49 protein-coding genes, 1 tRNA gene and 1 pseudogene (1 of these 51 running past the window's edge) are annotated in these 52,407 nt (G+C 74.1%); 10 read left to right on the top strand and 41 right to left on the bottom strand.

The features are described from left to right. Positions 1 to 1,002, top strand: a pseudogene (locus K329_RS0109690) (hypothetical protein); the annotation flags it as partial. Between the two features lie 203 nt (positions 1,003 to 1,205). Next, positions 1,206 to 1,727 (top strand): DUF2867 domain-containing protein, encoded by a 522-nt coding sequence (locus tag K329_RS0109685; protein ID WP_028472873.1) that lies wholly within the window; start codon positions 1,206 to 1,208, stop codon positions 1,725 to 1,727. 4 nt (positions 1,728 to 1,731) lie between these two features. Here K329_RS0109685 and K329_RS0109680 read toward each other — a convergent pair whose 3' ends face one another. Genes K329_RS0109680 through K329_RS0109660 form a run of 5 tightly spaced genes read right to left on the bottom strand, consistent with a single transcriptional unit; the run spans position 1,732 to position 8,626 of the window. After that, the gene (locus K329_RS0109680; protein ID WP_157571645.1) at positions 1,732 to 2,433 is read right to left on the bottom strand and encodes a hypothetical protein; all 702 of its coding nucleotides are present in this window, start codon (positions 2,431 to 2,433) and stop codon (positions 1,732 to 1,734) included. Between the two features lie 47 nt (positions 2,434 to 2,480). Further along, positions 2,481 to 3,137: a hypothetical protein gene (locus K329_RS0109675; protein ID WP_157571644.1), complete on the bottom strand. Its 657-nt coding sequence runs from the start codon at positions 3,135 to 3,137 to the stop codon at positions 2,481 to 2,483. A 2-nt stretch (positions 3,138 to 3,139) separates the two neighbouring features. After that, on the bottom strand, positions 3,140 to 6,754 hold the full coding sequence (gene mfd, locus K329_RS0109670; RefSeq protein ID WP_084541141.1) for a transcription-repair coupling factor: 3,615 nt from the start codon (positions 6,752 to 6,754) through the stop codon (positions 3,140 to 3,142). A 52-nt stretch (positions 6,755 to 6,806) separates the two neighbouring features. Continuing rightward, on the bottom strand, positions 6,807 to 7,811 hold the full coding sequence (locus tag K329_RS31230; protein ID WP_211225791.1) for a histone H1-like repetitive region-containing protein: 1,005 nt from the start codon (positions 7,809 to 7,811) through the stop codon (positions 6,807 to 6,809). Then, on the bottom strand, positions 7,808 to 8,626 hold the full coding sequence (locus K329_RS0109660) for a 3'(2'),5'-bisphosphate nucleotidase CysQ (protein WP_028472868.1): 819 nt from the start codon (positions 8,624 to 8,626) through the stop codon (positions 7,808 to 7,810). The genes K329_RS31230 and K329_RS0109660 overlap by 4 nt, the downstream gene beginning before the upstream one ends. A 107-nt stretch (positions 8,627 to 8,733) precedes the next feature. On the opposite strand from K329_RS0109660, the gene K329_RS0109655 reads away from it, so the two are divergent. Further along, positions 8,734 to 9,972, top strand: a complete 1,239-nt coding sequence (locus tag K329_RS0109655) for a hypothetical protein (protein WP_028472867.1) — start codon at positions 8,734 to 8,736, stop codon at positions 9,970 to 9,972. A gap of 26 nt (positions 9,973 to 9,998) precedes the next feature. Here K329_RS0109655 and K329_RS25900 read toward each other — a convergent pair whose 3' ends face one another. From K329_RS25900 to K329_RS31465, 10 genes are all read right to left on the bottom strand, one after another. Next, positions 9,999 to 11,300: a YncE family protein gene (locus tag K329_RS25900; RefSeq protein ID WP_157571642.1), complete on the bottom strand. Its 1,302-nt coding sequence runs from the start codon at positions 11,298 to 11,300 to the stop codon at positions 9,999 to 10,001. A 2-nt stretch (positions 11,301 to 11,302) separates the two neighbouring features. Further along, the gene (locus K329_RS25895) at positions 11,303 to 12,202 is read right to left on the bottom strand and encodes a sulfotransferase family protein (protein ID WP_052336604.1); all 900 of its coding nucleotides are present in this window, start codon (positions 12,200 to 12,202) and stop codon (positions 11,303 to 11,305) included. Continuing rightward, a complete protein-coding gene (locus K329_RS0109640; protein WP_028472866.1) occupies positions 12,199 to 13,788 on the bottom strand; it encodes a lipopolysaccharide biosynthesis protein in 1,590 nt (529 codons plus the stop codon). Before K329_RS0109640 ends, K329_RS25895 begins: the two co-directional genes overlap by 4 nt. Further along, positions 13,766 to 14,698 carry a glycosyltransferase family 2 protein gene (locus K329_RS0109635; protein ID WP_043642589.1) on the bottom strand — a complete coding sequence of 311 codons (933 nt, stop codon included), beginning with the start codon at positions 14,696 to 14,698 and terminating at the stop codon, positions 13,766 to 13,768. The genes K329_RS0109640 and K329_RS0109635 overlap by 23 nt, the downstream gene beginning before the upstream one ends. Positions 14,699 to 14,765: 67 nt before the next feature. Further along, positions 14,766 to 16,523: a YveK family protein gene (locus K329_RS0109630; RefSeq protein ID WP_028472864.1), complete on the bottom strand. Its 1,758-nt coding sequence runs from the start codon at positions 16,521 to 16,523 to the stop codon at positions 14,766 to 14,768. Further along, positions 16,516 to 17,859 (bottom strand): O-antigen ligase family protein, encoded by a 1,344-nt coding sequence (locus K329_RS0109625; RefSeq protein ID WP_028472863.1) that lies wholly within the window; start codon positions 17,857 to 17,859, stop codon positions 16,516 to 16,518. Before K329_RS0109625 ends, K329_RS0109630 begins: the two co-directional genes overlap by 8 nt. Continuing rightward, the gene (locus tag K329_RS0109620) at positions 17,856 to 18,410 is read right to left on the bottom strand and encodes an acyltransferase (RefSeq protein WP_052336603.1); all 555 of its coding nucleotides are present in this window, start codon (positions 18,408 to 18,410) and stop codon (positions 17,856 to 17,858) included. The genes K329_RS0109625 and K329_RS0109620 overlap by 4 nt, the downstream gene beginning before the upstream one ends. Next, positions 18,407 to 19,021 carry a glycosyltransferase gene (locus K329_RS25890; protein WP_052336602.1) on the bottom strand — a complete coding sequence of 205 codons (615 nt, stop codon included), beginning with the start codon at positions 19,019 to 19,021 and terminating at the stop codon, positions 18,407 to 18,409. Before K329_RS25890 ends, K329_RS0109620 begins: the two co-directional genes overlap by 4 nt. Further along, positions 19,018 to 19,512, bottom strand: a complete 495-nt coding sequence (locus tag K329_RS0109610) for a glycosyltransferase family protein (protein WP_043642588.1) — start codon at positions 19,510 to 19,512, stop codon at positions 19,018 to 19,020. The genes K329_RS25890 and K329_RS0109610 overlap by 4 nt, the downstream gene beginning before the upstream one ends. Then, entirely contained in the window at positions 19,512 to 20,840 is a 1,329-nt protein-coding gene (locus tag K329_RS31465; RefSeq protein ID WP_245596502.1) for an exopolysaccharide biosynthesis polyprenyl glycosylphosphotransferase, read from the bottom strand. The genes K329_RS0109610 and K329_RS31465 overlap by 1 nt, the downstream gene beginning before the upstream one ends. 300 nt (positions 20,841 to 21,140) lie before the next feature. On the opposite strand from K329_RS31465, the gene K329_RS0109600 reads away from it, so the two are divergent. Then, positions 21,141 to 21,932 (top strand): TetR/AcrR family transcriptional regulator, encoded by a 792-nt coding sequence (locus tag K329_RS0109600; protein WP_052336600.1) that lies wholly within the window; start codon positions 21,141 to 21,143, stop codon positions 21,930 to 21,932. A gap of 61 nt (positions 21,933 to 21,993) precedes the next feature. On the opposite strand, the gene K329_RS0109595 is transcribed toward K329_RS0109600, so the two are convergent. From K329_RS0109595 to K329_RS0109570, 6 genes are all read right to left on the bottom strand, one after another. Continuing rightward, positions 21,994 to 22,836 (bottom strand): hypothetical protein, encoded by an 843-nt coding sequence (locus tag K329_RS0109595; protein ID WP_028472859.1) that lies wholly within the window; start codon positions 22,834 to 22,836, stop codon positions 21,994 to 21,996. Between the two features lie 152 nt (positions 22,837 to 22,988). After that, positions 22,989 to 23,597, bottom strand: coding sequence for an aminoacyl-tRNA hydrolase (pth, locus tag K329_RS0109590; RefSeq protein WP_028472858.1), 609 nt, complete (start codon positions 23,595 to 23,597; stop codon positions 22,989 to 22,991). 59 nt (positions 23,598 to 23,656) lie between these two features. Then, a complete protein-coding gene (locus K329_RS25880) occupies positions 23,657 to 24,331 on the bottom strand; it encodes a 50S ribosomal protein L25/general stress protein Ctc (RefSeq protein WP_043642587.1) in 675 nt (224 codons plus the stop codon). Between the two features lie 255 nt (positions 24,332 to 24,586). Next, positions 24,587 to 25,570 (bottom strand): ribose-phosphate diphosphokinase, encoded by a 984-nt coding sequence (locus tag K329_RS0109580; RefSeq protein ID WP_028472857.1) that lies wholly within the window; start codon positions 25,568 to 25,570, stop codon positions 24,587 to 24,589. Between the two features lie 102 nt (positions 25,571 to 25,672). After that, positions 25,673 to 27,118, bottom strand: a complete 1,446-nt coding sequence (gene glmU, locus K329_RS0109575; protein ID WP_028472856.1) for a bifunctional UDP-N-acetylglucosamine diphosphorylase/glucosamine-1-phosphate N-acetyltransferase GlmU — start codon at positions 27,116 to 27,118, stop codon at positions 25,673 to 25,675. Between the two features lies 1 nt (position 27,119). After that, a tRNA-Gln gene (locus tag K329_RS0109570) sits at positions 27,120 to 27,198 on the bottom strand. A gap of 87 nt (positions 27,199 to 27,285) precedes the next feature. On the opposite strand from K329_RS0109570, the gene K329_RS0109565 reads away from it, so the two are divergent. Together K329_RS0109565 and K329_RS0109560 are read left to right on the top strand one after the other, a co-directional pair. Then, positions 27,286 to 28,425: an ATP-dependent DNA ligase gene (locus K329_RS0109565; protein ID WP_028472855.1), complete on the top strand. Its 1,140-nt coding sequence runs from the start codon at positions 27,286 to 27,288 to the stop codon at positions 28,423 to 28,425. Between the two features lie 50 nt (positions 28,426 to 28,475). Beyond that, the gene (locus tag K329_RS0109560) at positions 28,476 to 29,015 is read left to right on the top strand and encodes a hypothetical protein (RefSeq protein ID WP_028472854.1); all 540 of its coding nucleotides are present in this window, start codon (positions 28,476 to 28,478) and stop codon (positions 29,013 to 29,015) included. Between the two features lie 19 nt (positions 29,016 to 29,034). Here K329_RS0109560 and K329_RS29475 read toward each other — a convergent pair whose 3' ends face one another. From K329_RS29475 to K329_RS0109545, 3 genes are read right to left on the bottom strand one after another with little or no spacing between them, the layout of a single operon-like run. After that, positions 29,035 to 29,892: a DivIVA domain-containing protein gene (locus K329_RS29475; protein WP_052336598.1), complete on the bottom strand. Its 858-nt coding sequence runs from the start codon at positions 29,890 to 29,892 to the stop codon at positions 29,035 to 29,037. Next, positions 29,889 to 30,962 carry a DNA polymerase domain-containing protein gene (locus K329_RS0109550; RefSeq protein WP_028472853.1) on the bottom strand — a complete coding sequence of 358 codons (1,074 nt, stop codon included), beginning with the start codon at positions 30,960 to 30,962 and terminating at the stop codon, positions 29,889 to 29,891. The genes K329_RS29475 and K329_RS0109550 overlap by 4 nt, the downstream gene beginning before the upstream one ends. A 10-nt stretch (positions 30,963 to 30,972) precedes the next feature. After that, positions 30,973 to 32,142, bottom strand: a complete 1,170-nt coding sequence (locus K329_RS0109545; RefSeq protein WP_028472852.1) for an alginate O-acetyltransferase AlgX-related protein — start codon at positions 32,140 to 32,142, stop codon at positions 30,973 to 30,975. 101 nt (positions 32,143 to 32,243) lie between these two features. Here K329_RS0109545 and msrB point away from each other — a divergent pair, with 101 nt between their 5' ends. Together msrB and K329_RS0109535 are read left to right on the top strand one after the other, a co-directional pair. Continuing rightward, on the top strand, positions 32,244 to 32,648 hold the full coding sequence (gene msrB, locus K329_RS0109540; RefSeq protein WP_028472851.1) for a peptide-methionine (R)-S-oxide reductase MsrB: 405 nt from the start codon (positions 32,244 to 32,246) through the stop codon (positions 32,646 to 32,648). A gap of 38 nt (positions 32,649 to 32,686) precedes the next feature. Continuing rightward, entirely contained in the window at positions 32,687 to 33,763 is a 1,077-nt protein-coding gene (locus K329_RS0109535; RefSeq protein ID WP_157571641.1) for an acyltransferase family protein, read from the top strand. Between the two features lie 51 nt (positions 33,764 to 33,814). Here K329_RS0109535 and K329_RS0109530 read toward each other — a convergent pair whose 3' ends face one another. From K329_RS0109530 to hemG, 4 genes are all read right to left on the bottom strand, one after another. Further along, a complete protein-coding gene (locus K329_RS0109530) occupies positions 33,815 to 34,288 on the bottom strand; it encodes a rhodanese-like domain-containing protein (RefSeq protein WP_245596501.1) in 474 nt (157 codons plus the stop codon). Next, positions 34,285 to 34,782 (bottom strand): cysteine dioxygenase, encoded by a 498-nt coding sequence (locus tag K329_RS25870; RefSeq protein WP_052336597.1) that lies wholly within the window; start codon positions 34,780 to 34,782, stop codon positions 34,285 to 34,287. The genes K329_RS0109530 and K329_RS25870 overlap by 4 nt, the downstream gene beginning before the upstream one ends. A 405-nt stretch (positions 34,783 to 35,187) precedes the next feature. Beyond that, positions 35,188 to 35,835 carry a hydrogen peroxide-dependent heme synthase gene (hemQ, locus tag K329_RS0109515; RefSeq protein WP_157571664.1) on the bottom strand — a complete coding sequence of 216 codons (648 nt, stop codon included), beginning with the start codon at positions 35,833 to 35,835 and terminating at the stop codon, positions 35,188 to 35,190. Between the two features lie 224 nt (positions 35,836 to 36,059). After that, positions 36,060 to 37,469, bottom strand: a complete 1,410-nt coding sequence (hemG, locus tag K329_RS0109510; protein ID WP_028472847.1) for a protoporphyrinogen oxidase — start codon at positions 37,467 to 37,469, stop codon at positions 36,060 to 36,062. A 203-nt stretch (positions 37,470 to 37,672) separates the two neighbouring features. Here hemG and K329_RS0109505 point away from each other — a divergent pair, with 203 nt between their 5' ends. Beyond that, positions 37,673 to 38,650 carry a type IV toxin-antitoxin system AbiEi family antitoxin domain-containing protein gene (locus K329_RS0109505; RefSeq protein ID WP_028472846.1) on the top strand — a complete coding sequence of 326 codons (978 nt, stop codon included), beginning with the start codon at positions 37,673 to 37,675 and terminating at the stop codon, positions 38,648 to 38,650. A 127-nt stretch (positions 38,651 to 38,777) separates the two neighbouring features. Here the strand turns inward: K329_RS0109505 and K329_RS0109500 are convergent, their stop codons facing one another. The 7 genes from K329_RS0109500 to K329_RS0109470 all read right to left on the bottom strand — a co-directional run bounded on the left by K329_RS0109500 (position 38,778) and on the right by K329_RS0109470 (position 46,135). Then, on the bottom strand, positions 38,778 to 39,299 hold the full coding sequence (locus K329_RS0109500; protein ID WP_211225790.1) for a flavin reductase family protein: 522 nt from the start codon (positions 39,297 to 39,299) through the stop codon (positions 38,778 to 38,780). Next, complete coding sequence (locus K329_RS0109495; RefSeq protein ID WP_028472844.1) at positions 39,296 to 39,802, bottom strand: NAD(P)H-dependent oxidoreductase; 507 nt, start codon at positions 39,800 to 39,802, stop codon at positions 39,296 to 39,298. The genes K329_RS0109500 and K329_RS0109495 overlap by 4 nt, the downstream gene beginning before the upstream one ends. Continuing rightward, positions 39,799 to 40,992: an LLM class flavin-dependent oxidoreductase gene (locus tag K329_RS0109490; protein ID WP_028472843.1), complete on the bottom strand. Its 1,194-nt coding sequence runs from the start codon at positions 40,990 to 40,992 to the stop codon at positions 39,799 to 39,801. The genes K329_RS0109495 and K329_RS0109490 overlap by 4 nt, the downstream gene beginning before the upstream one ends. Before the next feature lie 46 nt (positions 40,993 to 41,038). Continuing rightward, positions 41,039 to 42,280: an SfnB family sulfur acquisition oxidoreductase gene (locus K329_RS0109485; protein WP_245596500.1), complete on the bottom strand. Its 1,242-nt coding sequence runs from the start codon at positions 42,278 to 42,280 to the stop codon at positions 41,039 to 41,041. Positions 42,281 to 42,282: 2 nt separating this feature from the next. Continuing rightward, positions 42,283 to 43,413 (bottom strand): dimethylsulfone monooxygenase SfnG, encoded by a 1,131-nt coding sequence (gene sfnG, locus K329_RS0109480; protein ID WP_028472841.1) that lies wholly within the window; start codon positions 43,411 to 43,413, stop codon positions 42,283 to 42,285. A gap of 83 nt (positions 43,414 to 43,496) precedes the next feature. After that, positions 43,497 to 44,819, bottom strand: a complete 1,323-nt coding sequence (locus tag K329_RS25865) for an acyl-CoA dehydrogenase family protein (protein WP_052336596.1) — start codon at positions 44,817 to 44,819, stop codon at positions 43,497 to 43,499. A gap of 14 nt (positions 44,820 to 44,833) precedes the next feature. Next, positions 44,834 to 46,135 (bottom strand): acyl-CoA dehydrogenase family protein, encoded by a 1,302-nt coding sequence (locus tag K329_RS0109470; RefSeq protein WP_028472840.1) that lies wholly within the window; start codon positions 46,133 to 46,135, stop codon positions 44,834 to 44,836. A gap of 125 nt (positions 46,136 to 46,260) precedes the next feature. Between K329_RS0109470 and K329_RS0109465 the strand changes: the two genes are divergently transcribed. Then, positions 46,261 to 47,307: a DUF4349 domain-containing protein gene (locus K329_RS0109465; RefSeq protein WP_028472839.1), complete on the top strand. Its 1,047-nt coding sequence runs from the start codon at positions 46,261 to 46,263 to the stop codon at positions 47,305 to 47,307. Here K329_RS0109465 and K329_RS0109460 read toward each other — a convergent pair. The 6 genes from K329_RS0109460 to K329_RS0109435 form a co-directional block, all read right to left on the bottom strand. Then, complete coding sequence (locus tag K329_RS0109460) at positions 47,304 to 48,503, bottom strand: RNA polymerase sigma factor (RefSeq protein WP_052336595.1); 1,200 nt, start codon at positions 48,501 to 48,503, stop codon at positions 47,304 to 47,306. The genes K329_RS0109465 and K329_RS0109460 overlap by 4 nt on opposite strands. An 8-nt stretch (positions 48,504 to 48,511) precedes the next feature. After that, positions 48,512 to 48,919 carry a YciI family protein gene (locus K329_RS0109455; protein ID WP_028472837.1) on the bottom strand — a complete coding sequence of 136 codons (408 nt, stop codon included), beginning with the start codon at positions 48,917 to 48,919 and terminating at the stop codon, positions 48,512 to 48,514. 130 nt (positions 48,920 to 49,049) lie between these two features. Beyond that, complete coding sequence (locus tag K329_RS0109450; RefSeq protein ID WP_245596499.1) at positions 49,050 to 50,135, bottom strand: dipeptidase; 1,086 nt, start codon at positions 50,133 to 50,135, stop codon at positions 49,050 to 49,052. Then, positions 50,128 to 50,778, bottom strand: a complete 651-nt coding sequence (locus K329_RS0109445) for an SIS domain-containing protein (RefSeq protein ID WP_028472835.1) — start codon at positions 50,776 to 50,778, stop codon at positions 50,128 to 50,130. The genes K329_RS0109450 and K329_RS0109445 overlap by 8 nt, the downstream gene beginning before the upstream one ends. Further along, complete coding sequence (locus K329_RS0109440; protein WP_028472834.1) at positions 50,775 to 51,713, bottom strand: S66 peptidase family protein; 939 nt, start codon at positions 51,711 to 51,713, stop codon at positions 50,775 to 50,777. The genes K329_RS0109445 and K329_RS0109440 overlap by 4 nt, the downstream gene beginning before the upstream one ends. Beyond that, on the bottom strand, positions 51,710 to 52,407 hold the final stretch of the coding sequence (locus tag K329_RS0109435; RefSeq protein ID WP_052336594.1) for a dipeptide ABC transporter ATP-binding protein. The gene runs 967 nt beyond the window's last position; 698 of the gene's 1,665 nt are visible here — the last part of the coding sequence; the start codon falls outside the window, past its right edge — the gene reads right to left on this strand; its stop codon occupies positions 51,710 to 51,712. The genes K329_RS0109440 and K329_RS0109435 overlap by 4 nt, the downstream gene beginning before the upstream one ends.

Genomic DNA, 52,407 nt, shown 5'->3' with positions numbered 1-52,407 from the left:
GCCGAGCACGAGCTCGACGAACGCCGCCACGTGAGCATCGACCGCGACCGGGTCACCTACTCCGGCACGGTCGAGATCCGCGCCGAGGTCGACATGCTCGACGCCTACGACCTCGACGACGCCCTCACCCGACGCGCCGCCGCCTACAAGTCGCTCGGCTCCACCGCGGCCCTCGGTGCGCGACGGGCCAGGGCACTCGGGGACCTCGCCCGCGCCGACCTCACCCTCGACCTCACCACCGGTGGCGCGGAGGATGCAGGGGCTGGCGCCGACGGCACGACCGCGGCCGGCAGCGGTGTCGGTGCTGACGCGGAATCGGTCGGTGCCCTCACCCGCCGGGCGTCGGGTCGCCGTGGGGTGAACCTCTACCTCCACCTCACCCTCGAGCAGCTCCAGTCCATGACCGCCTCCGCGACGAGCGTCGGCGCCACCGGCCACCCGAGTGGAGCCGGGATCGGTCGGGCCGAGCACCTGCGCGGCCCGGTCCCGGCCGAGCTGATCCGCGACTGGTGCGCACGCCCCACCGTCGACCTCCGGGTCGTGCCGGTCATCGACCTGGCCGACCACGTCCACGTCGACGCCTACGAGATCCCCGACCGCATCACCGAACGCGTCGCCCTGCGCGACCACCACTGCGTGTTCCCCCACTGCACCCGCCCCGCCCGGCGTCTCACCCCCGACCGGCACGCCACCGACTGCGACCACATCACCGCCTACGACCCCGGCAACCCGCCAAGTCCAACGGCTGCGCCCGGCAGTCCCGGCGGCGCGCGTCCTGGCGGCGCGACCTGCACCTGCAACCTCGCCCCACTCTGCCGACGCCACCACCGCCTCAAGACCCACACCGGCTGGACCTACACCCCCCTCACCCCCGGCACCTACGCCTGGACCAGCCCCCACGGCCACCACTGGATCCGCGACCACCACGGCACCCACGCCCTCGACCCACCAGAACCACCCGGTCCACCAGATTCGCCCGGTCCACCGGGCCCGTCCAGCTGACCCCGAACGCGCCCCGCGGCGCCCCGACAGTCCCACCCCGCCAGCCCCGCGCACACCCGTGCCCCGGGGCCACGGGCACGCCCGGAAGACCTGCGGAGTGGGTGCTCGGCGCCCCGCACCCGCACCCGCACCGACCGCGTGCAGGCGCACCACGGCCACCCGACACGCGGGGGCATGCACGGGCCCGACCTACCGTCGGGGGCATGCCCGCACTCCGTCGCCCGCTCCCGGGCCTGCACCACAGCGAACGGCACGTCGCGATCGACCACTCCCCTGCGGACGTGTGGGAGGTCCTCGTCGCACCGCAGCTGGATGGAGAGCCGCGGTGGTACGCCGATGCCCTCCCCCTGGTGCTCCGGGGCCGGATCGACCGTGTGGCCGAGGTGGTGCTCGGACCGACGGACCGCCATCCCCTCGCCCGGCCCGTCTCGCGCGGACCGCTCCTGGCGGAGGGGGACCCTGCCGGCTTCTGGACCGTGACGGGCGTCGACCACGGCATGCACCGCCTGCGCCTGCAGGCCCGGGTCCACGCGCCGGGCGACGTCCGCCTCACCAGCTGGCTGACGCCGCGCACCGGTGGGTGCCACGTCTACCTGCGCATCACGTTCGCCCCGCGGGGCCTGCTCGGTACTGCCTACCTCGCGGCGGACCTGCCGGCGCGCGAGCTCGTCACCGAGCTCACCACCCGACGGCTCGTCACGGACATCGGCGCGGCGCTCGACTGACCCTTCACCAGTCCTCGCCCTCCAGGTCCAGCACGAGGTGGACCTTGTTCGCGAAGTCGGCCACCGCCGCCGAGCGCGGCGGGTCCGGGTCGAGCGTCTCGAGGGCCGCCGGCACACGGCACCCGTCGACCGCCACCTCCATGCGGTAGGCGACCGTGTAGTCGTCCTCGCTCGCCGGCATCGAGAAGACCGCCGGCTCCCCGGCGGCGAGGGCGTCGGCGTACCGCTCGGCCTCGTCGAGCACGTCGGTCCAGTCGAGCGCCCAGCCCACGGCCGGCTGGTCCCCGGCGAGCCAGTCCTCGGGCAGCTCGAGCACCGCGGCCGGGACGGGGCGACCGGCGGCGACCAGGCGTCGTACCTGCTCGGCCTGCTCGGCGGGATCCGCCGACAGCGGTCCGACCTCGTCGGCCACCGACGTCAGCTCACGGCAGGGCTCCGCGACCGCCGTGAGGATGCGGTCGTCGTCGACCAGCTCGAGAGGGTCGTGCCGGAAGGTCAGGAACACCCACGCGACCACGCCGACGAGGGCCACGCCCGCCAGGGCGATCACCCCGAGGAAGATCACGGCGAGCTGGTTCCACGGACCCGAGCGACGGAACCGCACGAGCGCCGGCGGGCGCGCGCCGTCCCAGGGGTGGGTCGAGCGCGGCATCGGGTGGGGAGGCACCCACAGGCCCGAGGGCTCCGCCGGTCGTCGTCGCCGCACCGGGCCATCCTCGCGGCTGGACGCCGGTCGTGTCCGCCCAACGGGCGTCAGCTCGCTCCGAGCTGCTCCGGGACGACGCCGCAGCGCTGGTCGGCGGGCAGGGCACTGACGGCCTCGAGGTCGGGGCTGGCGGTGAGATCCACCTGGCCCTGGCGGGCGACGTCGCTGACGGCCACGCTGATCTCGTCGCCGTCGAGCGTCACGAGCCCGTCCTCGTAGCCGGCCACCGACGGGTTCACGCGCACGTCGCGCTCCGCCAGCTCGTCGACCGCGGCCTGCTGGGCGGTGGCGTCGACGACGTCGAGCACGGCGAGCAGGCGGGACGCCTCGTCGGCGGCCTCCTCCCCCGCGCCGGTCGACTGGATCTCCTCGCTGAAGGCGGCTGTCTGGGGGTTGCCCTGGAAGAGGTCCTCGATGCCCTCCTCGGCCGCGACGGACTCGAGCGCGGTGCCGAAGATCCACGCCTGCGTGAGCACCGCCCGCACCGTCGTGCGCGCGACCGCCTGGGTCTGCACCTCGTCGAGGTAGCCGCAGAACGCGGACGTGGCGTCGTCGAGCAGCTCGACCGAGAGGCTCTCGTCGTCGATCGTCACGGCCGCCGTCGGGTCGCTCTGGCAGCCGGCGAGACCGCCGACGGCGACGGCCGCGAGAGCGGCGGCGAGCAGACGGGCACGGCGGGGACGTCGGGCTGCGGCTGTGGTCACCGTCACACCGTACCGGTGTCCGGGGGGTCGATGACGGCATCGATGACCTTGGCGGCCCACTCGAGCAGCGCGAGGCCGGTGATCGGCTGGCCCGCCACCACGGCCGTCTGCGGGCGCGGCACCAAGATCGTCTCGGTCTGCGTCTTCACCAGCGACTTCGGGTGCAGCCGCTGCAGGCGCACGACGCGCGACTCCGGCAGGCTGACGGGCGCGAACCGGATGTTCTTGCCGGCCGCCGTGACCTCGCGGATGCCGGCCTGGCGGGCGCGGGCGCGGAAGCGCGCGACGTACAGCAGGCTCTCGACCTCGAGGGGCGGCTCGCCGTACCGGTCGAGCAGCTCCTCCCGGATGACGTCGACGTCCTCGTTGGCCCGCACCTCGGCGAGGCGCTTGTACATCTCCAGGCGCAGGCGCTCGCTCGCGATGTAGTCGTGGGGCAGGTGGGCCTCGACGGGCAGCTCGATGCGCACCTCGTCGAGGCGGTCGTCGGCCTCGCCCTTGAAGTCGCTGACGGCCTCGCCGACGAGCCGGACGTAGAGGTCGAAGCCGACGTCGGCGATGTGGCCCGACTGCTCGCCGCCGAGCAGGTTGCCGGCGCCGCGGATCTCGAGGTCCTTCATGGCGATCGCCATGCCGCCGCCCAGGTCGGAGTGCTGCGCCAGCGTCGCGAGCCGCTCGTGGGCGGTCTCGGTCAGCGGCTTCTCCGACGGGTAGAGGAAGTAGGCGTAGGCCCGCTCGCGCGAGCGCCCGACCCGGCCCCGCAGCTGGTGCAGCTGCGAGAGGCCGAGGGCGTCGGAGCGCTCGATGATCATCGTGTTCGCGTTGGAGACGTCGAGGCCCGACTCGACGAGCGTCGTGCAGACGAGCACGTCGAACCGCTTCTCCCAGAAGTCGAGCATCACCTGCTCGAGCTGCTTCTCGCCCATCTGCCCGTGGGCGGTGGCGACGCGGGCCTCGGGCACGAGCTCCTTCAGCCGGCCCGCCGCCTTCTCGATCGAGTTGACGCGGTTGTGGATGTAGAAGACCTGGCCGTCGCGCAGCAGCTCGCGTCGGATCGCGGCGACGACCTGCCGGTCCTCGTAGGCGCCGACGTAGGTGAGCACCGGGTGCCGCTCCTCGGGCGGGGTGGTGATCGTCGACATCTCCCGGATGCCGGTCACCGCCATCTCGAGCGTGCGCGGGATCGGGGTCGCCGACATCGCCAGCACGTCGACCGACGTTCGCAGCCGCTTCATCTGCTCCTTGTGCTCGACGCCGAACCGCTGCTCCTCGTCGACGATGATCAGCCCGAGGTCCTTGAACCGGATGTCGGGGTTGAGCAGGCGGTGGGTGCCGATGACGATGTCGACCTCGCCGCTCGTGAGGCCGGCCAGCACCTCGGCGGCCTCCTTGTCGGTCTGGAACCGGCTCAGCGCGCGCAGGTTGACCGGGAACCCGACCATGCGCTCCGCGAAGGTCGAGAAGTGCTGCGTGACCAGCAGCGTCGTGGGCACGAGCACGGCCACCTGCTTGCCGTCCTGCACGGCCTTGAACGCCGCGCGGACAGCGATCTCGGTCTTGCCGTAGCCCACGTCGCCGCAGATCAGGCGGTCCATGGGCATCGTGCGCTCCATGTCGCCCTTCACCTCGTCGACCGTCGAGAGCTGGTCGGGCGTCTCGTTGAACGGGAAGGCGTCCTCCAGCTCGCGCTGCCAAGGGGTGTCGGGGCCGAAGGCGTGGCCCTTCGTGGCCTGGCGCGCGGCGTACAGCTTGATGAGCTCGGCCGCGATCTCGCGCACGGCCTTGCGGGCGCGGTTCTTGCGCTTGGTCCAGTCCCCGCCGCCGAGGCGGTCGAGGCTGGGCTGCTCGCCGCCGACGTAGCGCGTGACCTGGTCGAGCGCGTCGGCCGGCACGTAGAGGCGGTCGGCCGGGGCGCCGCGCTTGGACGCGCCGTACTCGAGCACCAGGTACTCGCGGACCGCTCCCCCGACCTCGCGCTGCTTCATCTCGACGAACTTGCCGACGCCGTGCTGCTCGTGCACGACGAAGTCGCCCGCCTTCAGCTCCAGCGGGTCGATCTGGCGCTTGCGGCGGGCGGGCATCTTGCGCATGTCGCGCGTCGACGCCTTCTGGCCCGAGATGTCCTCCCCCGTGAGCAGCACGATGCGGTTCTCGTCGTCGACGAAGCCCTGGCTCAGCGCGCCGCACGAGACCGTGACGACGTCGTTCGCCGGCAGGGTGTCGAGGTGCTCGACCAGCCGGGCCGGCACGTCGCGGTCACCCAGCGTCTCGACGGTGCGCTGCGCCGGACCGTGGCCCGGGTGCAGCACGACCACGCGGTAGCCGTCGCGCAGCCAGCCCGCGACGTCGGCGAGCGCCTTCTCGATGTCACCGCGGTAGGCCTCCGCCGCGCGCGTGCCCAGCGGTCGGCTCGGCACGCCGGCGATCGACGCCTCGCTCGCCCCGGGGACCGTCACGTCGGCCGGGTCGTCCGTGGCGATGCCGAAGGGGCTCATGCTCCACCACGCCTGCCCGCGGGCCAGGCTGTGCTCGCGCACGTCGGCGAACTCGCGGTACGACGCCGCCCCGAGGTCGATCGGGGCCTGACCGCCACCGGCCGCGGCCGCCCACGAGGCGCCGAGGAACTCCTCGCTCGTCGCGACCAGGTCGGCCGCCCGGCGGCGGGCGCGCTCGGGGTCGAGCATCAGCACGTGGGTGTCGGTCGGGAGGACGTCGACCAGCAGCTCCATGTCGTCGACGAGCACCGGCGCCAGCGACTCCATGCCCTCGACCGCGATGCCCTCGGCGATCTTGTCGGTGAGCTCGAGCAGCTGCGGGTGGGCGCGGCCGAGCGCCGCGGCCCGTTCCCGCACCTCCGGCGTCAGCAGCAGCTCGCGGCAGGGCGGGGCCCACAGCCGCTCCACCTTCTCGAGCGTGCGCTGGTCGGCGACCGAGAACGCCCGGATCTCCTCGACGTCGTCGCCCCAGAACTCCACCCGGAGCGGGTGCTCCTCGGTGGGCGGGAACACGTCCACGATGCCGCCGCGCACGGCGTACTCACCGCGCTTCTCCACCAGGTCGACCCGCGAGTACGCCGCCTGCTCGAGCCCCAGGACCACGTCGTCGAGGCGGGCCGCGGCGCCCGGCACGAGCTCGACCGGCGCGAGGTCGCCCAGGCCCTGGACCTGGGGCTGCAGCACGCTGCGCACCGGCGCCACGACGACCGACAGCGGGCCGTTCGACGCGTCGCCGCCCGGGTGGGCGAGCCGACGCAGGATCGCGAGCCGGCGGCCGACGGTGTCGCTGCGGGGGCTCAGCCGCTCGTGGGGCAGCGTCTCCCAGCTCGGGTAGTAGCCGACCCGCTCGGCGGGCAGGAGGTCGCCCAGTGCCTCCACCAGCTCCTCCGCCTCCCGCGTCGTGGCGGTCACCGCGAGCACGGTGCGGCCCGCGTCGACGAGGCCCTTCACCACGAAGGGACGCAGCGCCGACGGACCCGTCAGGTCGAGCACGCGCTCGGTGCCCGCGCGTGCCGAGGCCATGGCCTCGTCGAGCGTCGGGTCGGCCAGGACGGCGTCGGCGAGACCGGAGAGGTGCACGGGGAGATCCTCCTGGGAGCAGCACGGCCGACCCCCGTCCATCAGCGGGCGGGGGTGGTGAAAACCAGCGTACGCCCGGCCTCCGACAGCCCGGTCAGGACGTGGCGTCGGCGTAGCCCGTCGCGGCGGCGTACACGGAGGCGACGTAGGCGTCGTCGTGGTTGTAGGAGAACACCGCGTCGGCCCAGCCCTGGCCGGTGGTCAGGTCCGGGTCGTCGTGGCAGAGGTAGCGGGCCGCGGCGTAGGCCGCGTCCTTCACGTCGTTGGGGTCCGCGACGCCGTCGCCGTCACCGTCGCCGGCCCAGCGGCGCCAGGTGGAGCCGATGAACTGCAGCGGACCGACCGCGTGGTCCCAGGTCGGGTCGCCGTGGAACTCCGCGAACGCCGGGTCCGAGCGGATCGCGGCGAAGGCCCCCGTCCCGTCCAGCGCCGGACCGACGATCGGCGGCGTCGAGAGCCCGTCGAGCCCCAGCACGCTGCCGTCGATCGTGCCGTGGCGCGACTCGACCCACCCGATGCCGGCCAGCGTCGACCAGCCGATGGCACAGTCGGGCTGCTCGCGCCGGACCCGCAGCTCGGCCACCGCGTAGGCGTCCACCGCGGTGGCGGGGATGCCCGTGCGCGTGGCGACGTCGGCGGTCCACGCAGGATCGACGACGGGCACGTTCGCGGCGGCGACCCCGCTGGGCGTCGGCAACGACGGGGCGGCCGGGGGCACGTAGCCGCCCGGGGCCGACGTGCTCGCCTCCGGGGCCGGCGGCGCGGGCTCCGGCCGCTGCACCCACCACGCGGCGGTCAGCAGCGCTGCCGCGACGACGACCGCCACGAGCGTCGGGCCCACCCGGGTACGTCGGGCGGGTGGCCGCCGCGCCGGTGTGCGCTTCGCCGGTGCGCGCTTGGCCGGTGCGCGTTTCGCGGGAGCCCTTTTCGCCGCCGTCTTCTTCGCCGCCGTCTTCTTCGCCGCCGTCTTCTTCGCCGCCGTCTTCTTCGCCGCCGTCTTCTTCGCCGCCGTCTTCTTCGCCGCCGCCTTCGTCGCGGGGGCCCTCGTGGCGGCGGTCCTCCTCGCCGCCGGCTTCCTCGCCGGGGGGCGCCCGGTCACCGCGGGAGGTGCGGGCGGAGCGCCGCGAGCACCGCGTCGGCCAGCTCGGGGCGGCAGACGAGGAGGTCGGGGAGGTAGACGTCGTCCTGGTTGTAGAGCAGCGGGCTGCCGTCGAGGCGGCAGGTCACGAGGCCGGCGGCGCGGGCGACGGCGACCGGGGCGGCCGAGTCCCACTCGTACTGCCCGCCGGCGTGCACGTAGACGTCCGCGACGTCGCGCACGAGCGCCATCACCTTGGCGCCGGCGGAGCCCATCGGCACCAGGTCGGCCCCGAGCGCGGCGACGACGGGCTCGACCACGGCAGGCGGACGGCTGCGCGACACCACGACCCGGGGGCGGGGCGCCGTGCGGGGCGGGACCACGGACGGGTGCGCCGTCGAGAACGTGCGGCCCAGCGCCGCCTGCGCCACCGCGCCGGCGGTGAGGTCGCCGACCTGCGAGCCGTCGCCGGCCCCGCGCTCCCAGAGCGCCACGTGCACGGCCCAGTCGTCGCGCGGCGGCTCGCCGAACTCCCGCGTGCCGTCGAGCGGGTCGACGATCCAGACCCGGTCGGACCCGAGGCGCACCTTGTCGTCGCTGCCCTCCTCGGAGAGCACCGCGTCGCCCGGCCGGTGCTCGGCGAGCAGGGCCACGAGCAGCTCGTGGGCGACCCGGTCACCGGTGTCCTTCAGCTCCGACGGCTCCCAGCTCTCCGCGACGCCGGTGGTGCGCACGTCGACGAGCCTCTCCCCCGCGAGCGTCGCGAGGGCGGCGGCGAGGGCGTGGTCGTCGTACGACGCGAGGTCGCCGGCGCTGGGTGAGCTCGAGGTGGGCACCTGCACAGCCTAGGGACCGGGTCCGACGGTCACGCGCCCGCACCGCGCGCGTGTCGGGGACAATCGGGCACCACGACGACGCGACCGACCGCGAGAGGAGCCCCGTCATGACAGCACCGCCCCCGGGCGCCGGCGGCGGTGCGGCGTGGGCCGGCACCGCCGGCACCCTCTGGCCGGGCGACCCCCGCCCCGACGGCGGCGTGCCCGCGCCCGAGCTCCTCGGGCCCGGCACTGACGGCGCTCCTGCCGCCGAGCGCTACGTGCTCGTGCGCCTCGGGGGCCAGGTCCGCTTCGCGGTCTCGGCCGGGCTGGGTCCGCGCGCCCGCAGCCGGGTGCTGCGCTACGGCAACGGCCTGCGCACCCGCCGGCGCCGCGTCGTCCGCTCCGGGCTCGCCGCCCTCTTCCTGCTCGGTCTCCCCCGCGGTCGCGGGACCCTGGCCGCCGTCGACGACAGCCGCGACCGGCTCGGGCTCCGCTCCCGGGTCGCCGCGGTGCTCGACCGCGACCCGGCCGACCTGCACCTCGCCGTCGCGGTGCTCGACCGCGACGGCGGCCCGCGCCCGACGGTGCTGGTCACCGACGGCCACGGCGCCCCCTGCGCGTTCCTCAAGGTCGGCTGGGGCGAGCACCGCCGCACCACCCTGCAGCGCGAGCACACCGCGACCACCCGGGCGGCCGCGGTCGCCGTACCCGCCGTGCTCGTGCCGCGACCGCTGCTGTGGGCCACGCCCGGGTCGTCGAGCGTGCTGGCCACCGCGCCGCTGCCCGACGACGTGCGCCCCGTGGCCACGGACGACCCCGAGGCCACCTTCCGGGGGCTCGACGCCCTGGTCGACGCCCACCCGACGAGCACCCACCCGCTCGCGACGTCGCCCTGGTTCGCCCGGCTGCGGCGCGACGCAGCCGCCGTCGCCGACGGCGCGGGTCCGGCCGCCGGGCTCGGACGGAGGTGCGTGGCGCTCCTGGAGCGGGTCGCGCGCGACGACGACGGGGTCGGGCTGCCGCACGGGCTGCGGCACGGCGACTGGTCGGCGTGGAACCTCGGCTGGTCGCAGGGTCGGCTCGTGATCTGGGACTGGGAGTACGGCGAGGAGTGCGCGCCGCGCGAGCTCGACCGCCAGAACTGGCACTACGCCTGGGCCACGAGCGTCACCGGCTCCGGGGCCGGCGAGGCCGGGCGGGCCCTGCTCGCACGGGCCGCCCGCACCGACGAGGAGGGCTCGGCGCGCCGCTACCTGCTCGACATGACGGTGCGCCGCACCGTGCTCGCCGCGGCCGGAGAGCACGACTCCGCCCGGGCGGCCGGCGAGCTGCTGGAGCTGCTCGCCGACTCCCGGGCGGAGTAGGCCTCGGTGTCCGTGGCCGGGCCGGCTCAGCGCAGGCGGAACCGCGTGAGGTTCGCCTGCGGGGTGCTGCCGACGTTGTCCCAGCCGCCACCCATGACGAGCTGGTTGCCGTCGGAGGCCAGCGCCCGCGAGAGCAGCAGGCTGTCCGGGCGCGAGGTCACCCCGGAGGTCTGCACCGCGAAGTCCGGCTTCACGCGACCGGTCGAGCGGTCGAGCACGTGGAGCGCGATGTAGCGGGTCGGGTTGGTCTCTCCGAGACCGCCGGCGCGCGAGCAGTCGTGGGCGTGGGAGGCCACGTAGACCTCCTGGTCGACGACCGCCAGGTCGAAGGTGTCGCCGTAGCAGCTGGCGTACCAGGCCCGGGTGCCCGTCGAGGTGTTCACCGCGTGCACGCCCTCGCGGCGGCTGCTCGAGCCGCCGTCGTCACGACCCGCGAAGTAGACGGAGCCACCGGCGACCTCGATCGTCGTGGCCCAGCCCGAGGGGGCGAGGAAGTAGTCGGAGCGGAAGCCGCTCGCCGAGGCACCGGTCGTGGCGTTCACGGCGGCGATGCCCTGGGCGGCACGACCGTTCATGCGCTGGAACGGGCCGCCGACGAACACCTTGGCGCCGTCGGAGGAGACGGCCAGGGACTCGACGCGCAGGGCCTCACGGGCGACGGGGACGCTCACGACGGGCGCCCAGTCGGTGACGGCGTTGGTCGTCAGGTCGAACGCGGCGAGGCGGTCGCGCGTCGACCAGTTGGCGACGCTGAAGGCTCCGCCGACGTACAGCTTCGTGCCGTCGGGCGAGACCGCGAGCGAGCGCACCGTGCCGTTGACACCGTTCCAGCCCACCTGGCCGAGGAACTCGCCCGTCGCGGTGTCGAACCTGGCCAGGTGCTCGGCGCGCTGGCCGTTGACCAGGTTGAAGTCGCCGCCGACGTAGAGCGTGCGCTTGTCGGGCGAGAGCGCCGTGGCGTAGACCGTGCCCGGCTGGTTGTTCCAGTCGTTGGTCAGCGTCGGCGCGAAGGAGGCGACGCGGGTGCCGCTGCTGGCGTCGAACGCCGCCAGCCGCGCCTGGTTGGACTCCCCCGTGCCGGCGGCCGAGCCGGCCGGACGCGTCGACGTGAAGGCACCGGCGGCGTAGATGCGGCCACCGGCCACCTCGAGGTCCCAGACCGGGCCGTTCGTCTGGTCGATCGAGACCGGGGTCGGCGAGAACCGGGTCGTCGTGGCGGCCGAGGCCGGGCCGGCGGGCAGCCCGACGGCCGTCACCACCAGACCGAGGGTCACGAGGACGGCCGGGAGGAGCCGCCGTACGGAGAGAGCACGAGCGCGGGAGGACATGGTCACCACCAAGGTTCTGTGTCGAGGAGTCGAGCCAGCTCTGTGGTGTGGGGCTCGAAGTGGGCCCGCAGCTCTTCTGCGGGCCCCGGGGGAAGGGCGCTCCCCGGGACGCTGTTGCGCCGCGCACGCCCGAGCGGGTGCGGGTCGAGGCCGGCGAACGCCTGGATCGTGCCCAGGGTCGCCGACGGATCGGCGTAGAGGTCCTCACTGCGCAGGACCAGGACCTGGTCGGTCCCGTAGGCCTGCTGCCATGCCTGGACCTGGTCGGCGTACTCGCCGCGACGGCGGTAGCCGTACCAGTCCCACGCCCGGGCGTAGTAGGTCGGGTCCGCCGCCATCCGCTCCTGCTCCCCGGCCAGGCGGGCGTCCTCGGCGGCGAGGGCCTCGGCGAACCCGAGCCCCTCCACGCCGGCCTTGAGACGCTCGCGGTAGTGCGAGTAGGCACGCTCCACCGGGTCACGCAGCAGGACCACGACGCGGGCGTCCGGCAGCAGCGCCGAGGCGCGTCGTACGACGCGGGGGTCGAAGAGGTAGAGGGGGTTGGCCTCCACCGTCAGGGCGGCACCGTGACGACGGGCGTGCGCGGCCCGCGAGCGGTCGAGCGGGAAGTGGCCCAGGAACCACGACTCGGGGCGGTCGGCGTGCCGCGTGAACCAGTGGGTGCTCTTGAGGTGCTCCGCGGCCGGCACCATCGGCATCACCTGGGGGTGCGAGAGCAGCGACGACCACACGAAGGTCGTGCCGGCCCGCTTGGCGCCGACCACGAGCACGTCCGGCCCGGAGCGCAGCGGCGCGCTGACCTGGCCGGCTCCGCGGATCGCCGCCCCCACCGCCGTCTTGGCGGGGGCGGGCACCAGGGACTTCGCCCGGCGGACGAGGGACGAGTCGTCGAGGCTGCTCACGATGACCTCCTGAGGAGCGGGAGGAACGCCGGCAGACCCAGCGCCCCCCGGAAGTGGTGGAGGAGCACGGCGTAGACCGCGAGCCCTCCGACGAGGTGGGCGGACGCCCAGACCAGGGACGGCTCCGCGAGCAGCCGCACCGCCAGCCCGGGGACGCCGAAGGCGACCACGGCGCTGGCCCCCGCGAGCGCGACCGGACGCCAGGGCATCGCGACCCCGGTCCGGCCCCGCCCGCGGACGAAGCAGAGGATCGAGTCGATCGCGAGGCAGGCGGCCCACGCGATCGCGGCACCGACCAGGCCCAGCACCGGCACCAGGGCCAGGTTGAGCACGACGTTGAGGGCGAGGGCGACCGCGGTGTTCATCGCCGTGACCCCGCTCAGCCCGGCCATCAGCAGCGCCGAGTTGACGTTGCCCATGGCGACGTAGACGAGCATGCCGAGGGCCAGCACCGTGAGGGCCGGGGCGGCGACGGCGAAGTCGTCGCCGATGAACCCGAGCAGCAGCGGCGACCACGTCGCGAGGCCGAGGAACAGCGGCCACGACAGCAGGACGAGCCAGACCGTCGTGACCTGGTAGACGTCGACGAACCGGTCGCGGTCGCCCCGCGACCACGACGCCGCGAGATGGGGTGCGCTCTGCAGGCGCAGGGCCTCCATCGCCATGGTGCCGGTGGTGACGAAGCGGCTCGCCGCGGCGTACGCACCCGCGGCCGCCGGCCCCAGCAGGATCCCGACGATGATCACGTCGGCCCAGACGATGGCGAGCTCGAGGCACGAGGCCACGCCGCGGGGCAGGTTGAAGCCCCAGACCTCGACCGCCTCGGTACGGCGCGCACCCGCCTCGTCGTCGAGGCGCGGGGCGTCGGCCGCCGCCCGGCGCAGCCGGCGGACCAGGTACACGACCGCGACGACGTCCATGAGGACGAGCGGCACGGCGTACGTCAGGAGCAGCAGGGTCGCGGGCGCGTCGACGAACGCGAGCAGCCCGACCGCCAGGACCCGGCTGGCCGGCAGCCACAGCTGGTAGAGCACCACGTAGGGCAGCACCGAACCGAGCGAGCGCGTGCCGTTGAGCGCGGCCTGGCCGACGGCCGAGGCCACCAGCGTGCCGGCCAGCACGAGCAGGAACGCCCGGACGACCTCCTGGTCGGCGGGCTCGAACGTGGCCGCGAGGTCGTCGGCCATCACGGCGAGCACCGCGGCGACGACGAGGCTCCAGAGGAGCACGGGGGTCAGCGTGACGGTGAGCGCGTGCCAGGCCCGCCGGTCGGCCCCCACGGCGCGGCGGGCGGAGAGCGCCCGCACGAGGCCGGTGTCGCTGCCCGCCACCGCGATCCCGTTGAGGATCATGAAGACCGCGACGGCCTGGAAGTAGAGGCCGGAGAGGTGGGCCCCGAAGAGCCGCCCGACGATGATCGTGAGGGCGAAGCCGCCGACGGCGGCGACGAGGGAGCCGGCGAGCGACACGGCGCCGCTGCGCGCCATGCTCCGCCGGTCGTCGGACCGGTCCTGACCGGCACCGACCTCTCCCTGCGACGTGCGGAGGTCGGTGCCGGCCGCGTCAGATACCGCGGCCGCGGGCATGGAGCACCGCCTGGATCCGGTCGGCCGACACGACGCCGGAGAGGACGAGGGCCGTGAGCGCCACGCGGGGCTCGCGACGGTTGTCGGCCCAGGCGCGCCGCAGCCAGGTGCGGGCCTCGGCCCGCTGGCCCACCGCCGCGTAGGCGTAGGCGATCTGGCCGCTGATGCGGGCGCGGCCGCGCGGCGAGGCCGCGAACTCCGGGAACTTGGCGAGCAGGGCCACGAGGCCCTCGGCGAGCATCGACCACTTGCTGAAGAAGTGGGAGCCGCCGTTCCAGTGGATGTCGGCCACGACGTCCTCCACCAGCGCCAGCGTGCCCGTGCGGGCGAGGCGCAGCAGCAGGTCGTAGTCCTCCGGGTGCCCGCCCGGCAGCGTCTCGTCCCAGCCACCGACGAGGTCGACCACGCGACGGCGGTAGGTGAGGGCCGACGGGTGCAGCTCCATGATCCGGTCGTCGAGCAGGTCGCCGAGGTGCACCCGCGTGAGCGGGGCACGCCGCACGACGTGCGTGTCGCCGCGGATCACGCGCACGCTGCCGCCGACGCCCCGGAGGTCGGGGTGCGCCAGCAGCTCCCGCATCTGCACGTCGAGGCGACCGGGCAGCCAGGCGTCGTCGTCGTCGCAGGTCGCGATGAACTCGTCGTCCGCCATCGCCAGGGCCGTGTTGCGGGCACCCGACACCCCGGGTGTCCGCTCGTTGCGGACGACCCGCAGCGTCTGGCGGCCCGGCACGGTCGGCGCCGGCAGGTCGAGACCGTCGGGCACGCGGTCGTCGTCGACCACCACCACGACGTTGAGCGGACCCTCGTAGGACTGCGCCCAGATCGAGGCCACCGCAGCGCGCAGGCTGTCCGCGCGACCGCGGGTGGCGATGCCGACGGTCACCGCGGGCGCGTCGGAGGAGGTCATGGTCAACCTTTCGGGACGATCGAGGGGTGGGGTACGGCGCGACGCCGCCAGGCGCCGGACGCGGCGGTCAGTCGACGTGGACACGGACCACCCCGAGCGCGGGGACGTCGGCGGCGTCGACGTGGAGGCGGGCGACCCGCATCGCGTTCTCGGCCCAGCCGGTGGCACCGGCGACGAGGACGATCGCGTCGCAGGCCTCGAAGTCGATGCGCCAGGTCGGCACCGTGATGTCGACGAGCACGATCTCGAGGCGACCGGCGGCGCCCACGGCCCGCAGGCCCCGGCGCACCAGGTCGACCGACGACGCGTCGAGGTCGGGCGTCACGTAGACACCGAGACGCAGCTCGGCACCCGGGTCGTCGGCCTCCATGGTCAGCAGCCACGGCGAGACCGAGAGGCCGATGCCCGCGAGGGCCGCCTCGTCGTCGGTGTCGACGATGTCGGCGACGACGGGCAGGGCACCCGGCACACCGGTCATCGCGGCCGGCGGGCCGGCGTGGACCGGGCCCACGACGCGGGGCCCGGTCTCGGGCGTGGCGAGACCGACGAGGCGGAAGCCGTCGCCCGGGGTGCGGCGACGCGGGCCCGTGCGGGTCGGACGCGACGGGAGCGGGGGCAGCTCACCGGTCGCTCCGCCGGCCGTCTCCGGCGTGGGGCGGGGCTCGAAGGGCATCTCGTAGGGACGCTCGAACGGCTCGGCCGGCTGGTCGTCGCCGCTGGCGTACGCCTCGACGACGTCGTCGGGCTCGAGCACCTCGTCGTCCCGCCCCTCGGAGCTCGCGTCGGCGTCGGCGAGCTCCTCGGTCGACCACTCGGCGGGCTCGCCCGGCACCCCGTGCACGTCGCGGGCGTCGTCAAACCCGTCGTCGTAGCCGTCGTCGTAGCCGTGGAGGCGGCCGTCGACGTCGACGTACGGGCCGTTCCAGCGCTCGAGCACCGTGGTGCCGCCGACCCGAGCGGTGGCGACGCCCCCGCCGGCGTAGGCGTACGAGACGGGGTACTCCCCCGCCGGGACGTAGGCCTGCGCACGGGAGTGGCCGGCGGCGTCGAGCTCGCCGTACCCGTGCACCTCGTCGAGGTCGTCGTCCCCACGGGGACGGCGCACGTGCAGCAGGTAGGCCGCGGCCGCGCCGAGCAGCAGGCCGGCCAGGCCCCCGGCGACCGCCGAGACGACCGGGCTGAGGGACGTGCGCTGCGCCGTGGTGTCGGCGTCGCCCGCGATCTTGCCGGCGTCGACGACGGTCTCCTCGAGCGCGACGCGCTCGGCCTGGAGGTCGATGGCCCGCTGGTCGGCGGGGTCGTAGGCCGCGATGAGGTTCTCGAGCAGCTGGTCGTGCTCGGCCCAGCGGTCCTCGGCCTCGGTGCGGGCCTCCACCAGGTAGACCTCGGCCGCGGCGTCGGCGCGGCTCTCGGCCGCGACCGGGGTGCCGTCGGTCCAGCTGAAGAGCAGGAAGTTGCTGTTGGCCTCGGCCATGACCGTGAGGTTCTCGGCCACGTCGTCGGCGCTGACGCCGTCACCGATCTCCTCGGCGATGGCCTCCTGCACCGGACGGGTCCCCGCGAAGGCGACCTGGTCGTCGGCCCAGAGCGTGTCGGGACGGAAGTCGCCGACCGGCACGAGGCCGCTGCCGACCCGCACGGTGGTGGTCGCGGAGTAGCGGGGCTCGCTCGCGTTCGCCGCCACGAGGCCCACGACCAGGCCGATGGCCAGGCCGATCACGATGACCAGCCAGCGCGTGCGGAAGGCCGTCGCGATGCTCGGGAGCGGCTTCAGGCCGGAGCCGGAGGCGCGGGATGCCGCGCTGTTTCGGATGTCGTCACTCATGGTCGACAAGGACCTTCCTCGTGCGGTGGTGGCCGTCGTGAGCACCTGTGGGCGCGGTGACGGACGGGGGAGCGTGGTGGAGGCGGCGTGTGCCGGTCACGGCCATCGCGAAGAACGCGACCGCCAGCGGGACCGGGAGCACCTCGTAGAAGGCGAGCTGGACGACGAGCACGACGCCCGTCGCGTGGAGCCACATGTCGGGCGAACGGCCGTCCCGGGGGCGCGCGCGCCACCAGATCGTCCCCGCCGCGGCGAGGAAGAGGGCCGTGCCGACGAGCCCCTGCGAGACGAGGATCGTCCACAGCTGCCCGTGCGTCCCGATCGAGACGTCGTTGCTGTTGGCCAGGCCCGCCGACGACTGGGGAGCGCCCCAGCCGAACAACGGTGACTGCAGCGCCAGGTCCCACGCCGCGCTGTAGAGCGTCTCGCGGGTGCTGGTGTTGCTGTAGTCGAAGCGCGCCGTGATGATGCGGCGCAGCGGCTCGACCGCCAGCACGGTGGCGACCACCGCGACGGCGGAGCCGACCACGGCGCCGAGCACCTTGAGGTCGCCCGTCGCGGTGCGCCTGAGCAGGACGTAGCCGACGGCCACCGCGATGCTGATCCACGAGCCGCGGTTGAGCGACACGATGATCGCCGGCACCGCGACCACGAGCAGGGCACCGAGCAGGAACCGCTCGACGCGGCGCGGCGCCACCAGGAACATGTGGACGCCGACCGGGAAGAGGATGCCGACGGCGGCGCCCCAGTCGTTGGTGTAGGCGAAGAGCGCGCTCGGGCGCGGCGACCCGTAGAGGCCGTCGTACTCGGAGAACTGCGGGTGGGTCAGCGACCGTACGAACGGGTCGTCCAGGCCGACCGCTGCGGTCAACGCCTCGAACGGGCTCGTGAACTCCAGGTTGTTGATCACGATGCCCGGCCAGGCGAGCAGGATCGCCGCCGCCCACAGCGCCGTCAGCCAGAGCAGCACCCGACGGGGGGAGAGACCGCGCGCCAGCGCGTTCCAGACGAGCACCGCCATGAGGGCGACCGCGACGTAGAGGGAGAGCCGGAAGCCGTACGCCGCCAGGTAGCGAGGCGTGCTGAGCATGACGGCCGAGATGAGGACCCAGCCGATGAAGAGCGCGAGCACGCCGTAGCCGGGGGGCAGCACGACCGAGCGTCGGTTGACGGCGAGCCAGAGGCCGACGGGCACGGCGATGACCACCCAGAGCGGGATCTGGATGCCGAGCGCCCACCACAGCGGGTAGGCGAGCAGCAGCGCGCCGACGGGGGCGACGGCGCGGACGAGCACCGCCGGCTCGTCGACGTGGGGCGCGAGACGGGTCGTGGTCATGCCGCCACCTCGCGGATGCGGCGCGCCGGGACCCCGGCGTAGACGCCGCCGCGCTCGAGGGTGCCGGTGACGACGGCCCCGGCCGCGACGACGCAGCCCGACTCGACGACCGCACCCGGGAGCACGGTCACACGGGCACCGAGCCACACGTCGTCCTCGATGCGGGTCGTCAGGTAGTGCGCGGCCCGCGACGTGCGGCCGTCGGCGTCGAAGCCGTGGGTGGCCGTCAGGACCATCACCTCGGGCGCGAGGTGGCAGCCGGCGCCGATCTCGATGCGGCCACGGGCGGCGTCGAGGTAGCAGTCGTGGTTCACGAAGGTCTGCTCGCCGATGGAGAGGTCGTGGCCCGTGATGCGCACGCCGCTGAAGACGTTGAGCGTGCGGACGTCGAGGCCGGCGGCGCGGTAGACGGCCCAGCGCAGGGGGCGCGGCACCAGGGCCGAGCCCGCCAGGACGCCGAAGAGCAGGTGGCGCCAGGCGATGCCGAGGTCGAGGCGCACCGTGCGGCCCACCCGGCCCAGGACGGCCGCGGGGCGTGCGACGGCGCTCATCGCTGGACCCGCGAGAGCAGCGAGCGGCGGACGGACGGGAGCCGGCGGACACGACGACCCACCACCAGGTCCACCTCACGGGCGAACCGGGCGGCGGACGCCTCGGCCACGACGTCGGCCGTGCCGACCTCGACCGAGGGGCCGGTCTCGATGGCGTCGGCCACCGCGGCGTCGAGCGCGTCGTAGCCGTCGGCGAGACGGACCATCCCGATGTCGTCGACGTGGGCGGCGAAGCGCTGCTGGTGGCCGTCGACGTGCTCCCCCCGCTCGGGGTCGCGGGGCACGCAGACCGGCACGTGCCCGGCCCGCCGGGCGTCCATGATCGTGCCCGGGCCGCCGTGGCAGACGACGACGTCGGCCGCCGCGACGAGTCCGACGAGGTCGTCGTGCTCCACGAAGTCCTGGCCCTCGGCCACCCGCGGAGCGGTGCTGTGCCCGTGCTGCACCACGACGCGGGCGCCGTCGCCCAGCGAGCGCGCCAGCTCGTCCATCCAGTCGACCAGGCGGTCGAACGGGTGGTGGTCGGTGCCGAGGAGCGTCACGACCAGGGGTCGGTCACGCTCGGCGAGAGCGCGACCGCCCACCAGCGGGTCGATGCCGAAGGCCGTCACAGCAACGGTCCCACGACGACGGCGTCCGGGTAGGAGTCGAGCTGGGCGTCCCACTGCACGATGCGCCGCGTGGTGAACGGGCCGCAGAGGCGGCCGGTCATGGTCGGCGAGTCGATGCGGTCGTAGACCTCGATGAAGACGGTCGGGATGCGCAGCAGCCACGCGAGGACGAAGAACGGCACGGCCACACCGGCACCCGCGCTCACCACGACGTCGGGACGCTCGTGGCGCAGGAGGCGCCAGGCGAGCCCGAGGTTGCGCAGCAGGTTGGGGATGTTGCGGGTCGTCGGCGAGTACGACGTGACCACCCGCTCGTCGGCGAGACGGTCCTGCACGTCCGAGGTGTCGGGGCAGACCCACGTACGGCGGCGGGTCTCCCACCACGGGCGGAGCGCGAGCAGCTGGGCGAGGTGACCACCCTGCGTGCTCACGAGCAGCGCGTGGTCACCCCCCTGCGGCGCGAGCGCATCGGTGGCGTCGGTGATGGACATCAGTAGGCTCCTCTGGCCTGGACGACCGCTGGGACCGTGCGCGCACAGATGGCGAGGTCCCCGGTCAGGCTGTGGTTGTCGATGTAGGTGACGTCGAGCTCGAGCGCGTCCGCCCAGGACAGGTCGGAGCGGCCGCTGACCTGCCAGAGACCGGTCAGCCCGGGCTTCACGGCGAGCCGGCGCCGGGCCACGCGGTCGTAGCGGGCGACCTCGTCGGGCAGCGCGGGACGGGGGCCGACCAGGGACATGTCGCCGCGCACGACGTTCCAGAGCTGGGGCACCTCGTCGAGCGAGGACCGCCGCAGCCAGGCGCCGACGCGGGTGACGCGGGGGTCGGCACGGATCTTGAAGAGCATGGTGTCGGCCTCGTTGAGGTCGGCCAGGGTCAGCCTCACCATCTCGGCGTCGGTCGTCATCGTGCGCAGCTTGAGCATGACGAAGGGGCGCCCGTCGCGCCCGACGCGAACCTGGCGGAACAGGGCGGGCCCGGGACTGTCGAGCCGCACGAGCACGCCCAGCACGACGAGGACCGGGAGCGCCACGACCAGAGCCGCGAGCGCCACGGCACGGTCGAGCGCGCTCTTCACGACCCGCACCACGACGGACGGCCGGGGCGGGGCCACGGTGAGGACCGACCGACCACCGAGGCGGCCGATGCCGAGACGCCGCGACGCGACCGCCGCCCCGCCGAGGACGGCCGGGGTGCGGGTGCGGTCGAGCTGCCAGGAGAGGCCGCGCACCGCCGCCGGCGTGAGCCGGACCGCGGGGCTGACGACGACGAGGTCCACGGCGTGCCGACGGACGGACTCCTCGAGCGGGACGACGTCACCGTCGTCCTCGACACCCACGGCCGCGCCGGTGCCCGCGTCGACGACACCGGTGGCCACGACGTCGACCTGCCCGGGAGCCGCCCCGGACGTGGTCGGGTGGGCCGCGTCGTCGAGGACCAGGACGCGGGGGCGACCGTGGAGGAGGGCGACCCCCGTCGCGGACAGCAGAGCGCCCGCGACGAGCCCGCCCGTGACGACCAGGGCCGGCCGGAGCCCGCCACCGCCGGTGACCAGACCGGCCACGACGGCGTGGCTGGCGAGCACGACCAGACCGGTCTCCAGCACCCCGACCGCGTCGACCAGCGCGAGCGCCCGGGGACCGCGGCGGACGGCGACCGCCAGGCGCGCCGCGATCCACAGGCCCGCCAGCAGGGCGGACTGCACGACCGTGACCAGCCCGACGCCGACGGCGAGAGCCGTGACCGCGACCGTCAGGACGCCCTCGGCGAGGACGAGCCTGCCGCGCAGCACGCGAACGCGCCGAGTGGCGCCGCTCACACTCGAAATCCGGGCGGTGGAGGACGCCGAACAATTCACGGCCTGCTCTTCGGGGAACTGGCGCTGGAGGGTCGTGTCGGCCACGTCGTAGGACTCCCACACCGCTCCGACCACCGCGCGCCACCTCCTCTCGGACCACCGGTCTAGTGCTGTCTAGACCACTTGGTGAACACTGTTCCTCTTTGCGCACACCGTTGTCAAAGTGAACAGCGTTCTTTTACCTAGAGGTCGACGACTCGCCTCCCCGACCGGCCCAGACCGGGCACCCGACCGGGCCCCGGGATGAGTAGGCTGCGCCTGATGACCCCCGGCGGCGACAGAGCGCAGGCGGCGGCCGAGACCGACGAGACCGGCTCGTCCGACCGCTCCCTCGCGCTGCCCAAGGACGCCCCCGGGCTCACCCGCCGCGACCGCGCCCGCATCGCGACCTCGGACGAGATCAAGACGGTCGCCCGGTCTCTCCTCGCCCCGCAGCAGGGCGGCGACCTCTCGCTCCGGGCAGTGGCCCGCGAGGTCGGCATGACCCCCTCGGCCATCTACCGCTACTTCGAGTCGCGCCAGGACCTCATGGAGGCCGTCGGTCGCGACGCCTACGACTCCGTCGCGTCAGCGCTGCAGCGCGCCATGGACGACGTCACCGAGGAGGAGAAGGGCGGGGTGCGCCTGGCCCACGCCTACCGGGACTGGTGCATCGAGCACCCCGCCGAGTTCGCGCTGATCTTCCGCTACGGCGGCGCCGACGGCGGCGACGCCCGCGAGGACTCCCCCACCCGGCCCCACGTGCTGAACTTCTACCGGGTGCCGCTCGAGCTGATGGTCGCCGGGATCCGCGACGGCAGCGTCGTCGCCCCGATGGGCCTCGCCCAGCCCGTCGACATCCAGCCCGAGATGCTCGCGATCGCGCAGTCGGTGGCCGCCGAGGGCGTCCGCCCCGAGGTGATCGCGCTCCTCGCCGGCGCGTGGGCGTCGATCCACGGGTTCATCTGCCTGGAGATCTTCGGGCACATGGGCCTCATCGTGACCGACCTGCGTGAGTCGTTCGACCGGCACGTGCGCTTCACGCTCGCCTCGATCGGCGTCCGGGACCTCTGAGACCGGGACCTCTGAGACCGGGCGTCAGCCGGCGCCGGCTCCGCGTGCGTTCAGCGCACGCTCACCGCAGTCGCGGCGGGCGGGGGAACCCCATCGCCGCCTGCACGGTCGCCGACACCACGGCGCGTGCCGCTCGCAGGTCGGGCGACGTCTCGTCGCCCACGACGATCAGCAGCCACTGCCGGGCGTCGAGGTCGTAGCCACCCGCGGTCGCCGCCGTGGTGAAGCCACCGTGGCTGGCGAGCAGGTAGGCGTCGGAGGTGCCGTCGCCGATCCACGCGACCCGGGAGCCACCCTCGAGCACCCCGACCAGGGACGGCTCGTCCCCGGGGACCTCGGCGGCGTCGAGCGCGGCCGTCACCGCGACGTGCTCGGTGCCGAAGCGCCGCGACGAGCTGTCGACCCGGACGACCGCCCCGTCGATCGTGCGCTGCCCCAGCCACCAGCCAGCCGCGTCGAGCCGCTGGGCGACCCGGTGGCCGACGAGGGCGAGGCGGTCCTGGATGGTGGCGTCCACCATCTCGTCGAGGTCGAAGAGCACCCGCTCCAGCACGTCGCTCAGGGCGTCGGGGTCGGGCGGGGGCGGAGGCGCGCTGACGACCTGCTGCGGACCCGTCGCCTGACGGTCCAGCGCCTCCACCAGGCCAAGGACCAGGTCACGCTCCCCCGCGCTGAACGGGTGCTGGTCGCGCCGCACGATGAGGTCGGTGAGCGTGCCGTCGTCGTGGGTGCGCCGCACCGTGACGGAGGTGTCGTGAGAGTGACCGTGACGGGGCCCGGAGCTCGCCGCCAGTGCCCCGGGCGTGGCCGACAGCGTCACGTCCGTCACGCCCAGTGCGCCCCGCAGGGTGCGCTCGATGAGCGCGACGTCCTCGCGCTTGCTGAAGTGGTGCTGACCGTCCACGGGTCCCCTGCCGTCCTTCGCTCGATACCACATGAGCCCCCCGAACGGCCCTCTACGACAACGTTCAACGAAGGTCGAGAGTAACGGGGTGTTCGAGTGGTTCGGCTCACAGTCGGATCAAGAGAGGAACAATCCTCTTCGTGCCCGGCGGATCAGGAGTTGAACTTCTGTTGAGTTCTCTCGAGACCGTCGGTCACGAGGGACTCCACCGCGTCCGCGGCGTCGCCAACCTGGAACGGCAGCTCCTTCTGCTCCGAGCGGGAGTAGTCGGAGAGCACGAAGTCGGCCACGTCCTGGCGTCCCGGGGGCCGCCCGATGCCCGCGCGCACGCGGAAGAAGTCGCCGGACCCGAAGGACGAGCGCATCGACTTCAGGCCGTTGTGGCCGTTGTCGCCACCACCCTTCTTGACCCGCAGGCCGCCGAAGGGGAGGTCGAGCTCGTCGTGGATCGCGATGATCCGCTCGGGCGGGATCTTGTAGAAGGAGGCGAGCGCCTTGACGGGCCCGCCGCTCTCGTTCATGTAGCAGCGCGCCTTGGCGAGCACCACCCGCGGCCCGGGCGTGCCCGGCGTACCCACCCGGCCCTCGACCACGTCGGCGCGCCCGGTCTTGTGGGAGCGGAAGCTGCCGCGCAGCCGGTCCGCCAGCTCGTCGACGACGAGGTAGCCGATGTTGTGCCGGTTGCCGGCATAGCCAGGGCCGGGGTTCCCGAGGCCCACGACGAGCCAGACCTCTGCTGACGTCTGGTCGGTCGCGGTCATCTCGGTCACCCCGGCCCTCTCTGCTGCTGGACGCCCGGGTCGTCGACCCGGGCGTGGACTCACTCGGAGTCGGCGTCGCCCTCGGTGGAGTCGCCCTCGGCCTCGGCCTCGGCGATCTCGGCGTCGGACTCGTCCTTCTCGATGCCGACCTCGGCCTCGGCCTCGGTGAGCTCGGCGTCGAGCTGCTCGGCGGTCAGCGCGGCGGTCACGTTGACGACGAGCGTCTCCGGGTCGGTGAGCAGCGTCGTGCCCGAGGGCAGCGTGATCTCACCGGCGGTGAACTGCGTGCCGGCCTCGGCACCCTCGACCGACACCTCGAACTGCTCGGGGATGTGGGTCGCCTCGGCCTCGACCTCGAGGGTCGAGTTCTCGGTGACGACGAGCGTCTCGGGGGCGGCGTCGCCCACGACGATGACGGGGACGTCGACGGTGACCTTCTCGCCCCGCGTGACGGCGACGAAGTCGACGTGCTCGATGTGGCGCTTGATCGGGTCGATCTGGATCTGCTTGGTGAGCGCGAGCTGCGCCTTGCCGTCGATGCTCAGCTCGAGCAGCGCGTTGGCGCCGCCGTGCTTGAGCGCCATCATCGTGGCGTGGCCCGGGAGGGTCACGTGCACGGGGTCGTTGCCGTGGCCGTAGATGACGGCGGGGATCTTGTCGGCGCGACGGATGCGGCGGGCGGCGCCCTTGCCGAACTCGGTGCGGGCCTCGGCGGTGATCTTCTCGGTGGACATGCGGTGCTCCTCGTGCGTCGTCGTGGATTCGCTTCGGGGCAGCCGCGGACGACTGCCGGAGGTCGGTCGCCTGCGGACCGGGAGACGACGAACGCCGCGCAGACAGAGCAGCGCGGCGCACCAGAGGAACGTCGAGCCCTGTCGATCACGGAGTCCGTGGCCGGCCTGGTGGCCGACCCGCGCTCCCTCGCCGAGGCAACCCGCAGAGACTACCGACTCACGCCGGGCGGCGCGAATCGGTGGTCGGGCACGACGTCAGGCGTGGCCGTCGAACATCGAGGTGACCGAGCCGTCCTCGAACACGGCCCGGATCGCCTGCGCGAGCAGCGGGGCGATCGAGAGGACCGTCAGCTTGTCGAACCGCTTGTCGGCCGCCAGCGGGAGCGTGTCGGTGAGGATGATCTCGGTGGCCGGGCTGTTCTTCAGCCGGTCGACGGCGGGGTCGGAGAGGATCCCGTGGGTCGCGGCGATGATGACGCCCTTCGCACCCTCCGCCATGAGCGCCTCGGCGGCCTTCACGATCGTGCCGCCGGTGTCGATCATGTCGTCGACGAGCACGCACATGCGGCCCTCGACCTCGCCCACGACGCGGTTGGCGACCGTCTCGTTGGGACGGTCGGTGCGGCGGGTCTTGTGGATGAAGGCGAGGGGCACGCCGCCGAGACGGGCCGACCAGCGCTCGGCGACCTTGATACGACCGGCGTCGGGCGAGACGACCGCGAGGTCGGACTCGGCGCCGTACTTCGTGCGGACGTAGTCGGCCAGGATCGGCAGCGCCATCAGGTGGTCGACCGGGCCGTCGAAGTAGCCCTGGATCTGGTCGGCGTGCAGGTCGACCGAGATGAGGCGGTCGGCGCCGGCGGTCTTGAAGAGGTCGGCGACCAGGCGGGCCGAGATCGGCTCGCGACCGCGGTGCTTCTTGTCCTGGCGGCTGTAGCCGTAGAACGGCATGACCACGGTGATCCGCTTGGCCGAGGCGCGCTTGAGCGCGTCGACCATGATCAGGTGCTCCATGATCCACTCGTTGATGGGCGCCGTGTGGCTCTGGATCACGAAGGCGTCGCAGCCGCGCACCGACTCCTCGTAGCGCACGTACTTCTCGGAGTTGGCGAAGTCGTACATCAGCGACGGCACCAGACCGGTGCCGGCCGCCTCGGCCACCGCCTCGGCCAGCTCGGGGTGCGCACGCCCGCTGAAGACCATCAGGTTCTTCTCGGTGGTCAGCTTCATTCCGCTCACGCCGGACTACTCCCTGTGTGCTGAGGTGGGGGACCGGCCGGTTCCGCGTCGCAGCCGGCCTCACCGATTGTCGCGCACCCGGGCGGACTCACCAACCCGGGGTCAGTCGTCGGACGCGGCCGGCCCGTCCGGCGAGGCCGCCGCGGCCGCGTCGGCCTGGGCGGTGCCCGGTCGCCGGCGCCCGGCCCAGCCCTCGAGGTTGCGTTGCGGGCCGGCCGAGACGGCGAGCGCGCCCGGCGGCACGTCCTCGCGCACCACGGTCCCCCCGCCGGTGCCCGCACCGTCGCCGATCGTCACGGGAGCCACGAACGTGTTGTTGGAGCCGGTCTTCGCGTGCCGGCCGACGACCGTGCGGTGCTTGGCGGTGCCGTCGTAGTTGGCGAAGATCGTGCCGGCCCCGATGTTGGTGCCCTCGCCGATCTCGGCGTCCCCGACGTACGAGAGGTGCGGCACCTTCGCGCCGGCCCCGATCTCGGAGTTCTTGGTCTCGACGAAGGTGCCGATCTTGCCGCCGGCGCCGAGCCGCGTGCCCGGGCGCAGGTAGGCCCAGGGGCCGACGTCGGCGCCGTCGCCGACGACGGCGAGCTGGCCGTGGGTGCGCACGACCCGGGCCCCCGCGCCGACCTCGCAGTCCTCGAGCGTCACGTCGGGGCCGATGACGGTGTCCTCCCCCACGACCGTGGCGCCCAGCAGCTGGGTGTTCGGGAGGATGGTGACGTCGCGCGAGAGCACGACGTCGTCCTCGATCCACGTGCTGTCGGGGTCCATGATCGTGACGCCGACCTCGGTCATCCAGTGGTGCAGGATGCGGCGGTTTATCTCCTTGCCGAGCGCGGCGAGCTGGGCGCGGTCGTTGGCCCCCTCGGTCTGCTTCACGTCGGCCAGGCAGTGCGCGCCCACCGTGAGCCCGGCGTCCCGGGCCAGGCCGACGGCGTCGGTCAGGTAGTACTCGCCCTTGACGTTGTCGTTGCCGATCCGCGGCAGGGCCTCGGTGAGGAACGCGCCGTCGAACGCGAGGATCCCCGAGTTGATCTCGCGGATCTCGCGCTGGTCGTGGTCGGCCTCCTTCTGCTCCACGATGGCGAGCACGTCGCCCTCGGCGTCGCGCACGATGCGGCCGTAGCCGAAGGGGTCCTCGACCTCCCCGGAGAGGATGCTGACCGCCCGCTCGGCCGCCTCGTGCTCGGCGACGAAGGCGGCGAGGCTGTCGCCCCGCAGCAGGGGCGTGTCGGCGGTGACGACGACGACGGTGCCCGACACCTCGCCGCCGAGCGCCTCCACGGCGACGCGCACGGCGTGGCCGGTGCCCTCCTGGGTCTCCTGGACGGCGAGCACGGCCTCCGGCACGAGGGCCAGCACGTGCGGCCCCACCTGCTCGCGCTGGTGGCCGACCACCGCGACCACGCTCGTGGGCGCGACCGACTGGGCGGCGGCGAGGACGTGGCCGACCATGCTGCGGCCCCCCACCCTGTGGAGGACCTTCATGGTCTTGGACTTCATCCGGGTGCCCCCACCCGCCGCCAGGACGATCACCGTCAGGTTGCTCATGCTCCCCGGGTAGGAGTCGAACCTACGTCGCTTGTCCTGATTCAAAGTCAGGCGGGCCCTGCCGACAGACCAACCGGGGAATGACCCCGAGGGGGTCTCGGCGCACCACTCTAGAACGATCGGCGCCGTCCGGGGGCAGTGGCACGTCCGAGGGCTAGGGTCGGGGCATGGACCTGCCCGTCATGCCGCCGGTGCGCCCCATGCTGGCCAAGTCCGTCGCGGGCGTCCCGGACCCGGCGACGTACGAGAAGCACGGCGGTCTCTCCTTCGAGCCGAAGTGGGACGGCTTCCGCTGCCTGGTCTTCAAGGACGGCGACGAGGTCGAGCTGACGTCGCGCAACACGAAGCCCCTGACGCGCTACTTCCCCGAGGTCGTCGCGGCGGCCCGCGACCAGCTGCCGGAGCGCTGCGTGCTCGACGGCGAGCTGTACGTCGCGATCACCGCGGACGAGGGTCTCCCCCGGCTCGAGTTCGAGGTCCTGCAGGAGCGCATCCACCCCGCCGCCTCGCGCATCACGAAGCTCTCCGAGGCCACCCCGGCCGGCTTCGTCGCCTTCGACCTGCTGGCGCTGGGCGACACGTCGTACGTCGAGGAGCCCTTCTCCGTACGGCGCGCCGCCCTCGCCGACGCCCTCGCCCACCTGGCCGACCGGGCGGGCGAGGAGCTCACCGGCTGCCACCTGGTGCGCACCACGACCGACCCCGACGAGGCCGAGCGGTGGTTCGAGCAGTTCGAGGGCGCCGGTCTCGACGGGGTGATGGCCAAGCCGCTGGGCGCGCCGTACGTCGAGAACGGCCGCACCATGCTGAAGATCAAGCACGCCCGCACGGCCGACGTGGTCGTCGCGGGCTACCGCGAGCACAAGACGTCGACCCCCGAGCGCCCGCTGCTGGGCTCCCTGCTGCTCGGCCTGTACGGCGACGACGGCACCCTGCAGCACATCGGGGTCTCCGCGTCGTTCACCGCCGCCCGCCGCGCGGAGCTGATCGAGGAGCTCGCGCCGCTCGTCTGCCCCGTCGAGGAGCACCCGTGGGGCGTCTGGGAGGAGTGGGCGGTGGCCAACCCCGACCGCGTGCCGGGCACCCAGTCGCGCTGGAGCGCCGGCAAGGACCTGTCCTTCACGCCGCTGCGGCCCGAGCTCGTGCTCGAGGTCGGCTACGACCACATGGAGGGGCGCCGGTTCCGCCACACCGCCCAGTTCAAGCGCTGGCGACCCGACCGCGAGCCGACGTCGTGCGGCTACGAGCAGCTCGACGAGCCCGTGCGCTACGACCTGACGACCGTGCTGACCCCCGGCCCCGCCTGAGCCCCGATCCCGTCCCCGAGTCCGATCCGCCCCACCGAGGAGAACCCACCATGGCCTACCACGTCGTCCTGCTGGTCGAGCAGCAGCTGAGCGCGCTCGACGCCTCGCAGGTCACGTCACTGCACCGGGAGCTCGACGACGACGTCGTCTACGACGTGCTCCTGCCGATCGACGACGCCGCCGACCGCATCGCGTCGACCGTCGGCACGCTCGGCTCGGGCGACATGCTCGGCTCGCCCGGCGTGCCGCTGAGCTCCGTCGACCTCGCCGAGATCCGCGACGAGAGCGAGGGCGTCGCCCACGAGGGCCTCGTCGCCAGCCTCCGCGCCCTGCGCGAGGCCGGCGCCACCGCCCAGGGCGCGACCGTGGAGGACCACCCGATCGACGCCCTGCGCGCCACCGTCGAGGCGGTCGGCGCCGCCGAGGTCATCGTGCTGACGAGCCCCCACGTGGTCGCCGAGTTCTTCGGCGTCGACTGGACGTCGCGAGCCCGCCGCCACCTCGACGACGTGCCGGTGCTGCACCTGCTCGAGCACGAGACCTTCGCCGAGCAGGCCGACGGCGCCGGCGAGGGCGCGTCCCTCATCTGACCCGTCCGCCGGCCGCGGCTCAGCCGGGACGCCCCCCGGCCAGCTCGGCGACCACGTCGAGCTGGCCGGCCAGTCGGGCGTGCCCGGCCAGCGCCTGGGTCGCGATCGCGCGCAGCGTCGGCGGGTCGCCGACGAACGTGCCGCCCGTCGAGGCGCGCGCCGTCAGCGGGTACGACGTGAGCACCGACCGGGTGCGCTCCCCCGTGCGCAGGAGGTCGGCGCCGAGACGGGCGACGGCGGCTCCGTCGGGTACGTCGGCCGCGGGCCCGGGCGTCGTGCCGGCCGGGTCCGGCCCGGGCTGCTCGCCGAGGAAGCCGGTCAGGAACCACCAGCGCTCGACCTGCTCCAGGTGCTGCAGCAGCCCGAGCGGCGAGCGGCCCTCCGGGAGGCGCACGGTCGACCGGACGTCCGCGGGCATCGCCATGACGACGCCGAGCACCCCGGCACGCAGGGCGTCGAGGTGGTCGGCCAGCTCGGCCGCCTCACCGTCGCCCGGGCGCGGCGCGGGCTGCGCCGGGTAGGTCCAGGACGCCGCCGGGGGCGTGCCCGTCGGCAGGTGCGGGGCGGCCGCGGGCGCCGCGGGCGCCGCGGGCGTCATGGGTCCGTCGGCCCGGTCGCGCAGCAGCGCGTGCACCTCGTCGAGCGTCTCGTCGACCTCCCCCATGTCGTAGCCCTCGCGCAGACGCCCGGGGGTGAACCGCACCTGCTGCACGTCCTTCGGGGTGACCGAGCCGTCACCCGTCAGGTAGGCGACCCGGGCGCGCTCGACGAACGCGTCGACCTCGCCCATCGTGTAGCCCTCGCGCAGCCGGACGGCGGTGAACCGCCGCTGCCAGAACGGCACCTGCGCCTTGTCGTCCGTCACGTCGCTGGTCACTGCTCCTCGGTCCAGTTGGCCTCGACCTTGCGACTGGGCTGCACGCGCGGCGGCTCGCCGGGCATCTTCGGGTGGTCGGGGGGATACGGCATCTCCACCGCGCCCTGCTCCTCGAAGAGGGCGAGGAACGGCTCGATCGAGCAGGCCTCGTCGTCGATGGTGGCCCACGGGTCGCCGTCGGCGAGCCGCTCGGGCACGGTGAAGAGGTTGAGGCCGCGGGGGTCGTCGAGGTCGGCGAGCTCGGCCCAGGTGAGCGGGGTCGACACCGTGGCCCCGGGCCGGGGGCGCAGCGAGTACGCCGAGGCGATCGTCCGGTCGCGGCAGTTCTGGTTGAAGTCGACGAAGATCCGCTCGCCGCGCTCCTCCTTCCACCAGGCGGTCGTCACCTGGTCGTCGCGCCGCTCGAGCTCGCGCGCGAACCCGATGGCCGCGTGCCGCACGTCGACGGACTCCCAGCGCGGCTCGATGCGCACGTAGACGTGGACGCCGCGGTTGCCCGACGTCTTCACGTAGGCCGCCGCGCCGTGCTCCGCCAGCAGCTCGCGCGCCACGTCCGCGACCCGGGCGGCGTCGGTGAACGTCGTGCCCGGCTGCGGGTCGAGGTCGATGCGGAGCTCGTCGGGCCGGTCGACGTCGGCCCGCCGCACGGGCCAGGGGTGGAAGGTGAGGGTGCCCATCTGCGCCGCCCAGACCGCGACCGCGATCTCGGTCATGCAGATCTCCTTCGCCGTGCGCCCCGAGGGGAAGGTGATCTCGACCGGCTCGAGGTAGTCGGGCGCGCCCGTGGGCACGCGCTTCTGGTAGAAGGCGTCGGCCTTCTCCCCCGGCCTGCCGGTCGCCAGCGTGATGCCCGGGAGCACGCCCTTGGGCCAGCGCTCGAGCGCCACCGGGCGGTCGCGCAGGGCGCGCATCAGGCCGTCGCCGACGTCGGCGACGTACTGCGCCACCTGCAGCTTCGTGACCTCGGGCGTGGTGTCGGTGGCGGGGTAGATCACGCGGTCCGGGCTCGAGACGCGCACGGCCCTCTCGCCTGCCACCACCTCGGCGGCCGGGGCCTTCTTCGACGGCATGCGACCCAACCTAGGGCGCGGGCGGCGGTCCGTGCACCAGGTAGCGCTCGGTCATCACCATGATCGTGACGTCGGGCGCCTCCTCGGCGATCACGGCGGCGAGGTCGGTCGCCGGCCCCGTGCCCCCGATGCTGTGCGGCATCTGCACCGTCGAGGTGAACGAGCGCGCCAGCAGCGGCGACAGCGCCGTGCCCATCGAGTCGCGGAACGCCAGCAGCTTCCCGTCGACCTGCGCGCCCGGTGTGCTGGTCGCCACCGGCATCACGGAGATGGGCACGATGCCCTCCGTCAGCTCGTACGGCGTGCCGTCGAGGCCGACGACCTCGGACGGCGGCTGCGCCTCGGCGTACACGGGCACGCTGTGGGTGTCGCCGGCCGGCACGGCGCCCGCGTCGGCGAAGTCGTTGACCGCGGTCGTCAGCTCGACGTCGGTCACCTCCGGCACCGTCAGGCCCTCGACCGGGAAGTCGGACTCCTGCAGGCAGCCCACGGTGGCGGCCCACGCGACGTACGCGCCCCAGGGGGTCCAGTGGCTGTTGGTCGGCTCGTACGTCGCGGGCTCGGCCTCGCGCAGCAGCGCGCGCACGTCGACGACGGGGACGTCCGGGTGGGTGCGCAGCAGCAGCTCGAACGAGGTCTCCCCCGCCAGCTCCTGGGCCCACAACGGCAGCTCGTCGGCGTGCACGTCCCACTTCGCGGGAGCCACGAGCACGAGGAAGGCGCTGTCGACCTCGGCGGCGGCGGCCTCGAGCTCGTCGAAGTACGACGCCCACGCGTCGGCCTCGTCGGCGCTCAGGCGCTCGCGGCCGATCGCCTGGGAGAGGTTGGAGTTCTGGGCGTCACCGAAGAACCACCAGCCGTCCTCGCTGACGACGACCTCCGGGTCCTCCTGCTCCATGCGGGCCTGGAACGCGGCCTCGGACTGCTCACGGGCGTCCCCCGTCCACGGGTCGTCGGCCGGCGGGGGCGTGGGCGCGGGACGGGCGCACGGCTCCGTCGGGGCCTGCGTCGCGCCGCTGGCCGCGGACGCCGAGGTCGTCGCCGTCGAGGGGCCCGACCCTGCGCCCGACCGGTCGTCGGAGTCGCCGGACCCGCAGGCGACGGTGACGCCGAGGGCGCCGCACACGAGCAGCGCGAGCGAGCGGCGCCGTACGGAGCCGGTGGCGGGTGCGGTCGGCATCGGCCTGCCCTCCTGGGGGGATCGGTCGGGGAACGCGGTCCGAGGACCGTAGCGTGCCGCGGGGCCGGGAGGCGTCACCCACGGCGCAGTACCGTGGAGGCATGGGTTACCAGGTCGAGAAGTCCGACTCCGAGTGGCGCGAGCAGCTCGCCCCCGAGGAGTACGCCGTGCTGCGCCAGGCCGGCACCGAGCGCGCGTTCGTCGGTGAGTACACCGACACCGAGACCGTCGGCATCTACCGCTGCAAGGCGTGCCAGGCGAAGCTGTTCGAGTCCGACACCAAGTTCCACTCCGGCTGCGGCTGGCCGTCGTTCTACCAGCCCGTCAGCGACACCGTGGAGTACATCGAGGACGTCAGCCACGGCATGAAGCGGGTGGAGGTGCGCTGCGCGAGCTGCGGCTCCCACCTCGGCCACGTCTTCCCCGACGGCTACGGCACGCCCACCGGCGACCGCTACTGCATCAACTCGATCGCCCTCACGCTCGAACCCGCCGACCCGGCGTGAAACCCGCCCGGGCGCCCTCCCCCGGGTAGGGTGCCCGGGTGGATCGCAGCAACAACCTGGACGGGCTCCGGCTTCTCGGTTCGGTGATGGTCATCATCGGCCACGCCTACGCGATCCTCGGGCGACCACCGGGCGCCGAGCCGCAGATGCTCGGCTACTCGATCAACACCCTCGGTGTCGTGATCTTCTTCGCCATCTCCGGCTACCTCATCGCCGCGAGCTGGAACTCGAAGCGCGACCTGCTCGCCTTCATGGCGGCGCGGTGCCTGCGCATCTTCCCCGCGCTCGTCGTGCTCGTGGTGGCCACCGCCTTCGTCATCGGCCCGCTGGCCACGTCGCGCACGGTCGCCGACTACTTCGGTGACCCGCTGGTGCTCCGCTACCTCCGCAACATCGCGCTGCACCACGAGAACGTGCTGCCCGGCGTGCTGGACGGGCTGCCCTATCCGGCCTCCATCAACGGCTCGCTGTGGACGCTGCCGATGGAGTTCGCCTGCTACCTCCTGGTGCCGCTGCTGGTCCTGCGCTTCTGGCGCGGTCGCGTCCTGCTGCTCTCCGGCATCATCGTGTTCTTCGTCTGGGCCTCCGTGCAGCCGCGGGGCACGTTCGACATCATCTGGGGCGTCGACCCGGTGCGGTTCGCGAAGTTCGCCGCGCTGTTCATGGCCGGCTCGCTCATCCGCGCCCTGGTCGACCGGTACGGCAAGCAGATCCTCCGGGCCGACGTCGCCATCGGCCTGCTCACGTTCCACATGCTCGTGCTCTCGGTCGCGCCGGAGCGCATCCCCTACATCAGCTTCGCCACGCTGCCCTACGTCGTGCTCGTCATCGGGCTGGCGAAGACGCCGTACTTCCACCGCGCCTCGCGCTTCGGCGACCTGTCCTACGGCATGTACCTCTGGGCCTTCCCCGTGCAGCAGCTCATCGTGCTGTGGGTCGGCACGCCCCGGATGGCCATCAACATCCCGCTGGTCATCCTGATCACGGGGACGCTCGCCTTCCTCTCCTGGCACCTCGTCGAGAAGCCGAGCATGGGGCTGAAGGACAAGATCATCGATCTCCGGGTGCGCGACCGGAAGACCGCCCCCGAGCCGGAGAAGCAGCCCGCCGCCTGACCCCCGCCCGAGGCGGGAGGCAGACGGCGGGGCGCGCGTCGTGCCGGAGGCTCAGGCCACCGGCATCCCGTGGCGCCGCCAGGCGCCGAAGCCGCCGACCACGTCGGTGGCGTCGGCGAGACCCAGCCGCTGGAGCGACTCGGCGGCGAGCGACGAGGTCGTGCCCTCGGCGTCGAGCACGATCACGGGCAGGTCGTACGCCGCCTGCGGCAGCCGCTCCCGGCTGCGCGGGTCGAGGCGCCACTCCAGGTCGACGCGCTCCACCACCAGCGGGTGCAGCCGGGGGTCGACCTCGCCCTGCAGCGCGCGCTGCGCGGCGGGACGCACGTCGACGATGACGGCCTGGCGCCACAGCACGGCCTGGTAGGCCGCGCGCGGGCTCAGCCGGTTCAGGCGGGCCCGGGCCTCGGACAGCATGTCGTCGACCCCGTCGAACCACACCTCCTCGAAGCGCGGTGCCTGGTCGACGACCGCCAGCGCGGCGCTGCGGGTCGCGTGCCAGGTCTCGATCGCCGCGGCGCTCACCACTGCACCCCGGCCTGCTCGACGCCGACGGCCTCGAGACGGCCGCGCCCGGGGGCGTAGCGCGTCATCGTGGTGAGGCGGGGCGAGTAGGCGTGGAGCGAGACGGCGGGCTCGTCGGTCTCGTTGCGCACGTCGTGGATGTAGCCCGCGGCGAAGGCGCGGGACTCTCCACGGCCGACGTCCCAGGCGGCCGGGCCGCCGTGCTCCCACGTGTACTCCGTGAGGCGGCCGCGGAGCGTCGTGTAGGCGCCGCTGGCCAGGCCGTGGTCGTGCCAGCCCGTGCTGGTGCCGGTGGGCCACGAGATGAGCCAGACCTGGAGGTCGGCGTCGGAGCGCAGCTCGAGCCACTGGCGCTCGCGGTGCTCGAGGTCGAGCAGGAGCGGCAGGTCCGGGTCGGTGGCGATCTGCCGGAGCGTCTGCAGCAGCGGCAGGACGGCGAGGCCGGCGGGCGTGGTGGTGCGGTCTGCCGTGGGCGGCAGGGAGTACGAGGTCATGGGTGTCCCCTGGTCAGGAGTGGTACGTCAGGTGTCGTCGCAGGCGCGTGGGAGCGCGGAGATCACGTGCCGATCGGGCGAGGTCGTCGCAGCGGATCGGGTCAGACGGACGTACACGGACACAGGGCACTGGCGGTCATGCGCAGGTCGACGTGCAGGCGCAGGAAGGCCTGGTGCGTCGAGATCGCGAGATCGCTCGTGGGTGCCATGCGGACATTCCTACCACCGCACTCGACTTTGAGGAACGCGGATCCACATGCTGATCATCGTCAGGGCGCGATTTCCGTCCTGGGGCGGAGCGGCCGGGTCGCTCCGCTCCCCCGGAGGGCGGAGGAACGACGACGGCCGCCCCCGGGCGGGAGGCGGCCGTCGTACGCGCGGGCGGGCCCGTGCGGACCCCGGGCGTCAGGGCAGGCGCTCGAGCAGCTCCGCGACCGGCGTCAGCGCGCCGGTGTAGAACGGGATCTCCTCGCGCACGTGGCGGCGGGCGCCGGAGGCACGCAGCTCGCGCATCAGGTCGACGATCCGGCCGAGCTCGTCGGCCTCGAACGCCAGCAGCCACTCGTAGTCGCCGAGCGCGAACGACATGACGGTGTTGGCGCGCACGTCCGGGTAGGGGCGCGCCATCTTGCCGTGCTCGACGAGCAGGGCGCGGCGCTCCTCGTCGGGCAGGAGGTACCACTCGAAGGAGCGCACGAACGGGTAGACGCACACGTGCTTCTTGACGCCCTCGTCGGCGAGGAAGGCGGGCACGTGGCTGCGGTTGAACTCGGCTGGGCGGTGCAGCGCCATCTGCGACCACACGGGCGCGAGGCGGCGACCGAATGCCGTGCGGCGGAAGCGGTTGTAGGCGTCCTGCAGCTGCGTCGAGTCGGCGGCGTGCCACCAGACCATCAGGTCGGCGTCGGCGCGCAGGCCCGAGACGTCGTAGACGCCGCGCACGACCACGTCGTCCTTCGCGAGCTCCTTGAAGAGCTTCTCGACCTCCTTCGCCTCCTTGCCGCGCTTGGCGTTCTCGCCGAGCACGGTGTCGAGCTTGAAGACCGACCACATCGTGTAGCGGGTCAGCTCGTTGATCTCGCGGAGGCGGGCGGCGTTGCTCTTGGCCTCGGTGGTGCCGCCGGGCACCGAGCCCGGGACGGTCACCGACGTGCTGCCGTCGGGGACGGAGCCCGGGACGCTGACGGAGGTCGCGCCGGTGGCGCTGTCGGTGCTGGTCTCGGTCACGGGAGTGGTGTCGGGGCTGTCGGGGCCGGCGTCGGTCGTGTCGTCGTCGCTCATGCGTCCATTGTGCTCTCGGGCAGGGCGAGCGCCCGGACCGCCTCCTGCGCCGACGCCACCACCGCGGGGATGCCCACGCCGTCGTACGTCGCACCCGCCACCGCGAGCCCGGGCACGCGGGCGACGTGGGTACGGATCCGGCGGACCCGGTCGAGGTGCCCGAGCCCGTACTGCGGCAGCCCGTCGACCCACCGCTGCACGTGGTGGTCGACCGGTACGGCGCTCAGCCCGACCGCCGCCTCGAGCTCGGCGAGCGACTCGGCGACGAGCACGTCGTCGGGGCGCTCGAGCACGGTCTCCCCCGCGCGGCCGACGGACGTGCGCAGGTGCAGGAGGTCCTCGCCGCCGTCGCCGGCGCCCCGGCCCGCGTCGGCGACCCAGGCCCACTTCGCGTAGGAGAAGGTGGCGGCCTTGATGCGCCGGCCGTCGACGGGCGGCACCAGGAAGCCCGAGCCCTCGAGGCGGGCCGCGGCCACGTCGACGGCCCGGAACGCGAAGGTGAGCACCGCCATCGAGGCCTGCTCGACCGCCGCGAGGTCCTGGGCGGCCCCGGGGGCGAGGTCGGCGAGCAGCGCGGACGTGGGGCCCGCGGGGAGCGCGAGCACGACGGCGTCCGCGGTCACGGCCGCGGTCACGGCGTGCTGGTCGACGACGTCGAGCACGAACCCGTCGGGCGTACGGCGGACCCCGCGCACCGTCGTACCCGTGCGGATCGTGCCGCTCGCCCGGGCAACGGCGTCCGCGACCGCCGCGGGGAGGTGGCCCATCCCGCCCGGGAGGCCGGCGAAGACGGGGGCGTCGTACGTCGTGGGGATGCTCGCCGCCTGCGCCAGGAGCGAGCCCCGGCCCGCCAGGGCGACGAGCTGCGGCACCGCGGCCCGGGCCGAGAGGTGCCGCGCGTGCCCGGCGTACACACCGCCGAGCAGCGGCTCGACGAGGCGGTCGGTGACCTCGGGCCCGAGGCGCCGGTCGACGAGGGCGCCGACGGTGATGTCCTCCCCCGTCTCGACGGCCTCGGCCGGGAGGTCGAGCTCGGCACGCACGCGGGAGAGCCCGTCGGCGGAGAGCACGCCGGAGGCGGCGAGCTGGTCGAGGTCGAGGGGCACGCCCATGAGGCTGCGCGGGAGGGGCCGGAGCTCGCCCCGGGTCCAGATGCGGGAGGCCGCGACCGCCGGGTGCACGACGTCGAGGCCGACCGCCCGGGCCAGCGCCACGCCCTCGGGTCGGCGGTTGAGCATGGCCTCGGCGCCCGTGTCGACCCCGACGCCGGCGACCGACTCGCGGCGGATCTTGCCGCCGACACGGTCCGCCGCCTCGAGGACCGTCACCGCGTGCCCCGCCCCGACGAGCTCGTGCGCCGCCGCCAGCCCCGCGATCCCACCACCCACGACCACCACGTGCGCCATGTCGCCAGCGTGCCACGGGGTGGGGTGGGGCGCGTGGGGGCGGGTGGGGGGCGGGCGCTGGGATGGGCGGGCGCTGGGGTGCGCTCCGGTGCCACCAGGTGACACCAGAGCGCACCCTTGACGAGGCGTCTCGTCCCCTGCGCCGTCCACAGGTACGCAAGGACGGCCTGGACGGCACCGCCAGCGGTGACGAGGCTGCTCCCGTGACCACGAAGGAGCTGCCAGACGACGTGGCGGCGCTGCTCCACCGTCAACGTGACGTCGTCAGCCGGCGCCAGCTCGTCGAAGCCGGGCTGAAGCCGCACGAGATCCGTCGGCTGCTCCGTGGCCCGCTCACCCTGGTCCACCCGGGTGTGTACGCCGCCCAGACCGGAGCCCTGACCTGGCGGCAACGGGCCTGGGCGGCCGTCCTGCACGCCTGGCCCGCGGCCCTCCAGGGCGAGTCGGCGGCCCGGGCGTGCGAGGGACGCGCCGACGTCGAGCGCGTCGACGACGACGTCGTCCACGTGATGATCGGGCTGCACCGGACGCTCGATGTTCCACCGGGGGTGCGACACCACCGGCGGGCCCGTCTCGAGGCCCAGACGCAGAGCAACGCGAGCCCGCCGCGCCAGCGCTACCCGGACGCGCTGCTCGATCTCGCCCTCGCCGCTCCCGGCACGAGCACCCGGGTGGCCGCCCTGGCCCGCGGCCTCCAGCGGCGCAAGGTCAGCGGCGAGCAGCTCAGGAAGGCCCTCGCGGCCCGAGCTCGGGTCGCCGACCGCGCCCGAGTGGCCGCTCTGCTCGACGATCTCGTCGACGGAGCGTGCGGCGTGCTCGAGCACGGCTACCTCGACCTGGTCGAGCGACCGCACGGATTGCCGCCGAGCGACCGGCAGGTGCGCGCCGTGACGAGCCAGGGCGTCGTCTACCGCGACGGCGAGTACGACGGCTTCGTGGTCGAGCTCGACGGACGAGCGTTCCACGACACCGCCAGCCGGCGGGACGCCGACATGGAGCGCGACCTCGACGCGGCGGTCGCGGGGAAGGACACGCGGCGCCTCACCTACGGTCAGGTGTTCGACCGGTCGTGCACGACCGCCGCCAAGCTCGCTGCGTTGCTCCACCGGCACGGGTGGGCGGGCGAGGTCCGGTCGTGCGGTCCCACCTGCACGGCCGCGGTCGGTGTCCTGGCCGCGTGACCCGGACCGCGCACCGGACGACGCACCGAACCGCGCACCGGAGCTCGCCTGAGGTGCGCTCCGGTGTCACCAGGTGGCACCGGAGCGCACCTCAGCGGACCCCCGGCGAGCGACAGACGGTTCGGCGTCAGCCCAGCCCGCCGGTGATCGACTGGAACCGGCTCCGGTGGAACACCAGCGGCTGGGAGGTGTCGGCCTGCTCGACGGCGTGCAGCTGGAGCAGCACGATCGTGTGGTCGCCGGCCTCGAGCTCGTGGTACACGGTGCAGTCGAAGCGGGCGAGGCCGTCGTCGAGGGTGGTGGCGCCGTCGGCGGTGGTCGTGGCGGCGACGCCGTCGAAGCGGTGGGCGACGGGGCCGGCGAGCTGGCGGCAGACCGCCCCGTGGTGGTCGGCCAGGATCGTCACGCCGAGGTGGCTCGCCCGACGCAGCGTCGGCCAGGTCTTCGACGTGTTGGCGACCGAGAACGACACCAGCGGCGGGTCGAGGCTCACCGACGTGAACGAGCTCGCGGCCAGCCCGACGAGCTCGTCGTCGACCTCGGCCGCCACGGCGACGACCCCGCTCGGGAACACGCCGAACGCCTGCCGGAGCGCGACCGGGTCGAGGTCCTGGTTGGTGGCGAGCGGGGTCACGGGCACGGCGGTCATCGGGGGGCTCCTGCGGAGACGAGGGTGGCGATCAGGGGACGGTGGAGCGTGAGCCAGGCGTCGTACGCCGCGGGGTCGTCGTGCTGGGTGTCGATGACATAGAGCCCGCGGGTGACCACGTCGGCGCCGATCTCGGTGAGCACGGCGGCCAGCGACGCCGGCGCCAGGGCGTGGGCGGGGCCGGCGCCGAGCAGCAGCGGCACGGCGACCACCCCGTGGAGGCCGCTCGTGGGGAAGCGGTCGAGGAACAGCTTGAGCAGGCCCGTGTAGGTGCCCTTGTAGGTGGGCGACGCGACGATGACGACGTCCGCGCCGCTCACCAGCTCGACGGCGGCCGCGACCTCTGCGGACCCCCAGTCGAGGAGCCCGGCACCGAGGTCGGCCAGGTCCACCACGCCGGCCGGCGGACCCCCGGCGACCTGCTCCGCCAGCCAGGTCGCGGCGACGTACGTGCGGGAGCGTGGCTTCGGATTGCCCACCACGACGACGACGCGGGCGCTCACTGGGCCGACACCGTTCCCTCGACGGCGACGGACGGGGACGCGGAGGGGGCCGCCCCGCCGAACGGCACCGCCGCCAGGCTCGCCCGCGGCGCCCCCAGCGGGTTGGTCCACAGCCCGCGGCGCTCGAGCACGGGCAGCACGCCCTCGCCGAACCAGTAGGCGCCCTCGAGGTGCGGGTACGCCGAGAGCACGAACTCGTCGATGCCGACGGACGCGTACTCCTCGATGCGGTCGGCGATCTCCTCGTGGGAGCCGACGAGCGCCGTGCCCGCCCCACCCCGCACGAGGCCGACGCCGGCCCAGAGGTTGGGGTAGATCTCGAGGTCGTCGCGGCTGCCGCGGTTGAGGTCGAGCATCCGGGCCTGCCCGACCGACTCGCTCCGGCGCAGCCCCGCCTGCACCGACGCGATGGTGTCGTCGTCGATGCCCGCGAGGAGGCGGTCGGCCTCGGCCCACGCCTCCTCCGCGGTGTCGCGCGGGATGACGTGGAGGCGGATGCCGAAGCGGACCTCGCGGCCGCGCTCGGCCGCCAGGCCGCGGATCCAGTCGACCTTCTCCTTCACGGCGGCGGGCGGCTCGCCCCAGGTCAGGTAGACGTCCGCGTGCTCGGCGGCCACCTCGCCGGCGGCCGGCGACGACCCGCCGAAGTAGATCTCCGGCACCGGGTCGGGGAGCGCGGCGAGCGTCGCGCCCTCGACCGTGATGTGGTCGCCGTCGAAGGTGACGGTCTCCCCCGCCCAGAGCCGCTTCACGACGTGGAGGAACTCGCCGCACCGGGCGTAGCGCCCGTCCTTGTCGAGGAAGTCGCCGTACGCGCGCTGCTCCGTGCTCTCGCCGCCGGTCACGACGTTGAGGAGCAGCCGCCCGCCCGAGAGGTTCTGGAAGGTCGCCGCCATCTGCGCCGACAGCGTCGGCGACGTGAGGCCGGGACGGAACGCGACGAGGAACTTGAGCCGCTCCGAGGCGCTGGCGAGCATCGCGGTCGTGATCCAGGCGTCCTCGCACCAGGCGCCGGTCGGCGTGAGCGCGGCCTCGAAGCCGAGCTGCTCGGCGCTGCGGGCGATCTGGCCGAGGTAGGGCACCGACGCCGGCCGCCCGGCGGGTCCGGCCCCCACCCCGTGGCCCCCGCCCACGACGTGCCGACCGTCCCCGCCGTTCGTGGGGAGGAACCAGTGGAACTTCAGCGACATGACGTCCTTCTCTCGTGCGTGCGGCGGGGCGTGCGGGGGTGCGGTCTCAGAGCTGCCCGTGGTTCGGTGGCAGCCGGCCCTCGACGGCCCAGCGGCCCAGGTGCTGGACCTTCCACCCGGCCGGGTCGTGGAGCGTGTGGGTGCGGGCGTTGCGCCAGTGGCGGTGCAGGTTGAGCGAGTCGAGGGCCGAGCGCGTGCCCGCCACCTCGAACAGCCGGGTGCCGGCCTCCAGCGAGGCCGCGGTGGACGACGCCCGCGCGGCGGCCACGGCGAGGCTGGCGTGCCCGGCGGACTCGGCGGTGAGGTCGGCGTCGGCCGCGTCGACGGCCGCGGCCGCCTCGCGCAGCAGGGCCTCCGCCGACCGTACGGCGAGCTCGACCTCCCCGAAGGCCCGGACGACCAGCGGGTCGTCGGCCGCGCGCTCGACGCCCGCGTCGGGGTGGGGGCGGCTCCTCGTCGTGACGAACTCCGCCGCGTCGCCGAGCGCCGCCCGGGCGATGCCCGTGTCGATGGCGGCGTGGAGCAGCTGGGCGAAGGCGCCGTACGTCTGGGGCCCGTCGAACGTCAGGTGGTAGGGCACGACGCGGTCGTCGGGCACCCGGACCCCCTCGAGCCGCACGGTGCCCGAGGCGGTCGTGCGCTGGCCCATGCCGTCCCAGTCGTCGACGACGGTGACGCCCTCGGCGTCCCGCGGCACCCAGGCCACGTGCAGCGGGCCCTTCTCCCCCGCGGCGTCGACGCCGCGGTGGGCGAGCACCGGGATCCAGTCGGCCAGGAGCGCGCCGGTGCTGTAGCCCTTCTCGCCGTCGAGGCGCCAGTCGTCCCCCTCGCCCGCGGCGGCGTCGCGCGTCAGCACCGTGCGGTAGTCGCGCACGTGCTTCGTGCCCACCTCGGACTGCGCGTTGCCGAAGCGTCGCCCGTCGAGCACGAGGCCGAAGAAGAACGCCTGCTGCTCCGTGGTGGCGTTGAGGCGCAGCGCGTTGACGTAGACGAAGTGGCTGTGCGGGATCTGCGCGACGTTGGGGTCGCCCACGGCGAGCAGCCGCACGACCTCCGCCACCGATGCCGCCCCCAGGCCCGGCCCGCCGTACGCGCGCGGCACCGTCACGCCGAGGAGCCCGCTCGCCGAGAGGCGGTCGAGCTCGTCGGTCGGCAGCAGCCTCTCCGCGTCCCGCTGCCCTGCCCCCTCGGCGAGGTGGCGGGACGCGGCGGCGGCGGCCTCGACGGCGCCGGCGGCGTCGAGCACGGGGGGTCGGACGCCCGAGGGGGCGACATCGGTGACGGTCACGCTCAGCCGACCTTCTCCAGCTCGGCTGCCTCCAGCTCCCGCACGAGCGGGAGGATCTTCTCGCCGAAGTAGGCGACGTCCTCGTGGTAGTGCAGGAACCCCAGGAGCAGCAGGTTCACCCCCTGCTTCTTGTACGCCACGATGCGCTCGGCGACCTGCTCCGGCGTGCCGATCAGGCCGGTGCGGAAGCCGTCGTTGTACTGGACCAGGTCGGAGAACTCCGAGTCCTGCCACATGCCCTTGCCGTCGCCCGTGGCCTGGCCGGCCTGCTTCACCGCGGCCCCGAAGCCCTCGACGGCCTGGCGGTCGGCCTTGTCGATGATCTCGCGCAGCACGTCGCGCGCCTCGGACTCGGTGTCGCGGGCGACGAGGAAGCCGTTGAGCCCGAACCGCACGGTGCGCCCGTGCACGTGGGCGACCTCGGAGACGTCGGTGACCTGCTCGGCGATGCCCTCGAGGCTGTTGCCGTTCGAGAAGTACCAGTCCGAGACCCGGCCGGCCATGCCACGCGCGTCGGTGGAGTTGCCGCCCTGGAAGACCTCGGGGTGCGGGCGTCCCTCGCTCGCGAGCGGCTTCGGCTTCAGGTCGAAGTCGTGGAGGCGGTAGAAGTCGCCGTTGAGCTCGGCGTGGTCGCTGGTCCAGATCTCCTTGAGGTAGCGGATGAACTCCTCGCTGCGGCGGTAGCGCTCGCCGTGCTCGAGCCACGGCTCGCCGAGCTTCGTGAACTCGTCCTTGAACCAGCCCGAGACCACGTTGACCGCGGCGCGCCCGCCGGAGAGGTGGTCGGCCGTGGCGAGCCACTTCGCGAGCACGCCCGGCTGCCAGAGACCGGGGTGCACCGCGGCGATGACCTTGAGCCGCTCGGTCGCGAGCAGCAGGGCGAGGCTGAAGCTCGTGGACTCGTGCTGGTAGGCGGCGCCGTACGACGAGATGTAGCGCACCTGCGAGAGCGCGTACTCGAAGCCGTTGTTCTCGGCGAGCTGCGCGAGCGTCTTGTTGTACTCGTAGCTCCAGTCGGTGCGCTGCTCGATCTTGCTGACGACGAGGCCCCCGCTGACGTTGGGCACCCAGTAGGCGAACTTCAGCGGGGCACTCAGTGCGCGTCGCACCGCCTCGGCATGGACGTCGGTCATGGCACTCCCTCTCGGTCGAGTAATTAGACAGTATTGGTGGACTTTGTCGGGATCACGCGGGTCTCGGGATGCGGACGCCGGTCTCAGCCGGCGGTCGGTACGACGGGCAACGGTGCCCGCTCCCACGGTCGGTCCCGCTCGGTCGTGCCGATGGCCCACGCGTACGGCGGGGCGGCGCCGTTGACCACGGAGTCGCCGACCACCCGCGCCTTGAGGATGCGCGGGTTGTGGGAGGCCACCGTGCGGGCGTTGCGCCAGTGGCGGTCGAGCCCGGCGGTCCGCGCGACGGCGGAGGCGCCGAGGGTGTCGAACAGGTCCGACGTCGCCCGCAGCATCAGCTCGGTCACGACCACCTGGGCGGCCGACGACTCGAGCTCGGCCACCTCGTCGCGACGTGCGGCCTCGTCGGCGCCCAGGGTCGCCGCCGCGAACGCCTCGTCGAGCGCGTCCGCCACCCGGAGCGTGACGGCCTCCGCCGCATAGACCGCCGAGGCGATCTCCCCCACCCTCGCGAGCACCTGCGCGTCGTCCCGGACCCGGGGCGCGTTCGCGTGCGAGTAGGTGCGCTCGCGCCGACGTACGTGCTCGACCACGTCGCCGAGGGCGGCGCGCCCGATGCCCGTCAGGGTGGCGAGCAGGTTCAGCTGGTAGAGCGCGGTCTGGTAGCCGAACCTCTCGGCGAACGGCCACACGTCGGCAGCCTCGACCCGCGCCCCGGAGAAGACGGCCGTCCCGGAGCCGGTGCCCTGCTGGCCGAACCCCTCCCAGTCGTCGTGGACCGACACGCCGGGCTGGTCGGTGCGCACGAGCGCGATGGCGAAGCGACCCGGAGCGCCGTCGGGCCCGGCGACGTTGCCGTCGAGCTCCCCCGGGTCGTCGAGCCGGACGTAGACGTCCGCCCACTCCGCGAAGATCGTGCCGGTCGTGTAGAACTTCGTGCCGTCGAGCCGGTAGGCGCCGGGACCCGCCTCCGGGTCGCGGCGCAGCACGGTGCCCTGCGTGTCGATGGCCGTGGCTCCGACCTCCGACCAGGCGTTGCCCGCGATCTCGCCGGCCACGAAGCGCGCGAACCAGTGCTCCTGGCCGCCGTGGCGCGCGTGCTGCCAGAGCCTGTCCTCCGCGAACGCGGCGTGGCCGCGGAACGCCTGGGCGAGGTTGTTGTCGGCCGCCGCGAGGTCGATCCACAGCTGGGTGAGGTCGGCCAGCGAGGCGCCCGCACCGCCGTGCTCGACGGGCACGCGTACGGCGCCGAGACCCGCCTGCTTGAGCAGCGCGACCTCCTCGACGGGCAGCTCGTGGTCCAGCTCGCGCCGCAGGGCGCCCTCCGCGACGCGGGCGAGGAGCGGTGCGAACCGTGCGCGGAGCGCGTCCAGCCCCGGGGAGCGTCGGGTGCGATCGAGCGTCATCGTCCCTCCCCCGCTCACGTGTACCAGGTCGGGAGGGGCAGCTCGTCACGCAGGGCGTAACGACCGACCTCGGCGCGCTTGTGGGCCACGGGGTCGTGCAACGAGTGCGTGCGGATGTTGCGCCAGAAGATGTCGAGCCCGACGGCGTTGGCGCTCGCCCGTGCGCCCGTGACCTCGTAGACCTTGGTGCCGATCTCGAGACCGGCGTCGATCGCGACCTGCTTGCTCGCCGCGATGACGACGGCCGCCTCGCCGCGCTCGGCCTCGGTCACGTCGTCGGCGTGGGCGTTGATCTGCTCGAGCAGATCGGCGGCCCGCTCCGCGAGCGCCTCCGCCGCCCACAGCTTGGCGGTGAGGTCGCCGTAGGTCTCCTGCACGTGGAACTCGTCGTCGGCACGCTCCTTGACGTCCGCGGCGTACGGCCAGGCGCGGGTGGTGCCCCGGGTGTACGTCGCGGCGGTGCGCAGTGCGCCCTGGGCGATGCCCAGGTAGAGGTTCGTGAAGACCAGCTGGATGATCGGGACGTTCAGCGTGTTGTAGACGCGCGGCTGGAACTCCCAGCCGCCGTCGCGGGCGACGTACCCCGCCGCGGACTCCCACCCCACCCGCACGCCGTCGACCTCGACACCGCCCGACTCGGTGAGCCGCTGGCCCAGGTTGTCCCAGTCGCCGTCGAACCGGATCGCGGGCTGGTCGGTGGGCACGATCGCGAAGACGTGCTTGTCGGTGCCGGCGATCACGCCCTCCAGCACCGTGACGTCGGAGACCCGCCCGCCGGTCGAGAAGGACTTGTGACCACGGAACACCAGCTCCTCCCCGTCGACACCCTGCTCGACCGTGATGACGAGGTCGTCGTCGCGCGGGTTGACCGCGCCCCCGAAGAACCACTGCTGCTCGGCGGCCGCCTGCTCGACGGCGGCGACCTGCTCGGGCGTGCCGACCAGACGCGCGGCCCAGGCCCAGAGGTAGTGGTAGCCGAGCAGCTGGCCGATCGAGCCGTCACCGGCGGAGACCGCCCGCACCACCCGTAGCGCCGTCGTCCACGTCTCCCCCGCCCCGCCGTGCACCGCGGGCGCCAGCAGGGTCACGAGGCCGGACTCCTTGAGGAGCCGCACCTCGGCGTACGGCGCGGCACCCGCGCGGTCCCGCTCGACGGCGTCGACGGCGAGCTGGGTGGCGCCGGCGTGGGCCCGCTCCACCCACCCCGCGGAGGTGGTCGGCGGCGGACCCCAGTCCGCCGCGACGGCGGACGGGGCGGACGGGGCGGGCGCGGCGGACGCAGCGGACGGGGCGGCGTGCTGCGGGGAGAGGGACATCGCGTGCTCCTGGGTGGTGGACGACGGGAATCAATGTCGTGCAACTTAATCGACTTTGCAGACTTAAGGAGAACGTCTCGGATCGTGGTCGGGAACCGGTCGGCCTCCCCCGGCGTCGAACCGCCATGAACCGACGACCCCAGCTCTCCCGACGGCCCTCCGGCGCCGTCGTCCGCCTCACGGGCCTCACGGCCGCCGCCGTGCTCGGGCTCTCCGCGCTCGCCGGCTGCTCCGGCGGCTCCGACAGCTCCACCCGGGACGACAGCGCCGGCAGCTACGACAGCTCCTCCGACCAGTCCGCCCGCGAGGACGCGGCACCGCCCGCGGGCGCCCCCTCCCCCGCCCCCGAGGCCCCGTCCGACGGGTCCGCCGAGTCCGGAGGGGCCGCCGACGGCGCCGCCGGCGGCGTGAGCGAGGCCGCCGTCCGGGAGGCGTCGATCATCTCGGTCGGCACCGTCACGCTGGAGTCCGACGACGTGGCCGAGGCCCGCCGCGGCGTCCAGCGCCTCGGCGACGAGGTGGGCGGCGAGGTCGCGCAGGAGGAGACGACGACCGACCGCGACGGCGTCGTCGACGGCAGCCGGATCGAGCTCCGGGTGCCCAGCGAGCAGTTCGACGCGACCATGACCGGGCTCGAGGACGTCGCCGACGTCGTCGGCAGCACCCGCGGCTCGGACGACGTCAGCACCGAGGTGGTCGACACGCAGGCCCGGCTCCGGGCCCAGGAGGAGAGCCTGCAGCGCATCGAGCTGCTGCTGGCGGAGGCCGACGACCTGGCCGAGATCGTCTCCATCGAGGCCGAGCTGACGCGCCGCCAGGCCGACCTCGACGGCCTCGCCTCGCAGCTGGCCTACCTCGCCGACGCGACCACCTGGTCGACGGTGACCGTCTACCTCGAGCGCGCCGACGCGGACGAGGCCGCCGACGACACGACCGACGAGGCCGGCTCCGGCTTCCTCGACGGCGTCTCGTCGGGCTGGGACGGCCTCGTCTCCGTGCTCGGCGGCCTGGCCCTCGTCGCCGGCGTGCTGCTGCCGTGGGTGGGGCTGGCGCTGGTCATCGGCGTGCCGCTGCTGTGGGCGACGCGTCGTCTCGTACGACGGGCCCGGGCCCGCGCGGGCGAGCGTCCGCCGGCCGCGGGGCTCCCCGCCCAGGGCGTGCCGACGGCCTAGGCGTCCTCGGGCCCCGTGTGGAGACGGGCGGCCTGGCGGGTGAGGTGCTCCCGCTCGGCCGCGCTCCTCGCCCGGGCGGCGGCCTCGACGTACAGCCGGGCCGCGGTCGCCGGGTCACCGTCGCGCTCACGCAGGTACGCCTCGACGGCCGTGCGTCGGGGCAGGGAGGCGTCGATCCCGGCCAGCGCCGCGAGCCCGGCGCGTGGCCCGTCGGCCTCGCCCACGGCCACGGCGCGGTTGAGGCGGGCCACCGGGCTGTCGGTGAGGCGCACCAGCTCGTCGTACCACTCGACGACCTGCACCCAGTCGGTCTCCTCCACGCTCGGGGCGTCGGCGTGGAGGGCGGCGATCGCGGCCTGGGCCTGGAGCTCCCCGAGCCGGTCGCGACCGAGCGCGCCCTGCAGGAGCGCGACCCCCTCGGTGATCGCTCCCGTGTCCCACCGGCTCCGGTCCTGCTCGGCGAGCGGCACGAGGCTCCCGTCGGGGGCCGTCCGGGCCGGGCGTCGGGCGTGGTGGAGCAGCATCAGCGCCAGGAGGCCGGACGCCTCCGGGTGGCCGTCGTGGCGGGGGTCGAGCGCCGCCACCAGCCGGCGGGTGAGCCGGATCGCCTCCGCGGCGAGGTCGACGTCACCGGAGTAGCCCTCGTTGAAGACGAGGTAGAGCACCCGCAGCACGGTGGCGAGGTCGCCGACCTGGTCGAACCGCACGTCCGCGACGGTGCGCTTCGCGCGGCTGATCCGCTGGGCCATCGTCGCCTCGGGCACCAGGTAGGCCTCCGCGACCTGCCGCGTGGTGAGGCCCCCGACCGCCCGCAGCGTGAGCGCGACCGCCGAGGAGGACGTCAACGACGGGTGGGCGCAGAGGAAGTAGAGCTGCAGCGTGTCGTCGGCGCTCTCCGTCGGCCCCGGCGGCGGCTCCTCCGCCACCCGCTCCTCGCGGAGCCGGCGCGCGGACTCGGAGCGCGTGGCGTCGAGGAACCGCCGCCAGGCCACGGTGACCAGCCAGCCCAGCGGATCCCGGGGCGGTGCCGCCGGCCAGGTGCGCAGCGCTTCGACGAGCGCGTCCTGGACGGCGTCCTCGGCCGCCGCGAAGTCGGCTCCGCGGCGGACGAGGATGCTCGTCACCCGCGGCGTGAGGGTCCGGAGCAGGTGCTCGTCGACCCCCGTCCCGCCGGCGCCTGCCGCTCCCGCGTCCACCGGTCCGGTCAGTCCTCGACGGTCGTCGGGGCCGAGAGCATCGGGCGCAGCTCGAGCCACTCGTGGAGCGGCTCGCCCCCGGCCCCGGGGGCCGCGGAGAGCTCCGCCGCCAGCTCGAGGGCGCGCTCGTGGCTGTCGACGTCGATCACCATGAAGCCGGCGATGAGGTCCTTGGTCTCGGCGAACGGGCCGTCGGTGACGGGCGGGCGGCCCTCCCCGCCGTACTGGACCCAGCTGCCCCCGGGGGCGAGCGCCTGGCTGTCGACGAACTCCCCGGTCTCCCGGAGCCGGTCCGCGAAGTCCTCCATGTAGCGCATGTGGGCCGACACCTCGTCGGGCGTCCAGCGGTCCATGGGCACGTCGTTGGCGGGGGCCGGGGCACCGCGGTAGTGCTTGAGCATCAGGTACTTCGCCATCTGTCGTCTCCTCCGTGTCGGGCGACCGCTCCGGTCGCGCTCACCACGGGGACGGAGCCGGCCGCACGTTCTCGACATCACCGTCCGGACTTCCCCGATCCTGCCCCGGCTCCCCGCCCGAGGTCGAGGCTCAGCCCGCGGCCGCGTCCGCCGCGTCGAGCACGCGCAGGACGTTGCCACCCGCGAGCGCGGCCAGGTCGTCGGCCGACCAGCCCCGCTCCGCGAGCCGGTCGAGGAGGCGGGCGAAGCCGGTGACGTCCTCCATCCCCTCGGGGAAGGCGGCGAACCCGTCGTAGTCGCTGCCCAGGCCGACGTGCGCGACCCCGGCCACGCGCGCGGCGTGCTCGACGTGGTCGGCGACGTCGTCGACCGTCACGCGCGGCGGTGGGGCCGCCCGGTCGCCGGCGCGCCAGGCGGCGTACCCCGCGTGCACGAACGGCGGCACGAACGCGACCATGACGACCCCGCCGTTGCCGGCCAGCCGTCGCAGCACGTCGTCGGGCACGTTGCGCGGGTGGTCGGTCACCGCCCGGCAGCCCGAGTGGCTGAAGACGACCGGCGCGGTCGTCATGTCGAGCGCGGCGTGCATCGTCGCGGCGGCGACGTGGGAGAGGTCGACCAGCATCCCGAGCCGGTTGAGCTCGGCGACGACCTCGACGCCGAACGGGGCGAGACCGCCGTGGCGGGGCGCGTCGGTCGCGGAGTCGGCCCAGTCGGTGGTCGCGTTGTGGGTGAGGGTCAGGTAGCGCACGCCGAGGCCGCGCAGCACCCGCAGCACGCCGAGCGACCCACCGATGCTGTGGCCGCCCTCGGCGCCGAGGAGGGAGGCGATGCGGCCCGCGCGCCAGGCCCGTCGTACGTCGTCGGCCGACCACGCGAGCTCGAACGTCCCCGGGTAGCGGGCCACGAGCCGGTGCACGGCGTCGACCTGCTCGAGCGTGTAGCGCACCGCGTCGCCGCCGGCGAGGTCCGTCTCCGCGAACACCGACCAGAACTGGGCGCCCACGCCGCCGCGACGCAGGCGGTCGACGCTGGTGTGCAGCGGCGGGCCGTCGCCCGGTGTCTCGAGACCCTCGACCGAGTAGTCGCGGGTCAGCCGGAGCGCCCACGCGAGGTCGTTGTGGCCGTCGACGAGCGGACCCCGGGCCAGGGCCTCCCGAGCGGCGTCGGTGCGCACGTCGGGCTGCACATCGGGCTGGACGTCGGGCTCAGTCACGGTAGAGCCCCAGCTCGCCGGCGAGCCGCTCGCGCTCGGCGAGGCGCCGCCCGGCGCCCTTCGCACTGGCGCTGGACAGCGTGCTCAGCAGGTCGATGACGAGGGCGACGACGGCCGGCGAGGCCCCCGGGGTCTCCGGGTGGAGGCCCACGTCGGGCGGCAGCGCCACCACGGGCGGTGGCGGCAGCACCACCGCCTCGGTCGCGTGGGCGACGAGCGGGCTCTCGGGGTCGTCGGTGATGACGACGAGCGCGCCGCCGGCCTGCGCGAAAGGGATCGCCGTGTCGAGCGTGTAGCGCCGGTAGCGGCGCAGCGAGAACGCGACGAGCACGTCGGAGCTGCGCACGTCGGCGAGCACGTCGAGCGGCCGCACGATGGTGCCGTCGATCAGCGTCACCTGCGCGACGGCGTTGCTCAGCTTCGCCGCCAGCAGCGAGGCGTAGGTGAACGAGGTCGCCGCGCCCAGCACGAAGCGCCGGCGGGCGCGCGTGATCTCGGCGGCGGCGGCCTCGACGGCCGGGTCGGCGGACGCCCAGGCCAGGCCGGCCGCGAACTCGTCGCGGTGGGCCTCCACGAGGCGGGCCTTGAGCCGCGAGGCGGCGCGCGGGGCGCGTCGTACGTCGAGGTCGTCCTGCGCGGTCACGCGGCCACCTCCAGCCGCGGGGTCGCACCCGGGTCGGCCACGAGACGGTGGGGCACGCCGAGGGCCACCGTGCGCGCCCCGGGGCCGTGACCGAGGTCGAAGCCCCAGCCGACCGGCACCCCGAGCGGGCCCAGCAGCTCGGCGACCAGGGCGCGCACCTCGGCCTCGGACCCGCACCCGACCCAGCTGCCGCACACGACGCCCGTGACGTGCTCGAACCAGCCGGCGCGCAGCAGGGAGGTGAGGTAGCCGTCGAGGCGGTAGGTCGCCTCGTTGACGTCCTCCAGCACCGCGATCGCGCCCGCGGGGTGGGCGGTGAGGCCCGCGCGGGTGCGGTCCGACAGCGTCATCGCGAGCAGGGAGAGGTTGCCGCCGACGAGCACCCCGCGGGCGTCCCCGGGCGCGACGACGTCGGTGCCCGTCAGCGCCGTGTCCGGCTCGCCGGCCAGCGCCCGCCGCAGGGAGTCCTGCGCCACCGGGTCGTCGAGCACGGCGACCGAGGCCACCATCGGGGCGAACCAGGTCGCGACGCCGAGCCGCTCGCGCAGCCACTCGTGCAGCGCGGTGACGTCGGAGCTGCCGAGCAGCGGCTTCGGGCCGTGCTCCTGCGTCGCCGTCCGCATCGCGGCGACGTCGAGGTGGTCGAGCAGGCGGGCACTGCCGTAGCCGCCGCGCACGCAGAGCACCGCGGCGTACGCCGGGTCGCACCAGGCCGTCTGCACGTCGTGGGCGCGGGCGGCGTCCTCACCGGCCAGGTACGACGCCCGCCCGTGCGCCGCCGTGACGCTCGGCAGCACGACCGGCTCGAGGCCCCACTCCGCGAGCAGCGCGACGGCCCGCTCGACGAGGTCGGCGGGCGGGGGGCCGGCCGGGGCGACGAGCGCGACCCGGGAGCCGGGGGCGACGGCGGGCGGGACGGCGGGCGGGCCGCTCACGCCCGCACCTCGAGGGCGGAGGGCACCACCGCGAGCAGCGACTTCGTGTAGTCGTGCTGCGGGTCCAGCAGCACCTGCTCGCAGGTGCCGTTCTCGACGATCCGGCCCTGGTGCATCACCACGACGCGGTCGGCGATGTTCCACGCGAGACCGAGGTCGTGGGTGATGACGAGGGCCCCGAGCCCGAGCTCGCGGTTGAGCCGCAGCAGCAGGTCGAGGATCTCGCCGCGCACCGAGGCGTCGAGGCTGGCGACCGGCTCGTCCGCCACGAGGAAGGTCGGCTCCAGCGCCAGCGCGCCGGCGATCACGACGCGCTGCCGCTGCCCGCCCGACAGCTCGGAGGGGATGGCGCCGAAGAACGCCTCCGGCGGCGTCAGCTCGGCCTGCGTGAGCGCCTGGCGCACCCGGGCCTCCTCGTCGGCGACCTTGTGGATGCGCAGGCCCTCGGCCACGGCGTCGTACACGGTGTGCTTGGGGTTGAGCGAGGCGCTCGGGTCCTGCAGCACGAACTGCACCGCCCGCCGGTACGCCGTCAGCGCGGCCCGGCGACGCGGCAGCGGCTTCCCGGCGTAGGCCACCTCGCCCGAGGTCGGCTGCTGCAGCCCGAGCACCGCGCGGGCGAGCGTCGTCTTGCCCGACCCGGACTGCCCCACCAGGGCGACGATCTCGCCGGGCGCGCAGGCCAGCGAGACGT

The sequence above is a fragment of the Nocardioides alkalitolerans DSM 16699 genome, assembly GCF_000426525.1.
Taxonomy (GTDB): Bacteria; Actinomycetota; Actinomycetes; order Propionibacteriales; family Nocardioidaceae; genus Nocardioides; species Nocardioides alkalitolerans.
The sequence above is the reverse complement of the archived record's forward strand: the minus strand, read 5'-3'. Positions and strand labels throughout refer to the sequence as shown.

Coding starts and splice junctions, on each gene's coding strand:
- K329_RS0109600 (WP_052336600.1), top strand. CDS start 21,141: ATGACCCCCGGCGGCGACAGAGCGCAGGCGGCGGCCGAGACCGACGAG.
- K329_RS0109500 (WP_211225790.1), bottom strand. CDS start 39,299: ATGACCGCCGTGCCCGTGACCCCGCTCGCCACCAACCAGGACCTCGAC.
- K329_RS0109455 (WP_028472837.1), bottom strand. CDS start 48,919: ATGGCGAAGTACCTGATGCTCAAGCACTACCGCGGTGCCCCGGCCCCC.
- hemQ (WP_157571664.1), bottom strand. CDS start 35,835: ATGTGGTCGGTCTTCAAGCTCGACACCGTGCTCGGCGAGAACGCCAAG.
- K329_RS0109655 (WP_028472867.1), top strand. CDS start 8,734: ATGACAGCACCGCCCCCGGGCGCCGGCGGCGGTGCGGCGTGGGCCGGC.
- msrB (WP_028472851.1), top strand. CDS start 32,244: ATGGGTTACCAGGTCGAGAAGTCCGACTCCGAGTGGCGCGAGCAGCTC.
- K329_RS0109630 (WP_028472864.1), bottom strand. CDS start 16,523: ATGAGTGACGACATCCGAAACAGCGCGGCATCCCGCGCCTCCGGCTCC.
- K329_RS0109620 (WP_052336603.1), bottom strand. CDS start 18,410: ATGAGCGCCGTCGCACGCCCCGCGGCCGTCCTGGGCCGGGTGGGCCGC.
- K329_RS0109470 (WP_028472840.1), bottom strand. CDS start 46,135: ATGTCCCTCTCCCCGCAGCACGCCGCCCCGTCCGCTGCGTCCGCCGCG.
- glmU (WP_028472856.1), bottom strand. CDS start 27,118: ATGAGCAACCTGACGGTGATCGTCCTGGCGGCGGGTGGGGGCACCCGG.
- K329_RS0109610 (WP_043642588.1), bottom strand. CDS start 19,512: ATGTCCATCACCGACGCCACCGATGCGCTCGCGCCGCAGGGGGGTGAC.
- K329_RS25865 (WP_052336596.1), bottom strand. CDS start 44,819: ATGACGCTCGATCGCACCCGACGCTCCCCGGGGCTGGACGCGCTCCGC.
- mfd (WP_084541141.1), bottom strand. CDS start 6,754: ATGGACGGGGGTCGGCCGTGCTGCTCCCAGGAGGATCTCCCCGTGCAC.
- K329_RS0109490 (WP_028472843.1), bottom strand. CDS start 40,992: ATGTCGCTGAAGTTCCACTGGTTCCTCCCCACGAACGGCGGGGACGGT.
- K329_RS0109635 (WP_043642589.1), bottom strand. CDS start 14,698: ATGACCTCCTCCGACGCGCCCGCGGTGACCGTCGGCATCGCCACCCGC.
- K329_RS0109640 (WP_028472866.1), bottom strand. CDS start 13,788: ATGCCCGCGGCCGCGGTATCTGACGCGGCCGGCACCGACCTCCGCACG.
- K329_RS0109685 (WP_028472873.1), top strand. CDS start 1,206: ATGCCCGCACTCCGTCGCCCGCTCCCGGGCCTGCACCACAGCGAACGG.
- K329_RS0109545 (WP_028472852.1), bottom strand. CDS start 32,142: ATGCCGACCGCACCCGCCACCGGCTCCGTACGGCGCCGCTCGCTCGCG.
- sfnG (WP_028472841.1), bottom strand. CDS start 43,413: ATGACCGACGTCCATGCCGAGGCGGTGCGACGCGCACTGAGTGCCCCG.
- K329_RS0109465 (WP_028472839.1), top strand. CDS start 46,261: ATGAACCGACGACCCCAGCTCTCCCGACGGCCCTCCGGCGCCGTCGTC.
- K329_RS25880 (WP_043642587.1), bottom strand. CDS start 24,331: ATGTCCACCGAGAAGATCACCGCCGAGGCCCGCACCGAGTTCGGCAAG.
- K329_RS25870 (WP_052336597.1), bottom strand. CDS start 34,782: ATGACCTCGTACTCCCTGCCGCCCACGGCAGACCGCACCACCACGCCC.
- K329_RS0109565 (WP_028472855.1), top strand. CDS start 27,286: ATGGACCTGCCCGTCATGCCGCCGGTGCGCCCCATGCTGGCCAAGTCC.
- K329_RS0109550 (WP_028472853.1), bottom strand. CDS start 30,962: ATGCCGTCGAAGAAGGCCCCGGCCGCCGAGGTGGTGGCAGGCGAGAGG.
- pth (WP_028472858.1), bottom strand. CDS start 23,597: ATGACCGCGACCGACCAGACGTCAGCAGAGGTCTGGCTCGTCGTGGGC.
- hemG (WP_028472847.1), bottom strand. CDS start 37,469: ATGGCGCACGTGGTGGTCGTGGGTGGTGGGATCGCGGGGCTGGCGGCG.
- K329_RS0109625 (WP_028472863.1), bottom strand. CDS start 17,859: ATGACCACGACCCGTCTCGCGCCCCACGTCGACGAGCCGGCGGTGCTC.
- K329_RS0109560 (WP_028472854.1), top strand. CDS start 28,476: ATGGCCTACCACGTCGTCCTGCTGGTCGAGCAGCAGCTGAGCGCGCTC.
- K329_RS25900 (WP_157571642.1), bottom strand. CDS start 11,300: ATGTCCTCCCGCGCTCGTGCTCTCTCCGTACGGCGGCTCCTCCCGGCC.